Source organism: Plebeiibacterium marinum (assembly GCF_026013615.1).
Lineage (GTDB): Bacteria > Bacteroidota > Bacteroidia > Bacteroidales > Marinilabiliaceae > Saccharicrinis > Saccharicrinis marinus_A.
This window is the reverse complement of sequence record NZ_JAPDPI010000016.1, coordinates 57,672-110,658: the sequence shown is the minus strand read 5'-3', so window position 1 is coordinate 110,658 and position 52,987 is coordinate 57,672. Positions and strand designations below refer to the sequence as shown.

Here is a 52,987-nt window from a genome sequence, read left to right as displayed (position 1 = left end):
TTTTTTGTGGTTATTTCATTTCAATTTTTTCCGTTTACTCCTGGCACATGCTTATTGATAACCCTTAGCAAATCATCATAGCTGATAGGTTTTGATATATAATCATCACAACCTGCTTTTTTAGATTTTTCCCTTTCCTCACTCATTGCATAAGCTGTTTGTGCAATAACAGGCACTTCCTGATTCCTCTTCTTTATTTCCTGCGTAGCACTATAACCATCCATTTCCGGCATTTTTATATCCATCAGCACCAAATCAATATTACCAATCCGGTTAAAAATATCCACTGCCTCAGCTCCATTACGTGCCCAAATTAAACTTGCATTTGAAATAGACAAGGCTACTTCCAGATATCTGAAATTATCCTCTTCATCTTCTGCTATTAAAAATGTTTTGCCTTCCCAGTTGTACACAGCCACATCATCCTCTTTAAAGGAATCTAAACCAACATTGCTCACTTTATGATATGGAACGGTAAAATAAAATGTGCTACCCACTTTTTCTTCTGATTCCACCCATATCTTACCCCCCATAAGGCTTACCAGATCTTTTGCAATGGACAATCCAATACCGGTACCTCCATAAAGCATCTTTTGCTTCGTTCCTGAAAATTTTTGAAACCGTTCAAAAATAATCTGCTCTTTTCCTTCCGGAAGTCCTATCCCTGTATCTTTTACATAAAACTGAAGTACTTCTTCATTTTTCAACTCATAACCAAACTCAACAAATCCTCTTTCTGTGAACTTTATGGCATTACCCACTAAATTTATAAGCACTTGCTTTAAACGAAATGCATCAGTCAATATGGTAGTGTTCTTTTCAGATATCCCCTCATTCAAATACAGTTTCAAATTAATCTGCCCCCTTCGTTTTATATCATCCCAAAAAGAATCATATATCTCTTTCAACACACCATGAAGGCATATCGGAGCATTTTTTATACGCAATTGACCGCTATCTATTTTTGAAATATCAATAATATCTTCAACCAAAGTAAGGAGGTTTTTCCCATTAATCCTGATCAGATTGACGAACTCCTCCTTTTCAATAGCACTAATCTCCTTGTGTGACAACAGGTTACTAAACCCCAATATAGCATTCATAGGGGTTCGTATTTCATGCGACATATTTGAAAGAAATGCAGTCTTTAGTACATCAGACTCCTCCGCTTTTATTTTTGCACGCATTAATTTTTCCCGCTCTTTACTTAAGATGTTTTTATAACGGAGTTCTTTCTCAAAACTAAAATTCATCCCGTTTATAAACGACAACAAAGGAGATAGGGTTATTATATTTACCACCCCAAATAAAACTACCAGATTAATGTATGTACTCAGCTCCATATCAAGCTGCAATCCTTCAGTAATAATATCGGAATAGTGGAGAACTGAGGCGACAAGCAATATCACCACATTAAAAATTACAGAATAAACACTTGCCCTGTACCCTAACAGTATACTTGAGAGCACAGAATAAGCCAAAAGCAAAACCAAACCTAAAGATACCGGGCCACTTGTAATAAACAAATACCCTCCTAACAAATAGATACACCCCAAAATCCAACCTGCCCGGAATGAATACGGAAATATCCGTACCAACGAAACAAACAAGGTAGAAATAAAAATAGTGGAACTGAAAATTGCAGGTATTATATCGTTCGTCTGCAAAAAAGAGATGGTATAATAAAGGTATGAAAGTAAGCCTATTGAAATAAGGAACAGAGTAAAATAATGAAAAATCCTTTCGCGCCAATATGAGAAACCACTCCCAGAAGGTAATGAGGTTGGCCCCAGCCTTCTTCTTACCCAAATATTTATCAATCTAATGAATCTACTTGTTCCTCTTTTTGTCATATAGTTTATCAGGCAAAAAACCTGAAATTGTGTGGGTTTAATAATGCTTTAAAAATAGGACTTTCATATCAATTATTATTTCTTTTAATCAAAAAAAAAGCTATTTCTACCTAAATTTAATAATTATTGCATCCAATATAACCTAATACTATTGTTTTCTGCAAAAAGCCAACCCTTTACCCCCTGCTTAACGGGCAGTTTTTACACATCTCTACTTGATTCTGACGATTTAATATATTGCGGCGAAAACGATCATATTTGCCACTTCTCCATATATCCACAAAACTTGCACCCAATACATTTCCAAGTACATACGCTGCATCTTTATCAAAACAACAGGGAACAACTTTTCCGTCCCATGTTACAACACAGGAGCTCCAGTGCTTCCAACACGAGTTTTTAACTTCCCCATTTATCCTGAATTTTCCTTCAGAATCATTAGTATATCGCGAATACTTTTTTGATTTGGGTATTAAATGACTCTTATTTTCGACATTATAAATCTGTGCGGTTTTTATATCGGCAACATCTACACCTAAACTATAAGATAATTCCTTGAACCTCTCAACCTGATGTTCATTATGACTAAAGACCAACATTTGGGACCTGATTACCGGATAATTAGAATTATATTTCCTTTTGGCTGCAACCAGGTTTTTTATGCTCCTCACAACACTATTAATATCACCCCCAAGCCGATACTTCCCATAAGCTTCCTGATCGACCCCATCAAGTGAAATATATAATTCGTCAAGCCCAGACTGAACTATATCCTTTGCTATTTCTTCATTAATAAAATGGGCATTTGTTGAAGTTGATACAACAAGCCCCTTATTTTTTGAGTATTGGATCAATTTAATCAGGTCTTTATTTAAAAATGGCTCACCCTGAAAATACAGGTTTACCATTACAGTACGCTCCTTTATCTGATCAACAATATTTTTAAAAGCAGGCAAGGATACACGCCCTTTTGGCCTCTGCAGGATATTTAAACCCGTAGGGCATTCAATACAAAACAAATTGCATGTATTATTAGGCTCCACACTTACAGCAAAAGGCATCCCTTTATGCACAGTATTTTTAAAGACCTTACTATACATAAAGGAAAATGCAAGCAATAAAACATTCAAGATCTTTTTGAAAGTTAAAGCCCTGAAATACATTACACTATATAAACAATAGCATTTTGTTTGACTAATTAGTCTCGAGTATGTTGAATATCTGATCAAGATTTGGTGACAATATGATTTCTGTGCGTCTGTTCTTTTTCCGGGCTTCAGGAGTTTTTCCTTTCTTAACAGGTACATATTCGCTCCTTCCGGCTGCTGTAATCCTCGATGGATCAATATTTTGTCCCTGTAACAAAATCCTCGTTACCGACGTCGCTCTTTTAACACTTAAATCCCAATTATCAAGCAGCACGGTACTTTTATAGGGTACATCATCTGTATGCCCTTCTACTAAAACATTGATGTCTTTTTTAGATTCCAGCACTCCTGCAATTTTACCCAAAGCCCCGATACCAATGGCACTTACCTGATAGCTTCCTGAACTAAAGAGTAACTTTTCTTCCATAGAAACATATACTTTCCCATTTTTAATATGTACTTCAAGCTCTTCATCGCTAAAACCGGTCAGTGCATCTGCCACTGTTTGTTTTAATGCATTCATTAAAGAATCCTTTTCCGACAAGGCACTTTCAAGCTCAAACAAACGCTTGTTGCGAAGCTCCAGCTCCGACTGCATTTGATCAAGGTCACTTTTTGCCAGCTCCAGCCCTTGTCTTTTTTTCTCCAGCTCCCTCTCATACTCAGCCAATTCATCTTCACGTTTCTGCAACTCTTCATGTAACGACTGCAAATGTTTCAACAGCTCTCCTGAAGATTGATCTTTATTATTATTGGCAAAATCCTCTAAAAAATCACCATATTGACCCGCCAATTCTTTATTCCTGTTTTCAAGCGACCAAACTTTTTTGGCCAACCTCAGGGTATCTTTCTCCAGCTGCAACACTTCCTCTTTTAAACCTTCAATTTCCGAAGAAAACTCCCTGTTGCTCACCTCAAGGCTTTCATTTTCATCCTGCATTGCCCGCAGTTCACCTTTATTGGAATCATATTTACCTTCAAGATCCTGGAATTGCTTTAAAGGCACACACGAAAACATCCCTGTTATTACAATACCACAAAATAAAATTTTTAATCCCTTCATTTCCTTGTAAGATTTTAAATGTGTTGATTAAATTTTGCCATCAAAGATGCTTATATTTTTTAAGTATAAAAACACTTGTAATGTTAGTTTCGGTGTAATATGTTATATTTGCACACAATAAATTTTACTTGTACACAAAGAATGCAACACATAACAAACAGCCTTCTCAAAGACATTAATAGCCCTGACGACCTAAAAAAAATCAACGAAAAAGATTTGCCACAGGTATGCCAGGAACTTAGAGATTTTATCATTGATGCTGTTTCGTGCAATCCGGCGCATTTTGGTGCCAGTCTTGGTGTTATTGAGCTTACCGTTGCGCTGCATTATGTTTTCAACACCCCATACGACAAACTAATCTGGGATGTTGGCCATCAGGCATACGGACACAAAATACTGACCGGAAGAAAAGATGTATTCCACACAAATCGTAAATATAAAGGCATTAGCGGTTTCCCTAATATTTTTGAAAGTGAATTTGATGCATTTGGCGTTGGCCACTCATCAACTTCAATATCTGCAGCATTGGGCATCGCTCTTGCTGCTCAACGAAACAAGGAAACAACAAGGCAGGCGGTTGCCATTATAGGCGATGGCAGCATGACTGCAGGCCAGGCATTTGAAGGCTTAAACAACCTTAGCTCATCCAAGGCCAATATGCTTATTGTATTAAATGACAACAATATGGCTATAGACCCCAATATTGGGGGACTAAGCGATTATCTTGTTGATATTTCAACTTCTCATACATACAATAAAATCAGAAGAGAAATATTCAGGGGCCTGGAAAAATTTAAAATCACAGGCCCAAATGCAAAAGATAAGATTGTTGCCATAAACAACAGTATAAAATCTTTGCTCACCAAGCAAACAAACATATTTGAAGGTCTTAACATCAGATACTTTGGTCCGGTTGACGGGCATGACATCAATCACCTGGTAAAAGTAATGAAAGACCTGAAAGACATCCCAGGCCCAAAAGTACTACATTGCATTACAAAAAAAGGGAAAGGCTTTAAACTGGCTGAAGAAAACCAAACCGCCTGGCATGCAACAGGAGCAAAATTCAACAAAGAAACCGGTGAAAAAATTGAACCTGAAGAGGTAAAACCCAAACCTCCAAAATACCAGGATGTATTTGGACACACCATTGTTGAACTCGCTGAAAAAAATGAAAATATTGTAGGGATAACACCAGCTATGCCTTCCGGATGTTCATTAAATATTATGATGGAGAAAATGCCCGACAGGGCTTTTGATGTTGGAATAGCAGAACAACATGCCGTCACATTTTCTGCAGGATTGGCCATATCTGGATTGGTACCATTTTGCAACATCTATTCATCCTTCATGCAGCGTGCCTTTGATCAGGTTATACACGATGTTGCATTACAAAAACTCAATGTAGTTTTTTGTTTGGACAGAGCTGGCCTGGTAGGTGCTGACGGAGCAACGCACCATGGCGTTTTCGACCTGGCATTTTTCCGCCCTATCCCCAACCTGATTATTGCCAGTCCCCGCAACGAACATGAACTAAGAAACCTAATGTTTACTGCACAGCAAGCCAACATGGGGCCATTTGTCATTCGTTATCCAAGAGGGAATGGCTCAATACTAGAGTGGAAAAACCAAATGCAAACAATTGTGATTGGAAAGGGCGAACAAATCAGAGAAGGGGATGACATAGCCATACTTACCTTAGGACCCATATGCAACAAAACCGAACAAGTATGCAAAACCCTGGAAAGAGAAGGCATTTCTGCAGCCCTTTACGACCTGAAATTCTGCAAACCCTTAGATGAAGAATTGCTGCACCAGGTATTTAAAAAGCATAAAAAAGTTATTACCATAGAAGATGGAACGATTATTGGTGGTATAGGCACCGCTGTAACGGAATTTATGGTTGAACACGGCTATGCTTCACAAATAAAAAAACTGGGTGTCCCTGACAGGTTTGTTGATCATGGCACACAAACTGAATTACAGCACGAATGCGGATTTGACAAAAAATCAATTTATAAGACCGCAAAACAGATGTTGGACTGAGTAATTCAAGAAATGAAGAACATTAATATTATATTTTTACTATTATCATTAACCCTATTTTCCTCACTCGAAATTAATTCCCAAAACATTACTATTTTAGATAGCGAAACACATTTGCCTGTATCTAACGTAATGGTTTTTGACGAATACGAATCTACAACAACAGTTTCAAATGCCAGTGGATCAATAGATTTATCTATATTTGAGAAAAATAGCAAACTTTGGATTAAGCATCCGGCCTATAACCTTTTGCTTTTACAGGTTCATGAAAGAAACCAAAAAATCATATACCTGATCCCGAAAATATTTACCATTGATGAGTTTATTGTGTCTGCCAACAGAATTGAAGAAAACAAAAAAAACATTCCCTATTTCATACAAACTGTTGCTCCCAAAACCATACAATATAAAAATGCAAATACCGCAGCCGACATATTAACATCCACAGGGTACGTTGCAGTACAAAAGAGCCAGGGAGGGGGAGGCAGCCCTGTTCTGCGTGGATTTGAAGCCAACAGAATACTACTGGTGGTTGATGGCGTTAGAATGAACAATGCCATATACAGAAGCGGCCATTTACAAAACTCCATCACCATTGACCCCTCAATTTTAAATAATACTGAAATCCTATTTGGCCCCTCTTCTGTAATGTATGGAAGTGACGCCTTGGGCGGGGTAATCAGCTATAACACTAAAAATCCAGTTTATTCCACCGCCAACAATCCTTTTATAAAAGCGGGAGCATCCTTGCAAGCGCACTCTTCAACAAATACGTTAAAGTCGAACATCCATTTAAACCTGGGATCAAAAAAAATTGCTTCATTAACAAGCTTTTCGTACAGCGACTTTGGAGATATTGAAATGGGTAAAAACAGGAGGAATAGTGCAGGAGCTGACGAATGGGGAAAAATACTACACTACAGTAAAAGAATCAATGGAAAAGACTCCATGTTTATTAACCCAAATCCATCAACACAACTATTTACGGGTTACAAACAATATGACATCATTCAAAAGATGAGTTTCCAGGCAAACAGAAACCATGAATTAATGCTAAACAGCCAGTATTCCACCTCATCCAATATTCACAGGTTTGATGCGCTTAACGATTACAAAAACGATTATCTAAAATATAGCGAATACTACTACGGTCCCCAGGAAAGGCTGTTTATATCTGCCAATAGCCAGTACAACAAACAATGTAAAATTTTCAGTTCTGTACACACTGTTGTTGCCTACCAAAAAATTAAAGAATCGCGACATAGCCGAAAGTTCAATTCAGAACAAAAACTATCACAGGTTGAAGATCTAAATATAGGCAGCATAAATATCGACTTAGTAAAGCAACTGGAATCAAGCTCAAGAATAAACTACGGAATAGAATTCATCTACAACCACGTAAACTCCAATGCGTCTTATAAAAACATCAACACAAACAACATTAGCTCTGCACCAACACGATATCCAAACGGAGGAACACACTCTCACACGTATGCTATATATACTAGTTACCATACAGAACTAAACCCCAATCTTATATTCAATGCCGGCATTCGGATCGGGCACTATCATTTCAGTTCGAAATTTAAAGATACCGATGGATTCAAACCTTTACTAAAAAAACTAGACAACAGAAACACTGCTCCTTCCGGAAGCATTGGATTTGTATACTCACCTGACAAATCATGGAAAATAAACACCATATTTACCAGTGGATACAGAGTAGCTAACGTTGACGATTATGGAAAGATAAGAGCAAAGAATGATGAAATAAGCTTACCCAATCCAGGCCTAAAACCAGAATACGCCTATAACCTGGAACTTTCTGCCGACAAGTCATTTAACAACGAAATGATATTATTAAATATTTCACTTTATCATACCTGGTTAAGGGATGCCATTGTAAGGAGTTACAACACCCCATACAAAATGGACTCCATTCCTTATGATGGTGATTTATATAGAATTGTAACAAACATTAACGCACAGAAAGCCTCAATCAAAGGAATATGTGCAGGCGTAAACGCCTCACCTCTGCCGCATATTTCCATTCAGGCCACTATTAATTACACCCACGGAAAGATCACATCGACAAATGAACCATTGGGGCACATCACCCCTTTATTCGGAAAAATTTCTACTTCATACCAAAAGAAAAGATATAAAACTGAGGTTTACATCCATTACCAGGGTAAAAAAGAATTTGCCGACATGTCGCCTTACGGAGAAGACAACGAAGAAGAAGGGATAAACAATACATTCCCTTCCTGGTGTACCATTAATTGGGCAAACCAATTTGAAATATCCGAGAACATAATCGCCCAGATTTCTATCGAAAACATTACCGACATACATTACAAGACCTTCTCATCAGGTATAAGCAGCCCTGGCAGAAACTTCATTATTTCCATATCAAGCAGGTTTTGAACAACTGATTCCCACAGCGTCTGAACGATACAAAACAGTAATTAACAAAGCCAGTAAAAGCAAAGGATATTTTTAACATTGGAGGAATAATTGTGGGCATTTTTGTTAAAAACCAGCCCATTTGTTAACGCCTCTTTTCAATGTTAACTTAATGTTAACTTTGTATTTTCTACATGTTACCGAAACGAACTTTTGCAACAAAGCCTTAATAAAACATAAATCACAAGTCTCGCACCCCCTATTTTTTGCAATCAAAACACCAAATACATGTATGTTTGTAATGTCAACCCACCAAAGTTGACACTTTATCAACAAAAAACATATATTTTATGAAATCAAGTAGATTATTTAAAGGTTTAGCATTGGGAGTAATGTTTGCCTTAACCACAACAGTTTTTGCAGGAGAAGGTGAAGGAAAAGCACCAGCATCTAAAGTCTCTATCTTACCCTACTTACACACTGACTATTCCATATTATCGGTAAGTAACTTTAGTGCCAAGAATGCTGTTTTACTAATTGAGAACAATGAGGGAGTGGTTTTTCACAAAGAATGGATTGACCAACCGGGCTTCACACAAAAAGTACTGGATTTTTCACACTTGAGCGATGGTGAATATTCTGTTATACTAAAACAAAAAGGAAGCGAAAGTCTTTCAAAATCATTTATTGTTGAAGATCACAAGATTGTAACGGACAAAAAAAAGAGCGCTTCACTAAACAAGGCCAATTCTTTTGTAAAAGTAACTGACAACACATTACTTGTAAGCCACCTGGATTTTAGCAGCAGAGCATTTAGCATATCTATTACAGATGCAAACTCAGAAGAATTATTTACACAAACGGTTACAGGCGGAAATGCTTTTTCAAAGAAATATGATATTTCAGCATTGCCAACTGGAAATTATACAGTGCAGATCAATTCGGATAACAAAAATTACACTTATGCCTTTAACAAATAAAGATCAGGAAGACCAGGTTGAGCAACAACAAACTCAACTTAATACTCATTTTAAATGTGTATCTCACCTACAATAGAGATACACATTTTTTTTGCTTAAATCTATCTGAAAGAACTACCTCTGACTTGCCTCAACAAGAAACCTATCCATTACATTAAGGACTTCATCTTTATCTGAAGGCTTTTGAATACAAGCATCAAAACCCTGGCCTAACAAATCATCACAATTACCATTTATAGCCTTATCCGAATGAACAATTACAGGAATATTGGTGTTGAGTTTTTTAATTTCCTTCACCAGTTCATAACCCGTTGAATCCGGAAATTTTAAATCCATAACAACCAAATGGATATCCTTTCTGTTCATAAGCAACTTGCTTGCTCCGGCTGCAGTACGTGCAGAAACCAATGTAATCCCGGTTTTTTCTATAAACTTCCGCATTTGCAAGTGAGCACTGCTATTCTCATCAACCAACAGCATCATCTTATTTGGCCAATAGTAGTTCTTTTGCAATACAGGATTAGTAATTGTTATGGTTTTATGAGATATTCTTTTCTCCTCTTCTTTCTTTTGCAATTCAACAGGATGCGTAAAATAAAATTCAGAACCTTTTCCTTTATCCGATTTCAAACCTATTTCCCCACCTAATGCCTGTACAATTTTTTCACATATTGAAAGACCTATTCCTGTTCCCCCATATATTTGATTGCTTGTTTCTACTTCTTTTCTGAAAGGTTGGAATATCAGTTTTTGCTTTGCTTCTGAAATACCTATTCCTGTATCTTTAACATAGAACTTTATCACACCATCTTCTCTGGCATATCCAAATTCTATAAATCCTTTAATGGTAAATTTAACCGCATTACCAATTAAATTCACCATAATTTGCCTGAACCTGATTGAATCGGAAAGTATTTCACATCTCTCTTCCTTAGGCATCGACAAATAAAGCTTAACCCTGCCTTTATGCTCAATGTCAATCTTAGGAGTAAAATCATCATATAACGATTGAAGCACCTCACGAACCTCAACAGATTCCTTCTCCACAGCTATCTTTCCACTTTCAATCTTGGCCACATCGATAATATTATTGATGAGACTCATCAAGCTGTCAGAGTTTTTATGGATCACTTCCACATAATCGTCCCTTTCTGCATCCGACACATTATCTCCCCTAAGCAAGGCAGAAAAACCAACAATCGCATTTAAGGGGGTTCTTAGCTCATGACTGATATTGGCTAGAAACGAAGATTTCAGTTTATCCGACTCCTCCGCTTTCACCTTGGCCTCTAACAATTGTTTTTCTACATTTTTTTGTTCCGAAAGACTCTTCCCTATCGCAAATAAACCAAGCACATTGCCCTGGCCATCCAACTCAGGAGAAATAACCCAATCAAAATACAGCTCTTTCGACTCATCACTAAACCCAAGCTGCATAGCAGTTTTTTCTTTTGTCGAAATCACATCATTTATTTTGGCTTCCCAGGTTGGTCCAACTACTTCATTAAATACCCCCAGCTCAGTCAGTGTACTTCCCCGCACTTCCTTTTCAGCCAAAAAGGGAAAATTATTTATTAAGGATTCATTATAAAACCATATTCGCCTATCGGTATCCAGACGCAACACAATATCAGGACTAACCAGTGCCAACTGCTCAAAATCGCCTCCTGTTCCCTGGATTCCAGGCTCCACAACATCACTCACTCCTACTTCATGGATCGTAAAATAAAGATGTTCTTTATTATCAATGTAAATTTTACTGACAGCTATATCGGCCAATAACACTTCTCCGTCTTTATTTTTCAGAGCAGCGCGACTTTTATAAAACTTATCAGAGACAAGACCAGATTTCATTTTCGTAATAAAATCATCTGCCTCCTCAATAAACAATTCTTTTAAACTTAATTGCGTGGCCTCAACTGCATCATATTTCAATATATCCCGAGCTGATTTATTAACAAATTTTACATTTGTATTTAAATCTGTTATAAAAATTCCATCAATTGATGATTCCAATATCTTTTCATAACGAATTCTGAGTTCAGAGTATTTAGTTTCAACAGCAACCTGTGAAGTTACGTCAGATATAAAAAGCATAAAACCATCTTCGCTCATTGAATTGTCAACAGCCGCTGCACACAATAATTGCTTGGTATACAATCCCACCTGCAAACTCGTTTGTATCTGTACAATTCCCATCCCTTTACGAGCCTGTAGCAACAACTCAGAAGCCCTGTCTTTATCAATCAAATCTACAAGCTGCTTACCAACTAGTTCTTCAACCGACAATTCAAATATTGAAGCAACTTTTTCATTTGCAAGTTTCACTTCAGATCCACATAACTTTATGATACCCCAAGGCGCATTTTTTAACACTTCTTGCAAAAAGGTTTCCTTCACAGCCAATCCCTTGTTGGCTTCGAGCAAATACAAACACCTATTATTGAGCTCATTTTCCTGATGCAGATCTCCCAAAGCAGTAGACAACAGGTTTGCAAGCGATTTCAAAAATCCGTTAAACTTACTAATCCACCGAACCCTGTCTGTTGTTGCTTCCACAATCAGCCAACCCACAAAATCATTACTACATTCAAGCTTGCTAACCATTATCGATTCCGAACGAACAAAATCCACCCCACTCCCGGAAATCTCTTTTTTATGCAACACAATGCCACTTCCTATCGATTTTCCTGAAACAAGCTTGTCAATTTCAAACCCAGACAAACACCCATCCTCTTCATGTTCACCCTGTAGCCACAACAGCTCATGGTGATTAGAAAGATTTCCTTTTTCGACAATATAAGCCGATTCAATAGCCAATTCTTGCCCGATCAGCTCCAATAGTTGAACAATACATTTTCTGGAATTTCGACTGTGTGAAACAATCTGGGTTGCCTTGTGTATCAACGACCTTATTAAAACCTCCTCCTGTGCATTTCTCTTAAACCAATATTTATCAAGCAAAGATTCAATCAACCTGCTATTTGATGCAAGTTCATTGATTTCAAAATCAAACCACTCCCGGCTAAAAGTACATACTTCAAGAACCAACAATCCATTTATGATTTCATCATTGCCAAATGGCAGGATCAATAAAGACTGAACCTGAAATGTTTCAAATTTTGAAGCCAACGAATTCTTAAGATCTTCGTTTAAAGAGCATGTAGCAAATGCATTTCCACAAGTAGGATTTAATAAAGGATTTTCAATATCGCTTATGATCAGGTCTGAAGGATGATATTCCTGAAAATTTTCATTACACCATTGATATTTAGCTAAATATCCACTGCTGTCATTATCGTAATCAAAAACAGATACCCTATCAGCACTAATATTTTGACCCAACTCTTTTAAAACTAACGCTACAATATCAGCATACCGTTCACCACTATGAGCCAACCCGTCAATTTTTGATTCGATCTTATCGACAAAACCACTTTCCACCTGATTTGAAGACACCGATACTTTGCTAAGCAAACCTTTCAGATGCTTAACCTCTGCCTCTAATGACTGAAGCCTGGATGTATTTTCCAAACTTTCCTTTTTCATTTATCACTCCCGGTTTAAATATATCCTATTCCCAGACCTACCAAACTATAGGTAATCCGTGTTTTCTTATTACATTCTTTCTGTATGTTTCAAAAATACAAATATTAAACCTGAGTACCCGTACCAATTGGAGCTTACTTATTAACAGCAAATAAACAACATTGTATATATTTTGGAAACCTCTTTCTGTCAAGACCAATTACTCCAAACAAAAATTATTAGTAACGAGTTAACCTAAACTCGTTTTTCTTGTCTTATCATGATTATAAAAAGCATAACCCACTACTACAACTATAGTTACAATAACATAATAAACAAAATCAGGAACCGGCACAGGATCACCTTTTGCATAAGAGTGCATTCCTGCCAAATAGTAATTCACTCCTAAATATGTCATCAATACAGAAAAGAAACCCACAACCGAAACAGCATTGAAAATTACTAAACTCCTCAATGAGGGCACAAACCTCAGATGCAGGATAACTGCATAAACAACGATGGTTACCAGCGACCAGGTTTCTTTAGGATCCCACCCCCAATACCTTCCCCAGGATTCATTGGCCCAAATACCTCCCAAAAACGACCCTATAGTCATCAGGTACAATCCAACCGTAAGCCCCATTTCTACTATTGCACTCAACTCCTTTATAGTCAATTCTATTTTTTTATCCCCTGTTTTTTGGACCCCAATCAAAATCAGGTTAAAAAATGCCATCAAAGCTCCCAACCCAAGGAATCCATAACTAGCTACAATAACAGCAACGTGTATCGTCAGCCAATAAGATTTTAACACCGGAACCAAATTGGTAATTTCCGGGTTCATCCAGCTCAAATGAGATACCAACAATACTATTCCGGAAAAAAGTGCAGCTACCGATAGCGCAATGGCAGACCTCCCAGAAAAGATCAAACCGGCCAACAACATAGACCAGCCAATATACAGCATAGATTCATAACTATTGCTCCATGGGGCATGACCTGAAATATACCAACGTAAAGCCAACCCTCCTGAATAGGCTAAAAATCCCAAAAACAATACCCAGAACCCGATAACATTTACCATTCCCGGTGATTTTTTGGGCACGAACAAGTAGGCAAACTGTATCACTACCAACAACAACCCCAAAACAAAGAGCACTGGTGCCAACATTAAAAAAAGATTGCTCCTGTTGTAGAATATCTCAAGACTTTTGACCTTATTGCCGGGAATTATATCGGCGCCATACTTTTTTTGATACTTATTTATTGCATCCAGATACTTCAATGCCTCCTGGTCTTTTCCCTCTATTAAGGATTTCAGATAAATCCCAAAAACATTTCTCACAAACAGGCTATCGCCTCCTTCTATTCTTTCCGAATATTGTCCGGGCTGAAGCCAAGCCGCCCCCTCTTCTCCAGGAACAGGAAATATCTTTAACAACTGACCTGTTTTTGCCATATACAAAACATTAACCTGTTCGTCAATTTTTATCAGATCATTTTGTTCCTTGGTCCTGTAAGAAGGCTTGGTTCGATAAGCATCATTTACTTCCTTGCTCAACTTATAAACTCCGGAGCTGGTAAAAAAATCAGCAAACGAAGCTTTCTTATCCCTATTGCCTACAATTCTTTTTATGCTTTCTGCCTTAACGGTTATCATTGGCACTTTTTGCCATAACTCAGGGTAAGCCAACATACTCAAAACCACCCTGTCTGCAGAATAACCTTTGAATGTATTATGTTTCACCAGTTTACGAAGCACCTCTCCATTCATTGAATTCAAGGGCTTCAACCTCCCTCCGTTATCCTGCACCCATAGTTCTCCAAATTTCTCCGCTTGCGTTTCACTAACCTTAACGGCTTCGTCAACAGATTGAGAATATGCACATATCGACATAAAAAACAGTCCCAATAAAACAAGACTCTTTTTTTGATTGCCCACTTCCTTTACAACCTTTGACAAATGAACAAACCGGCTTTTGGAGGCAATTAACGACAACAACATACTTATTGACATTAAAAAATATCCGACATATGTAATGGTAGTCCCCCAATAATCATTATTTACAGACAATACAGTTCCCAACTCATCCTTATCATACGAAGACTGATAAAACCGATACCCCTTATAATTCAGTATATTATTCATGAAAATTCTAAAATCTGCTTTCACACCCCTTTCTGCATCATACAATGTTACTTCGCTTGCAAACGAAGAGGGACTTTCCGAACCCGGATACCTGTCTAGTTGAAAATCGTTAAGCATAATTTTAAACGGGATATTTAGAATTTTAGACCCATAGCTAGCTGTAATTTTACATCCATCCACCTCTATACTATTAGTTTCCCCTAAAGCCCCTATATTTCCTTGCAGCACCAATGTTTTAACACTATCATCCACTGCTACATTCAGTATTACACTTTCTTCATAACTCCCATTTTCTCCCTCAGATACAGGAACGGGCTGTAGGATTGCGCTAGTCATATAATGGGTTTGAACAATAAAGATCCCTTCAGTTTTGTAAAGCTTTTTGGGAACAAATTGATGAGAAACACCTACACCTATTTCCTTTTCTTGCTGAGAAGCCATATCTGTTGTAAAAACACTATGAGTGGAGCAAAACATAAGGCTATCCCCTTCAGGATAAATATGGAAATCTGCTACAGTGTCTTCACCAAAAGCAATAACATAATCATCTACACTGACCTTATCACCCCAAAACAATCCCACATTTCTTCTACCACCCTGCAAATCAGAATAAACTATTGAAACATAAGGCTTCCCTCCTGCACCTTCAGTTGCAACGTAAGTGGTTTGTGAAATATAATCAACGCTCTTTATCTGAATATCATCTCCTCCAACACTCACCTTTTCACTAAAGCACCCCTTACTTTTTTCCGACATAAACACTTCCTGTTCAAACAACACAACTTCTCCATTCTTTTCTACACTACCAGATATATATGAACCAGAGGACAAAAACCTATCTGCAGTCTCACCTTCCCTGATATGCATCAAACCTTCACAACCAACATAACGGGTTAAGGCAGCACCTAAAATGATTATAAAAAAAGAAACATGAAACAATAAAACAGCGAGTTTCCCCTTTGAATACATATATGGCTTAACGATATTAAGCAACAAATTAACAGCCAGCAAAACAAACAACGCTTCAAACCACCAAGAGTTATAGTACAATGCTTTAGCTGCATTGGTTCCAAAATCATTTTCCACAAATGTGGCAATGCCCATGGATGCTGCAAGCAAAATCAATAAAACTATCATCAAATAGGGAGCAGATAAAAAGGTAAGAATTTTCTTCATTACTAATTTTTTAGATACTTTTGTCGCCTTTAACAAAAAAAATAATGTTTAAAAACATAATTAAATAAACCTAAAACAATTATTTGCGTATTATAGTTTACTCAATAAAAAAACAGAATTTATTTTAAATATACACAACAACGCTCACTAAAAATGAAAAAATTACTTTTACCCATTTTTATTTTATTGTCACTGGCAACACAGGCCCAGCAAAAGGAGAAAACTGTTTCGGTTAAAACCTATGGTTTTATTGGCTTTGATGCTTTTGTTGACACCAGGGAAAGTGTGGCAGCCAGAGGTGGACATGGCTACTTATACCCCAAAAGCTTTTCGGCAGATGCTAACGGAAGCGACAAAAACGACAAGTCAAAATTTGACTTTGGTGCAGGGATAAGCCGTTTGGGCTTTGCCATTTCCGGACCGGATGCCTTTGGAGCAAAAACAACTGCAAAAATAGAAGGTGATTTTGCAGGAGCATCAGGCAACTCCAAAGATTTTGCTGTAAGGTTAAGACATGCCTTTTTAAATCTTAAATGGAACAAAACATCACTATTGGCGGGTCAAACCTGGCATCCACTCTTTATACCGGAAAACTTCCCGGCTACAGTTAATTTTGTTGTTGGTTTACCTTTCCATCCCTTAAGCCGTAACCCACAGTTAAGATTTACTTATTCACCGTCAAAAGACCTTTCTCTAATACTTTCAGCTCTTTCGCAAGGTGATTTTAAAAATTCAGGTGCATTAGAGCAGGTTGAATATGCCGACATTCCTGAATTTAACTTTCAATTAAAATATGGTTCTCCTAAAGATTTCTTCCTGGCCGCTACAGTGGGCGTAAAACAAGTTCAACCACTAGCTGTTGACGACAACCTGGCTATTTCTGAAGGAAAAGTAACAAGCGCCCATGCAAACCTGTCGGCAAAACTTACCCTACCTGCCATAACAATAAAGGCAGAAGGTGTATATGGAGGAAACATGACCAACCAGGTAATGATTGGGGGGATTGCCCGTAAGGCTAATAATGGAGTTGCCATAAACGATGAATTTGAAGCAATCAGAACTTCATCAGTTTGGACAGACATCCACTCGAACAACAAAAAAATTCAATGGGGATTTTTTGCCGGATATACGCAAAACCATGGAACAGCAAGTGAATCTATCATTTATTACGATGACCCTAGTACTGCTGAAGTTGATTTTGACCAAACTGCATATACTAGAGGATGGAACATAGAATACATTTACAACTTCTCTCCAAGAGTGAAATTTTATTCAGGCCCTCTAACTATAGGTTTGGAATGGCTTTATACAGTTGCAGCATATGGAACTCCCGATGTCAAATCGAGACCCAAAAATTCGAAAGAATATGCAAACAATCGTTTAGTACTTGGATTTAGATATAATTTTTAAAAGAAATACAAAAGCTATAAATTTGAAGCCTGTTTGAATTTTCGAACAGGCTTTTTATTTAAAATCATTTAACATGAAACGAACACTTGGCATTATAGCTGCTATTTTAATAGTCCTGGGATTTGGTACCATACACGGATCCTATAGCAATGCAGAAATAATAGGTGGCAGCCTAATAGGTATGGGCAGTTTATATTTGCTTTTCGTTTTATACACTTCCGGTAAAAAAGAGGATCAATAATTATGTATTCAAAAGAAGAAAAAAAAGAACTGATACTGGAGTTTTGGAGAAAACTGGGAAATAAAACCCGCAGATTACCCGGGCAACGAGGAAGGGTGAAGGTATGGATTGGAGAAAAGACAGGAGTTAAGGGTGTTGACTTAAGGTTTGATGTTAGCCGCAAAAAAATTATTGTTGCCCTTGAAATAAATATCAAACACGAAAGCAGAAGGCTACAGATATACGAAAAACTGGAAGCCACAAAAAAAATATTTGAAAATGAATTTGGTGAAGAACTAATCTGGGATTTTGCCTGTGAAAAAGACCTTGGAGAAGAGGTATGCCGTGTATATAAGGAAATGGATGGAGATTACCTTGTTCCTGAACAATGGCCTGCCATTTTTAACTTTATGATTGACAAAATGGTTCGCATGGAACGTGCTTTCCTCGAGGTTCAGGACTTTTTAAAATACGATGAACTGGGACAATAAAATAAGCACACTGGTAATTAGTCATAAGTCGTTAGTTTTACCACCAATGACCAATGACTAATTAACCAATAACTATATTATGCTGAGTTTCTACTCGCATTAATATTTCCGAACATGGCCCTGATCACCATTTTTTCAAAAACATCAACAGGAATATCTTTATTGCCATTTGCCTCATGCAGTTTCATTAAAGCATACTGCTGAATAATCAATAATGGAAGAACTATTTTTTCCCTTAACTGAATACTCATCCTACTTCTTGGATTATCCTCCAACAAACAAGGCATACCAGATACTTTAAGCACCATTTCTTTAGTTAGCAAGAACTCATCATAGATAATCTTCCAAAAACCTCCAAATTTCTCATGTTTTTCTAAATAACGCGTAAGCTCAAAACTAGTCTTGCTCATGCTTTGCATGCTATTAGACAGCAAGGTTCTAAAGAAGATAGAATTCTGATACAAATCCTTACAGGCCTGAATATTTCCTTTTTCATCCTGCTCTTTCAATGCAGATCCCAGTCCAAAGAAACCTGGTACATTTTGCTTTAACTGGCTCCAGGCCCCTACAAACGGGATAGCCCTTAAATCTTCAAAATTGATTTTATCGCCACCTCCGCGCTTGCTTGGGCGGCTTCCAATATTTGCCTTTCCGTAATATTTAAGCGTACTGATTTCTTCCAAATACGGCACAAACAAAGGATGCTCCTTTAATGAAAGATACTTTTTATAGCTCGCTTCTGCCATTTCAGCAATAAATTCATGCTGGGTGGCATCCATCTGATTTTGAGGTTTGCTATACAACCGATTCGACAGGCCTGCAGTCAGCAAATAACCAAGGTTGTGGGCAGCAGCCTCCTTTATCCCATAATGGGAACTGATTGTTTGTCCCTGAACAGTCATCTGTATCTGACGGCTCTCAATATTTTTGCCCATAGCAGCATAAAAACGGTGAGCATTACCACCCCCTCTCGCCGGCGGACCTCCCCTGCCATCAAAAAATACCACTTCCACATCGCTTTCGCGGGATTTTAAAGTAATATCTTCCTTAGCTGAGAATATTGCCCAGTTGGCCATCAGGTATCCCCCATCTTTAGTTCCATCTGAAAAGCCAAGCATCACAGTTTGCCTGTCGTTTCGACTATTGAGGTGCTTACGGTATGTTGGGTTGGTATATAATGTTTGCATGGCATCTCCAGCCATTTTCAAATCATCAATGGTTTCAAAAAGCGGAACAATATCAACTGTTAACTCTTCGTAACCCCAACCACAGATGCGGAACATTGCCAACACCCTGGCCACATCAATAGGACCGCGGCAATTACTGATAATATACCTATGCGCCCCTCTTTGTCCATTGGCCTTCTGGATATCCTTTATCACACCAAACGAAGCTACGGTATCCCTTACCACTTCATCCTCAAAAATATTAGGATCTGCAACCCCACGAGCATTCACCAACAACTGGATTTGCTCCTTTTCTTCCATTTCGAAAATGTTGGAAGGAAGAATATCGGGATAAGCCTTAACAACTTCTTTTAATGCCCTGGCAATAACCCTGCTATCCTGTCGAATATCGATACTGGCCATGTAAAAACCAAAATGCTGTAGTTTTCGCTTCAACGACTGAACTTTCTCTACGAAAAGCCCCTGATGTTCTTCCTGGATGCAATTTTCAAGATCTTCTATTTTAGCCTTAAATACAGCCAAGTCTACATTGGCCGCACCTGTTGAATTAGCCAATTCAGCTTTTAGCAAATCCTCAATTTCAACCACCTTTTCATGAGCACCTGCAAAAGTAATTCTACGTTTAAGTTCCTTTACATCTTTATAATAACAATTGGTAACAGTATTTCTTAATCGGGCTGCCACTTCTTTAGTAGTATCAACTGTTACAAAAGGATTTCCATCCCTGTCGCCTCCCGGCCAAAAACCTAATGAAACCAACTCATCATTATGCTCCAGTGCCTCTTTGTAGTCCTCTGCTGTTTTATCTAACAATTCACCAATGGCCGGGTAAAAGGTATCCCTCAAGTAATAGTTCAACCGATTTGCCTCATCCAACGGGGTTGGTTTCTGTTTTTGATAAAATGGAGTTTTCCCTAACTGCCCCAGTAAATTTCTGATATTACCAACTTCCCCTTTTTTGATAGCTTCCATCAAATCGGTAATAATTCCCAATACCTGCGAAGGATAGAACTGAGTAGGATGGGCAGTTAATACAACCCGCACACCAAATTCCTTTACCACCTTAGCCATCTGCTCCATCAGGTTCTCCTTTTTAACCCTGTCGGTCATGGAAGCATATGAATTTTCCCCTTTTATACGGTGAATTTTATTATAGGCAGCATCCTCCAATGCATCTATCAAAACAATCTGACGCTCAATATATTGAATTACTTTGAACAAAAAGTCATTTTGCTCATCTGCAGACAAATCGGCCTGATGTTTAGCAAAAAACTTCTGAACAATAGAAACGGGATCTTCACCATTTTCTAATCCTTTAACAGACGATTGATACAACAAAGGAATCATGTTTCCCGTTTTTTCAACCGCTTCGAGTTGCAATGATAAAAAGAGGCTGTTATACAGTTGATATTTCAACTCTATTTCCTCTTGATAAGATTTTACAATTTGACTGTTCATATTTCTTTTAGATAAGAGATAAGAGACTTGAGATAAGAGACTCTTCTTTTATTTTCAGTAAAAATATCAAACCCAAAAAGCTCCTACCCTCGACTCAAATCTTAACAAATTATTAAACATTCACTATTTCAAAACAAAGGGCACTTGAATCAAGCACCCTTTACTGTATTATTATTTCAGGATACTTATTTCTTTTTGGCCCAACTGTCTTTAAGAGCAACAGTTCTATTGAAAATAAGTTTACCCGAAGTTGAATCTTTATCCACACAAAAGTATCCTACCCTTTGAAACTGAAACTTATCCAGAGGATTGGCTTCATTTAACGAAGGCTCTACTTTGGCATTCACTATTTTTAGTGATTCAGGGTTGATGAAATCAAGATGATCTGCATCTTTCTGCCCTGCAGGATCTTCATGGTTATACAACCTGTCATACATCCTTACCTCTGCATCAACAGCATGTTCAACAGACACCCAATGAAGGATCCCCTTTATTTTACGGGTTACTGTAGTGGCACCCGATTTTGTTTCCGGATCATAAGTACAATAAATTTCCTCTATTTCTCCTGTTGCTTCATTCTTTTTAAAATCGGTACAGGTTACAGCATAAGCTCCTTTTAAACGAACCTCTTTACCTGGCCCTAAACGGAAAAACTTCTTGGGTGCATCCTCCATAAAATCTTCACGTTCGATATATACCTCGCGGCTAAACGGCAATTCACGACTGCCCATTGATTCGTCCTCAGGATTATTAATCATGTTAACCATCTCAACCTGCCCTTCAGGATAGTTTGTGATGATTAACTTTAAAGGATTAACCACAGCGTTTACCCTGGCCACCTTTTTATTCAGGTCTTCACGCACACAACTTTCCAACAAGGCCACATCACTTATACTATCCCTGTTTGTAACGCCAACCTTATCAGCAAAGTTACGGATAGATTCAGGAGTATAACCTCTTCTTCTCAAGCCGGAAACCGTTGGCATACGAGGATCATCCCATCCTGCAACAATATTTTTTTGAACCAACTCCAACAGCTTGCGCTTACTCATTACAGTGTAATTCAAATTTAAGCGGGCAAACTCAATCTGGCGGGGCCTGACTCTTTTTTCCATCTCCTCATCTCCATCAATAATCTGATCTAAAAACCAGTCATATAACGGACGGTGCACCTTAAATTCCAGCGTGCATATTGAGTGTGTTATACCTTCTACAAAATCTTCCTGACCATGAGCAAAATCGTAAATTGGATATATACACCATTTATCCCCGGTTCTGTGGTGCGATTGATGAATAATACGGTACATAAAAGGATCACGCAAGTGCATATTTGGTGACGCCATATCAATTTTGGCTCTCAATACCTTTGCCCCTGCTGCAAACTCACCGTTTTTCATCCTTTCAAAAAGATCCAGATTCTCTTCTACGGAGCGATTACGGTATGGACTTTCCTGTCCAGGCTCAGTAGGCGTACCTTTTTGCGAAGCAATTTCCTCTGCACTTTGATCATCAACATAGGCCTTGCCCTTTTTAATCAACTTCACTGCCCAATCATACAGCTGGTCAAAATAATCTGAAGCATATTTTACGTTTCCTTCCCAATTAAAGCCAAGCCACTTTACATCTTCCTGAATACTCTCAACATATTCAACATCCTCCTTCACAGGGTTTGTGTCGTCAAAACGAAGGTTACACCCTCCTTTATATTTTTGTGCCAGACTAAAATTTAAACAAATAGATTTAGCATGGCCTATATGCAAGTATCCATTAGGTTCTGGAGGGAACCTTGTTAATACCGCTCCGTTATTTTTATTTTCAGCGAGGTCTTTATCAATTTCCTGGTGGATAAAGTTCGACTTTACTGCTTCCGCTGCATTTTCTATTTTGTCTTTGCTCATAGGTAAAAAATTCTAAAAATTTAGAATAGAGATAAGAGATCTCAGAGCGAATCTTCTTAGTTCCATCTTGAAACCTACAAAAATAAAAGTTTTGCAATTATCAGTACATATTTTAAACGTTAATATGTATAAAATTTTCATACATCCGCTACAATTTGCTTAATCTAATTCATAACTTCGCATCCAAATAAAGATAAATAAATTATGCAACAGGGAATAATTGAGCTTGAAGACATGGAGTTTTATGCTTACCATGGCTGTTTCAAGGAGGAGCAAGTAGTAGGTAACAGGTTTATTGTAAACATTTCAATTAAAACCGATATTGAAAAAGCAAGCAAAACAGATAATATTCAGGATGCATTGAACTATGTTACCGTTTATGAGATAACAAAGAAAGAGATCAGTGAGAAATCACATTTACTCGAACATCTCGTTGGCCGAATTGTGGATGCCATTGTTAAAAAATTTGATTACATAAACTGGATTAAGGTAAAGGCATCAAAGATGAATCCTCCCATGGGAGGCCAAATGAAAGCAGTAAGTGTTACATTGGAAAAAAACACAGAGCGAAATCAATGAACATGTAATTGTTGTGTTGTTATTAATTTCAAAAGCCAGAGAACAACAAAATACCAAGGCATGCAAAATTTAATTCCCTGATTTAAAACCCAAAGATTATTTTTTCGCAACAAATTATATTTTTCTCTTGCTTGATAAGGAATTATTTGCTTATTTTGCAACCCGAATCAAAAAGGTTCCTTGGCCGAGTGGCTTAGGCACTGGTCTGCAAAACCAGGTACGGCGGTTCGAATCCGCCAGGAACCTCATCAAACTCCCGATTTTCGAAAGAAGGTCGGGAGTTTTTGTTTTATACAGGCAGCTGCGTTCCTATAATAACAAACAATACTGCCTTATATTCAGCGCAATAAAAAATTAACGTATCAAATATAGAAGCATAGAAATGGACGGAAGAGAAAGAAAAAACATTAAAAAAGGGACAAAAGTTGCTATTCTTCAAAAGCAAGATGAAAGATCAGGTAATTTAACACACGGTGTTGTGCAAGAAGTGATTGACGAGGTAGCTTTTCATCTAAAAGGCATTGAGTGTAAATTAAAGACTGGTCAGATTGGCAGAGTAAAACTGATCAAGCTTTAATTAACAAGCTCTCACATTTTAAAAGCCCCCTGTTAAATTAACAGAGGGCTTTTTTTCTTGACCACCTTACTTTATTTATTTGGAATTCGCTCCATATCTCCTGCTAATAATTTACAAAGTCATTAAACGAAAGATCCCATTGACAGTCTACTATCGGTTCTCTTAGAAAAAATCTCATAAAAGATTCATCAATTAAACTCCAGCAGAATTTTAAATACTTTTCCGGGATTTTTTGACCAACCATTAAGTACCTGGCTTGCTTTTTCCGGTTCAACAATTTCTGTAACCATTTTATCTACCGGGAAAACACCCCGGCCAAGATATGATATCACTGCCCTAAAATCATTTGCTGTAGCATTACGCGATCCAAGAATATCCATTTCCTTTTGCACGAACAACTTTGTAGCAAAAGATACCTCTTCTTTTGCATATCCAATACATACCACCCTTCCCGTAAATGCAATCTCCTGTACTGCCGAAAGATATGTCTTAGGATTTCCTGCGGCTTCTACAATCACACTGGGACCTCCCGGCTCTATATCTTTTAGCCGCAAGCTTAAATCTTCACTTAATGAGTTTATTGTATGTTGCACACCTAACTCTTTAGCAATTTTCAGTTTTTCATCATCTATATCTACAGCAATCACCTTTGCACCCCGTAGTACCGATCGCACTATAGCCCCTACTCCAATCATACCACAACCAAACACCAAAACAGTATCCCCATCCGTCACACGCCCCCTTTCAACTGCATGAAACCCTACTGTTAACGGTTCAATCAGAGCCAATTCAACATCACTCAAACCTTCTGCCATCAATAACTTTTGCCAGGGAACTGACACATACTCACACATAGCCCCATCTCTCTGAACTCCAAGGGTTTGATTAAACTGACAAGCATATTCCCGTCCTGCCTTGCAAGAGGGACATTGCCCACAATTACTGTAAGGTATCACTGTTACTGCTTTACCAACAGTATAATTTTCCGGCACCCCATCTGCACACTCGTGTATAACAGCAGATATTTCATGGCCGGGTATCCTTGGATAATTAACCATTGGGTTTTTACCCAAATATGTTGTGAGATCAGATCCGCAAAAACCAACATATTTAATTTTCAGCAATACCTCGCCTTGTTTTATTACAGGCTTTTCTCTGTTAACAACCATAGCCACGCCTGGCTTTTCTATAACAACTGCTTTCATCTGTTTATAATTTTCTTTCATTTGCCACATGAAACTCGCCGGAGAAATAACCATCCCACTGAATGAGAACTTTTCTTATGACTCGTTTCATTTTCCACATTAAATATGTCCCTTACTACTTATACATACAAACCATAAACTCTTATGGCATTTTGTTTCAATATAGCATCCTGTTCATCTTCGGATAGTCTTTTCACCTGCTTTTTTACCAGTTCAACCCAACGTCCATACTTTATTCCAACCAAACACACCGGCCAATCCGACCCAAACAATAATCGATCAGGGGAAAACAACTCCAGCACAACATCAAAATAAGGCTGCAGATCCTCCTCTCTCCAATTTTCAAAATCAGCTTCTGTTACCATACCTGATATTTTGCAATACACATTATCCAATGCCGCCAACTGCTTCATATTCTCTTTCCAGGGAGACAAATAACCTTCCCTTATTTTAGGCTTAGCAATATGGTCAAGAACAAAAAGTTGATTTGGATGACTTTTAACAAACTCAATCACACAAGGAAGATGCTTATCAAAAACCAGAATATCATACACCAATCCAGCCTCAGTAATTTTCTTTATCCCCTCATTAAAATTCCGTCCAAGTATAAACCGTTCATCAGGCTCATCCTGAACTACATGTCGCAAACCTACCAACTTCTGGTAGCAACAATACCTTTCCAGCCATTTGTAAAAATCACCATTCTGAATTGGCAACCACCCCACAACCCCCCTAATAAAATCATGGGCCTTTGCCACTTCAAGCAACCAGTCCGTCTCAAGCAAAGACTGCCTGGCCTGAACTGTTACTACACCTTCCACCCCGGCTTCTTTTATTTCAGAAAGAAGGTCGCCAGGCAAAAAATCCCTCCTTATCCTGCTCATCCGGTCATCTATCCAGCCAAACTCTGCTGTATTATATTTCCAAAAATGATGATGAGAATCTATTACCATAGCACATGATTTATATGTAATTATAATTGGCAGATATTAAACCTTTCAATTTCATTTCTCTCCAAAATTCCTTTGGAATTTCTCTATGGAGAACATCCCAATTGCGCAGCATTGTTTCCTGCTTGCTAGTATTTAGTGCCAGAGATGAAACTGCAGGGTGAGACAAAACAAAATGAATTGCCGCATCAGATGCATGCACTTTATATATACTGCACAAATTATCAAAGCCATTTCTCCATGCTAAGATTTCTTTTCCCTGACTTGACTCCGGATCGACTTTTTTATAATCAAAAAAATCACTCCCGGTTACAAACCCTCCATGAAATATTGCTGAATTAATTACAGCAACCCCATCTCTATGCAACCGGTTAACGAAACCAAGAAATTCATCCGTATGTTTCATGATGGTAAAAGAATTAGCCAACATAACCCAATCAAACTTAACCTCCCCATACAGCTCCTCAATAACATGCCAATCTTTCGAACCAACACCCACAGCCTTTACCAGACCTTTCGCCTTCAGTTCAAACAAAGCTCTGTAAGCTTCTGTTATATCCAACAACCGCTTTTCCCTATCCTTTAACGAATCAGCACCAGTGAGGTATTCATCCGGATCATGCACCGAAACAAGCTGGGTTTTATACTTGCCCCCCAACAGTTCCTCTCCCTGTTCCCAACATTGAATAATCCCCTCATAACTTATCTTTTGCACGGCATCGTAGTTACAATCCACCCACACACCCGGTTCAAATGTTGGCTCCTCAGTCCGCAAGGGAATTCGATACCATCCCAACTTATTACTTATTGTTACCTGACCTGGATCAACATTCAAATCTCCCAACAACCTCCCTATCATCTCTAAAGACATGCCTGCCCCATACTTTCCGGCAGAATCGATCACAGGCTTTTCTGTACACATAAACCATCCTTGCACCAACCGCAACTTTTCATCATATGAAAGTTTTTTGTACAGATTTCCTAAATAACTCGTTCCAAACACAATAGAAGGGATAAACACCCCACTATTTCCTATTTCGTTACTACAATCAAAACTCATACAATACGTATATTTAAAACAGCTTTATTTTTGTATATGCATATGAGCCTATAATTACAAAGCAAAGCAAGGGGAGCAGATAAGATAAACTTACCCCCCATAAATCTATCATAAACCCATGCAAAGGAGTAATTAACGCACCACCCAAAATGGCCATTATCAATCCGGAAGAAGCAACTTTGGTTTCCGCATCACTCAAACCCTCACTACCCAAACCAAAAATAGTTGGAAACATCAACGACATACAACCTGAAATACCAATCAGGGCAAATACCCCTATTTTTCCACCCACATATACAACTAACAAACACAACACAATAGCCAACACCGAAGAAAACAACAAAAGAGACTGGGCCTTAAACTTCTTCATTAAAATAGTAAAGACCCAGCGTGCCACACTAAACAAGACCAGGGCGCCGGTATGAAACTGCAAAGCCACATCAGGAGTAACATGTAAATGCTCCGGAATATAAAAGTTTGTATAGGTCCATACTGAAATTTGTGCCCCAACATAAAAAAACTGAGCCACAACAGCGAAGGTATAATTTGCATTATTAAATAAGGCTCTGAAGGTTTTAAAAATATGAACATGTTCATGCTCATCTGAAACCTTTGGCATTTTTGTTATTGCAATAAGCATCCATACCAATGCAAGAATACCCGCAACGGATAAATAAGGAAAAATGACAATATGAAGTGTTTCATTAATTTTACTAGCTGGAATAGTAATATTACCCAGTGCATCAACAGGCATCCGTGACATTATTAATACCTGACACAAAACAATCCCGGTTATAGCACCAATTGGATTAAAGGATTGAGCAAAATTCAATCTACGAGTTGCTGTTTGCTTATCGCCCAAAGCTATAATATAGGGATTTGCATTCGTTTCCAAAATTCCTAATCCACAAGCCAAAACATAATATGAAACACAGAAATACACAAACTCCTGCAGCAAAGTGGCTGGATATAAAAGAAAACACCCTAATGCATATACCCCTAATCCTACCAGAACACCAGTTTTATAAGAAAACTTTCGAGAAATGGCCGCTCCCGGCAAAGCCATACAAAAATATCCAAAGTAAAATGCAAACTGAATTAAAGAGGCCTGAAACGTTGACAGCTCTCCAAAAACAGCTTTAAAAACCTTCACCAGTGGATCGGTTAAATTATTGGCAATTCCCCACCACATAAAACAACTAGAAAGTAATATAAAGGAAAGAATATATTTTTTCTCCAGTAAAACTCCCTTGGAAGATTGATTACTATTCATCTGCATAACACCCTAAAATGACTAATTAAACAATAGCACGATATCGTATCTCTATAAACCCACACTCTTTATACGGTAAAACAGCCTAACACTACAACAATGTACATACTGAACTATTATACAATCACATACCGACTATTAAATGCACTACAAATATAAAACAAAGTGCACTTTTCCTAATTACACATAAACGACCAGATATAATATTATATCGATATTTATTATTTTTGCAAAAAACACAAAGAACGGTATGGTGTCAAAAAATTTACACTTTATTCTTTTAAATATTGGATTTGCCACCCACAATGGAGACTGGAACTATACTAACGTAATTAGTCCCTTTGCAAGATTATACCTTGTTACAGGGGGAAAAGCAATGGTTACCATTAACGAAAAACAACATATCCTTAAACCCGATCACATATACCTCATCCCTCCCTATACAGTACACACCGATAGTTGCGCAGGTAATTTCAACTTGTACTACCTACACATATATGATGAGAGTTTAGACACTATTTCACTATATGACCAATTTGAATTCCCATTTGAGGTTAAAGCATCCGAATTAGATCAAATGCTTTTTAAGAGGATCTACGAGATAAACCCTAACAGGATGTTGAGAAAATATGATCCAAAAGAATATGATACGCCTTCCTTTTTGGACGAGAACTTAACAACCAGCAGAAAACGCCCGCTTTATGTCTCTATCGAATCAAAGGCAATAATACAGCAACTGATATCAAGGTTTATTGTTGGAGCTCAACAACAGGCCACTACCTCTGATCAAAGAATCATTAATGCTTTAAAATACATCAATACCCATATTAATACCAATATCAGGATAAAGGACATTGCAGACATATGCTTTGTTTCAACCGATCATTTTATCCGCTTGTTTAAAAAGGAAATGAAAACAACACCAACAAACTACATAAACCGGAAACGCATAGAAAAAGCACAATTACTATTAAGCCTTAACAGCGAACCTATCAAGCAAATTGCCTACAGTTTATCCTTCGACAACATATCTTACTTTAACAGGCTGTTTAAACACTTTACAGGCATTACTCCTGCCGAATATCGCAAAAGATTAGGTGGAACATTCAATATCGCAACATAACAAAAGGCAAAACCAGTCTGGAGCATAGCAGTTACGCCAATTGACAAATTAAACTAAATCCAATCAACACTAAAGAACTCTGGTTAATTAGGTGCTCCTTACTTTTTCTTTTATTGTCAATTGTTATTTAGTAGATTTGAAAAGAGAAACAATTCAACTATTGCAACATGGACGACCTTCTTATTATTGAAGAACTGGAAAAGGAACTTTCGAAAAAACTAAAAAAGCTGGAAAAGGTTGTTTGGTTTTTGAAAGGATACCAATGCAATAACTCTGGTCAGATTACTCACCTCAGCATCCAAAAAATCCGCTTAAAAGGACAATGGCCCAAAGCCTTATTTAAGTTACAAAATCTTGAATACCTAAACATTCAAGACAACAACATCAAACACATACCAGACGAATTTGGTAAACTTAAAAATTTAAAATGTTTGGATATCAGGAACAACCAACTCAAATCATTGCCAAAAACAATCACTAACCTACCTATGTTAGAAAAACTTTATCTGGGACAAAACGAATTTCAACAAATTCCTTCAACCATAAGCTCATGCCAGTCGTTAAAAACAGTTGATTTTACCGAAAACCAAATTACAAACGGCTGCGAACACCTGATCAATTCAAAATCCATAGAACAAATATACCTTCGGGGAAATCTACTGAAATCATTTCCTTTTGAGATAATTACCCAAAGAGAAATAACAGACCTGAACCTAATGGATAATATGATTAAGGAAATACCCAAAAAATCAAAATGGATCAAGAACCTTTATTATTGAAAAAACACTTTTCTGTAACCTTTCTTTTTGACTTTAAATGATGGAACATTCTAATAAACCACGATCACTTTATCCTGTGGGCCAACCAATTCACCAAAACAACTTGCTTCAATTCCATGTACACCCAATAGCCTTTCTACTTTACCTACTGCATCCGGTTCCACAGCTATCAACAAGCCACCGCTGGTTTGCGGGTCGCACAAAATATTTATCAACGCAGGATCATCAACTTTAATTTTTTCACCAAAACTGTCCCAGTTTCTTTTTGTCCCCCCCGGTACACACTCCATATCCAGATATTCATCTAACATATCAAATTTCGGAATATCTTTAAACCGTATTTGGGCAGAAAGATTACTTCCTTCGCACATTTCACGCAGATGCCCAAGAAGACCAAAACCCGTAACATCAGTCATTGCCTTTACCCCATCAATATCAGCCAGTTTACACCCGATATCATTAAGTTTACTCATGGATTCGGGAGCCACCTGCTGATGCTCACATTTTAACACTCCTTTTTTTTGTGCTGTAGTTAAAATACCAACCCCCAATGGCTTTGTCAGAAACAATTTGCAGCCTTTAGTTGCTGTATTATTCTGCTTTAACTTTGAAAACTCAACCCTTCCGGTAACTGCAAGACCAAAAATAGGTTCAGGACTATCGATACTATGTCCTCCAGCCAGCATAATCCCTGCTTCTTTACAAGCTTCACGGCCTCCATCCAGAACATGGCGGGCTACTTCAGGATCTATTTTATTAACCGGCCATCCCAAAATAGCAATAGCCATCAACGGTTTACCCCCCATTGCATAAACATCGCTAATGGCATTGGCAGCCGCTATTTTTCCAAAAACAAACGGATCATCAACAATTGGCATAAAAAAATCGGTAGTACTGATTACAGCAGTACCATCGCCAAGATCATAAACAGCAGCATCATCACGACTATCATTTCCCACCACCAGTCTTTCATCCACAATTGGATTAATACTACTAACCAACATGGCATCCAGCACCTTTGGTGCAATCTTACAACCACATCCCGCTCCGTGACTATACTGTGTGAGTTTTATTTTTTCAGACATTTTCCGTTATTTATAAAATATGAAACTACAAGAATCAGACAGTTCCCTGCTCAATAATTTTTTTGATCAACACAGCATTGCCGTCAGGATCAGAATCAACCAGCTCTATTTTTCTGATTTTACCAGGATCGCGTCTCATTACGCCCCTCATATAGCTTTTATCGTAATAATTTAAAGTATACATGGCTACCTGGAAGTAATCCTTATTTTCAAGAGCCTCCAACGCCAATTTTGTTACATAACCACCCAGTTTCTTTTTGATTTTATGGATCCCGTATTCCAACAACTCATTATCAAACCCGGCATAATCACCAACCAACACCTTAGCTCGCTGTTCTTTAGGCACTACCAAAAAATAAACAATGGCATTCCTGATCATCTCATACAAATCCATGGGCAGCTTTACGCTACCAATATTATGGCTCTCATCTTCAATATAAACAGGTTTTGAAAAATCAAGCCTGCGCCATATATCAAACAAGTTATTTTCAAACTGCTCCACCGTAGGCTGAACTTCTTCCCCAATACCGCCAAAAGCAGATCCTTTATGATTGGCCAATCCTTCCAGATCTACAATCTGACATCCTATATTTTCAAGCCTGTGCAAAATATGGGTTTTTCCACTACCTGTAAATCCCCCTATCACCTTTAAGTCAACCCCTACCTTAAATGAATCCAAAACAAAATTCCTGAATCCTTTATATCCCTTATCTATAACCTTAACATTACAAAAGCCATTCTCTTCAAGGTGTTTAGCAAAAGAGTGGCTCCGCATCCCACCACGCCAGCAATGCACAACTACCTTTTTATCAGGCGAAACCTTTTGTGACTCATTAATAAACCACTCAAGCTTTGGTGTTACATATTCATAACCCAACTCAATAGCAGCTTCTTTACTATTTTGCTTATAAACAGTTCCCACATGGGCACGTTCTTCATTATTGAAAAGTGGTATATTATAAGCTCCGGGAATATGCCCCTTTTCAAATTCTCCAGGAGAACGGACATCTATTACTGGTATATTTTCGTATTGAGAATAATATGTTTCAATATCAATATCTATCATAACACAAAAATATAATTTTAGAAGAAGACAGATAGCACAGGGGGATAGTTTTTCTGTATAACAGAAGTGGCAAAAAGCCAACAGGCATAAAACGTTCACCTGTTTGCATAAAAAAAGCAGCTATAAAACGTTTATACAGCTGCTTTCCAATCTTTAACCAAACCTAACCCTAAACTATGAGTTGCTACAAAGATAACGATATGTTCTTTATTTCCAAAAAATATTCTCACATTTTAAAATAAATTCTGTTTTACACCTGTTTTGTTGTAACTTTAATAGCATGATTTCCAATTCGAACATACAAGCAATATTTTTTAAAGCCATAAAAGAAAAACTTGGCGCAAACTATTCGCTTGTACATGAAATATCCGAATTGTTAAAAATAAGCTATGATAGTGCTTACAGGAGACTAAGGGGTGAAAAAAGCATATCAATGCAGGAAGCTATTGAATTAGCCAAACATTTTGACATTTCATTTGACGAACTTTTAAATAACGACAGCAATTATATTTCATTCAAACACTACCCCGTGCAACCCGGAAAATTCAGCGGATTAAAATGGCTGGATTTTATCTATTACTACATTAACCTCATCCACCAACACCCATTCAAGGAGATTGTTTACGCAGCAAAAGACCCTCCAATTTTCCAGTATTTTCAGTTTCCTGAAATTGCAGCTTTCAAATTCTTTTTTTGGGGCAAAACACTGTTTAGTTCAGCTGAACTTGAAGACAAAAAGTTTGATGTCAGATCTATCCATCCTGAAATAGAACAAAAATGCAAACACATTAGCAATATTTCAACCAAGATACCTACTACCGAAATATGGAACGAAGACACTTTCAGGATACTAATGAGACAGATTGAGTATTATTGGGTGTCGGGATATTTTAAAGGTAAAGATGATTTATCCATTCTGCTTGATAAAATTGAGATATGGCTTGAACATAACAAGAAAGAAGCCGAACTGGGTATGAGGTTCCTGATAGGAGAAGAATTGAAAGGAATTGAAAACTCATATACCTTGTATGAAAATGAGGTGGTTTTAAATGACAACACCATACATGTATCTTGTGGAGATACTTGTAGTGTATTTATGACCTACAATGTTTTAGGTTTACTGGTTTCTTCAAATCCAGACTTTTGTATGGGTATTGAAAACTTCCAGAAAGCTATTTTGTCCAAATCGAACCTAATCAGTCAGGTTGGAGAAAAGGAACGAAACAGGTTTTTTAACAAACTCCATATGATGACAGAAAACTTCCGAGCCACACATGGCGTATAAACTTAACACCTGATAGTTTCAATCAGATATAGCAGTATTAGGCATAAACCATTTTGCGTTGCTCCTTTACAACCTGCATTGTTTCATTTGGTTTGTCTAAATACCGGGCACTACGATACACGGCCCAGTAATATGCTTTTCGTGGAATCCATCGTGACAAATAATATATAAACTTATTTACCAATCCCGGAATAACGACCACTCCTGAACTTTTTAAAGACTTTAGACTTAATCGTGCTACTTTATCCGCACTCATCCACAACAAGCTGCCTACCAAACCATCACACACACTTCCTCTCTTAATCCTATTATGAAAGTTAGTTTTTATAAATCCCGGACAAAGAACCTGAATTTTCACACCCTTATCCTTTAAATCAACATGCAAACACTCAGAAAAACTAATTAGAAACGCCTTGGATGCACAATAAAAATAATTTAACGGAGATGGCAAGAAAGCAGACAAGGATGAAACATTGATGATGTTACCCGCTCCTTGTTCTGTCATTTTAGGCACAATGGAATGAATCAAATGTGTATATGCTGTAATGTATACCTGCAACATTTTTTGATGTGTAGAAAACTGCTCTTTAACAAATCCGTTTCTACAACCAAAACCGGCATTATTTATCAGCATATCAACCCTTTTTAACTTTTTAACACGATCAATAAAGCAGCCAAATTCATTTTCGTTATTAAAATCTACTTTATGGGCAGAAACCGGCACTTTATACTTTTTCTGCAAATATACCTTGGCAGACAGCAACCTGGTTTCATTTCTCCCTGTAATTAACAGGTGCCAACCTTTACCGGCTAAACAATTTGCATATGCCAATCCTAATCCACTTGTTCCTCCGGTGATTATTGCGAGTTTCATAATCAGAATATTTAAAATCACAACCAATTCACTTATACCATCCTAAAAGGTAAGAGTTCCTAACAAGAGAACCAACAAAAGTCATCCGATTTTCCCTGACAGCAATTCTTTTAACCGGACTAAATTCCCCATAAATACCTTTTTAATTACAGGTTCCTGAATCCATTGCGGAAACATGGGGGGTTCTTCCGAAAAAGTAGTAAATACTATCTTTGTCCTGGAATCATTAATTTTTATTAATTCCCAGGTAGCCCTGTAACTCTTCATACGCACTACACCCGTAACTTTATCCATTGCATAATCTACACTCTCAATCTTAATAATTGAATTGTTCTGATCAAGATTATAAACACTGTATTTCCCTATAAAATCCCTATTATTGAAAGGCCACGGCAAATCTATCAGAAAATGAAACAATGAACTTCCCCCTCTGTTAAATTCCGTCACCCTTATATTCTTCATCCATTTATCTACCGTAAGGTGAGAAGAAAGAAAGTTTTGGACCTTAGTGATATTACAAGTTGCAACAAACTCACCTTTTCGTTCCCTTACGCTCAGGCTGTCGTTTACACTTACCCAACGCTCATGAAGAGTAACTCCCTTTGTAGCTTTTACACAAATCCACTCCTCTTCACTATGTGTTTTAAACAACGATTCATATCTTACAAAGAATAAAGAACCCGGATAAAACACTCTCAACAATATATAAAGCACAATAATCATGACCTTAAATTTTAATTCATAATAAAGGTATGATGGGATTGGCACTATTTGAAATTGATTATAAACAAGCTCGCAGTGCTAAATTGTTGTTTGTAATAATAAGCGAACCTTCACCAAATAGTGGTGATTAAATAATACTGTTTCAAACAGAAACAATGCTATACTTTAGTGAAAACCAATTCAGAAGTGCAGGTGACTGTGTTTATTTTTGCATATTTCCGTAAAATTCAAAGAAAACAAATAAAAATCGGCTGTTGTTATTCACAAACAGCCGAAACTCAATTACTAACTTATTAGTTATTACAGTTTTATTGGAACTCCTTTATAAAAATCAAGTATTTTATTCCTAAGAATATACTCGTACTTTGATTGCAACAGGTCTGACTGCGCCCTGATATAATCGGTTTTTGCCACATTATAATCAACCGAATTCACCAAACCCACACTAAACTTTTGCTCAGTATACCTAAACGATTCTTTGTAAGACTCTACAGCCTCATTACTCGAAAGATACTTATTATATGCCGCCATTGCATCGGCATACGCCTGTTGAATTTCTTTTCTTAAATCCAGTTTTTGTTGCTCCAGTGAATATTGGGCATCCATAACGCGTACCCTGGCACTCTTTACGTTGTTACGCGTTTGAAACTTATTAAAAACCGGAATCCTTAAAGTTGCACCAATGTAGGAGTTTTTGTTCGACTCAATCTGGTCACTAAAAGAGCGGTTGACATCTTCCGGATCATCTAAAAACCAGCTTGCCCTTGATCCCCAACTTCCATTCAAACTCAAACTGGGATAATATCCACTCTTTGCTATTTCCACATCATAATTTGAACTCTCCAACAGATGGTTTGCTCCCTTTATTTGCGGCATGATATCAACTGCGGCCTTGTAAACACTACCCGGCCTATCTAAAGATATTGCTTCCACCCCTGGTATTTCGGGCAATACAACATCAAAACCATCCACGTCCTCTAAGTCCAGCAACTGGGCAAGATTCAAAAGAGATAATGCCAAGCTATTTTGCTGCATAGTAACATTAAGGGCTTCTTTTGCGGCTTGCGACCTGATTTCGAGATAGCTCCCTTTTGCCTGACTTCCGGACTCCACTAATTTATTGGTCCTTTCTACCTGTTGCATTGTAACATCATATTGTTCCTGAGCCACTGCAAGTAATTCCTTGTCAAATAAAATCTGCAAATAATGTCCGGTAATTTGCAGTGCAATATCATTACGCAACTTTTCCGTTTGAGAAACGGCCGCTAATAAATTGGCATTATTTCGCTTAATGGTATTGTTTTGATTAAAGCCATTAAAAACATTCACCGAAGCCCCTACACCAATATTCATGCTTTGGATATCTACATTTACATTTGTTCCTAACTCCTGAATCCAGGTATATCCAAAACTATATCCCAACGAACTCTCTACGCTCATGCTCGGGAGTCGGTTTAGCTTACTCTGTTGCAACTCGCTTTTTTGGATACTTGTATTTAACTCTTGTCTCTTAATTGATATATTATTGTCAAAAGCATGATGAATACACTTTTCAAGGCTCCAAACCTCCTGAGCATACCCCTCCTGCATTCCTGTAGTTAGAAAAACCAGTAATATTGCCGCTATATTCTTTATCATTTGATTATTTTTTACATTTTGAATTGTGGATCAATAAAAACTCCTGCAATTATGACTTAGGTACTTTTATTTTATCATCTTTACTTAATCCTTCTTTCACTTCAATCTGGATTCCATCAGACAATCCTGTTTCAATTTCCCTTTTTTCGAATTGCTGGTCAGCAATTTCCACATCAACAAATGCCGAGTCATTACTAAACGTAATCAACTTTTCTTTGATCACATAAACACTGTCCCGTCTATCCAATACGATATCTGCAGTAGCACTATACCCTGAACGGATAAACTGACCTTCCTTAAGATTAACCGCTGCCTTAATTTCAAATTGTATGGCACCATTTTCCTCTACCCCTTTGGGAGCAATAAACTCAAGTTTAGCATTATATTTCTGTTCCTCAATAGCACCAATGGAAAGCTCCAGATCCATACCTTCCTTAATTTTTCCAACCTCTGTTTCATCTACCTTGCCTTTAAAAATCATATTTCCCATATCAGCTAAAATAGCTACAGTTGTTCCATCATTAAATGTATTACTCTTAATTACTGAGTTACCAACCTCAACCGGAACATCCAATACCATCCCATCGATTGTTGCCTTTATAATAGTATTTGTTTGAGCTCCCATTTTTCGGGTAACCCCCTCCTTAATCAACTGCAAGTTATTATCGGCTGCATTCATATCCTCCTTTGCATTTTCATAGGCCATTACCTCATCCAAATACTCTGATTCTGCTATAACGCCACCATCATACAGATCTTTTTTGCGCTTGTATTCTATTTCGGCATTTTTAAACCTGATTTTTGCCTTATTTAACTGACTCTCTGCATTATTAACCTGAACCATTTCAGGTATTATCTGCACTTTAGCAATTAACTCTCCTTTTTTTACTTCATCCCCTGCTTCAACATAAATTTCGGTAATAATACCAGACTCCTGTGGTTTAATTTCAATCTCTTTTCGAGGAATCACAGATCCTGTTGCAACAGTTTTCTTTACTATATCTGATATTTCCACCGATGCAGTTTCATAAACAACCGGATCTTTTTTTGACTGGTTGTACAAATAATATACTACCCAACCAAACAAAACTACTGTACTTATTCCTAATAATATTTTCAAAAACTTTTTCATTTCTTTGTGTATTTATTCGTGACGTAATGCTTCTATTGGTTTAATTCTAATGGCTTTCAATGCAGGAATAAGTCCTGCAACAAAACCTACAAACACAAGCATAGCTAATGATGCCAATGCTATAGGCAATCCAATTTCAGGATTTAAGAAGAAACTCTCTTCATCAGGAGGGGCCATGGCTCTGGACGCATCTACAGCCAGGTCGACCATATATAAAACAAAAGTTCCGAAGGCCAGGCCAATAAAGCCAGCTATGGTTGTTAAAAAAACCGACTCACTTAAAATTTGCCCGATAACTAACCTCGGACGAGCCCCAATAGCTCGTTGAATACCTATTTCTTTTGTTCTTTCTTTAACTATAATCAGCATGATATTACTGACACCTACAGCTCCGGCAATCAAGGTACCTAATCCTACAACCCAGATTAAAATATCAATGCCCAGGAATATATATCCCATGGTTTTAATTTCATTTTCAATATCCACTTTTCCTACAGCCTCTTCATCATCCGGGGAAAGCTTATGGTTTTCCTGAAGAATTACTTTTACATCCTCCATGATATCTTTGACCTTGGCTCCCTTTTTGGCCGTAATTCCAAAAAAATGCACATTATCACCATAGTTATAGGTTTGCTGCATTGAAGTAAAAGGCATGTATACCGTTTCCTTTTTGTTACTTCCGATATTGATATTTGGATTATTTGAACGGAATACGCCTACAACCATAAAATATACCCCATTTACACGAATATATTCTCCTACAGGATCCTCATCTTTATCAAACATCACTTCATACACTTTTTCACCAATGATGCAGACCTTTCTTTTCAGTCGGATATCCTCATCGTTAATATACCTGCCCCACACCATTGTGCAAGGATCAATCATCCGGTAAGAAGGGTAATCACCCATAACGTTAAAAGCTGCAGAACGCTTTCCTCTGACAATATTTTCACCATTGCGCAGATTCCAGCCACTTAAACGTGGCGAAATCACCTCCAGACCAGCAACCTCATCCTTTATCTCCTCAATATCCTTATTATTGATATTCCAGTGCCTGCCCCGTTTAAAACCTTCATAAGCCTTTGTTGTGGTTTCGGACCACATAAAGCCGCTATTGGTTGCAAAATCCTGTATGCCTGCCGTGATACCATTCTTCAGTCCATTTCCCGAACCCATCATTACAACAAGCATAAATATGGCCCAAAAAACCCCGAATGCAGTTAATGCACTTCGTAATTTATTTTTCTTTATGGCATTTAATATTTCCTGCCACCTGTCTCTATCAAACACGTTGTTGTTTTTTTAGGTTAATAATTATTCATCATGAAGAGCCTCAATGGGTCGGATAGATGATGCTTTTCTGGCAGGAATATATCCAGCAACCAGTCCGGCCACCACCAATATCAACAAGGCCCATAATGCAACATATAAATCTGCAGATGGATTCCAGAAGGCTCTTTCCACACCTCCTCCTGCTTGTTGTAACACCATGCTAACTACCGACAAAAGTCCCATTCCTGCTACCAAACCAAAGAAGCCTGCAAATGCAGTGATAAAAACCGATTCTGAAAGAACTAAACGAATGACAGAGAACGGTGTAGCTCCAATTGCTTTTCTGATTCCAATCTCCTTTGTTCGTTCCTTTACCAGGATAATCATAATATTGCTAACACCTACAATTCCTGCAATAATGGTCATTATCCCAATTATCCACACAAAAATTCGTATGCCGGTAAAAACACCTTGTGCTTGTTTAAAATGCTCCAAAGTATTCCATATTCCCAACGCCTGCTTGTCATCAGGAGACACTCTATGCCTTTGGGCCAGCAGCGTCCTGACTTCTTCTTCAATCCGCTTATTTTCAGCCACCGTAATAGCACTTGTGGCAATAGCCACTTCTCCCAACTTATTTACTCCATTAAACACCTTTTGGGCCGTGGTAAGCGGCAGGTATATTCTTTTACGTTCTTTGTCCTCTGGGTCTGTAAATATCCCCACTACTTTAAAAGGCACATCATTAACTTTAATGTACTTTCCTATAACATCTGTTTCGTCTTTAAACAGGGCTTTCTTAATTGGATTAGAAAGAATGGTTACTTTACGATGCTGATCAATATCGAGCTGATTGATATATCTCCCTTCTTCCTGATTCACAATCTGGATTTTATTGAATTCGGGCATAATGCCCTCGGTTCTAAAACTGCCAAACTCGTTTTTATAAGTTATCCGGGCTTCACCCCTGATAAAAAAGCGACCCGAAATATTATCAAAGTCATCGCCGAATTTCCTTTTTAATTCTTCAACATCCTGGTCTGTAAACTGAATCCTTCGCCCAGCTTTCAATCCATCATAAGCAACCTGGGTTCTGCGACTCCATATCCAAAGTGCATTTTTAGAGGTACCACTAAAGTTATTTTCCATACCGTTTTGCAAGCCTTTACCCGACCCCAAAAGCAATATTAACATAAAGATACCCCAGGCAACACTAAATCCGGTCATTATTGCCCTGAGTTTATTCTGTCGCAACGTAGATATTATCTCTTGTAAATAATCAAACATACTGTAATAATTGTGTATGGTTTACTAATTAACTACTGCAGTTGCCGGAGCCATTGAATTGATATGGTTTGGTTCAATCAGTCCGTCTTTTAATCGTATAATCCGCTGTGTCCTTTCAGCAATATCGTTCTCATGGGTTACAATAATTACAGTAATGCCAGAATCGTTAACGCTTTGCAATATATCCATCACTTCGTAAGATGTTTGCGTATCAAGGGCTCCGGTTGGCTCATCGGCCAGGATTATTTTTGGTTTTGATATTAACGACCTGGCTATGGCAACTCTTTGTTTCTGGCCACCGGACAGTTCACTTGGCAAATGCTCACTCCAATCTTTTAAACCAAGCCTGTCAAGGTACTCCATGGCCATCATATTTCTCTTTTTTCTGCTCACCCCTTGATAATAGAGTGGCAACGCAACATTTTCCATTGCATTTTTAAAGGAAATAAGATTAAATGACTGAAAAATAAAACCAATATACTGGTTTCTAAACTGGGCAGCTTTTCTTTCGTTCATTTGACGAATCAAAATATCGTTGAGCAGATATTCGCCCTGGTCATAGTTATCAAGAATACCTAAAATATTTAAAAGGGTTGACTTTCCTGATCCGGAAGAACCCATAATAGAAACCATTTCGCCTTCTTTAATGTCTACATCTATACCCTTGAGTACATGAAGAGAATTAGCTCCTGTTCGATAAGATTTATGCAAACCATTTACCTTGATTACACTTTTACTCACCTGACAAAGATTTAAAGTTAATAATGTGTTTATTGACAAGCCATTTTAATCAATCTCCATTCCAAAACACCCAACCACCTGTATATGTTTGCATTAACCCTATTTGCCAAATATAAAAAGTGTCCACTTTTGATATAATATTGTACGTGACCGTACACTAAAGTCATATCACATTACAAATTGCCACCTCCCAAACAAATTATGTACACAAACGCACACCCATCTCCATATCCTTCTGATTTACTACCAATTGAATAAACCAAAATATGTTCGGAATATAAACGAGCTATCGCCTAAGCGAATAAATACAATCCCGACGAAGTGTACAATTAAATCGCTTTTGACAATCCCCAATAGTCTGAAACCATTGACAAAAAAGTAAAAAATACGAAACTTATTGAAAACGAAAGAAATGTCAGGTTGAATTCTGTTTTTGGCAATGAATAATAAGTAAGCAATAATTTGTATAAATAGGAAATCATAAACTCTACCATAAAAGTGCCTATAACAACCATTATAACAAAGACGATAAATCTAACGCTAATCTTTAAGGGATCCATAATTACATTGAGCTTTATTAGTTATAGAAGCAAATATATGGATCAACAAAATAGTTCTCCTATTTTATAACGTGACAAAAGCGTGACAGGCTTGTGACAAAGGTGTGACGTTAACATTTTTGAGTCCATTACCTGACCAAATTGTTAAAAACACCACTTCAACCTTAGATAAATACCCAACGACTCATTTTCGCCTTCAAACGAAAAATATTGAGACACTGCACTAAAACTTAAATTATCATTTACCGAATAATCAACAGTAGGCCCCAAATAAAATTTATCAAAGGCAGGAAATCCAAATCCCATATATGACATAGATATATTTAACAGCGGATTCACAGGCCAACTTACCGACAACATATAAGAATGCTTGTCGATACTAAGGTTTTTAATTGATCTTTGGGCGTGGACTAAAGAAGTATAATCACCACTGTATCCGCCCTTATTCTCCATATAAAAATACTCTGTTGAGAGAAGCAACGAATTTTTCAACATATAATTGGCTCCTACAGCCAATAACAACTGGTTTTTACTATCCTCTTCCCTATCTATCAAATAGGAAGCTTCTCCATAGAAACCAGCACCCAAAATATCTCCTCCCCAACCGCAACCTACAATCCAGTCACTCTTTTCAATTATACCTGAAATCAACTGCACATCATACCCCAGCACCGTAGACCGATATAGGGCAGCTGCTGTAATATCATTATCCCTATTCACTTTTAGCACTGCTTCAAGATTTGAATTAACTCCTGTAAAATACTGCAACCTTAGCCCATCCATCCCAGGCCGCTCAACATAATCAAAATCAAAATACGAATACGAATTAAAAATATCATTAGGATTCCAAATCATCGTTTTGCTCCAATTCACTCTCTGCCTTCCTACCTTTGCCTGAAAATCACCACTTACATATTCAACCCATAGTCTGTCAATATTAGTATTAAGCAAATAATTACTCCTTGACTCCCAATTAAAGCTCAAATCAAGAAACCCTGGATCATTAGTCATTAAATGTTTAAAAATTGGCGTTGACTCAACTGTTTCGCCCCAGAACAACCTATTTCTGAAAGATATTTTTGAATTTAACTTATCATTAATCTGGTATCCCAAGTTTATCCTGTTATGCACCAAAAAATCAAAACTCGTTTTATCCTGACTTTTTACATATACCATAGATGGCATAACAGACACAAAACCAGAGAAATCAAGCTCTTCTTGTGCCATAACATTATCTGCACCCCAAACAACTAATAGTACTAAAACAAATATTTTATTTTTAACGGACTTCATCATTGATAACCTTACCATCCTCAAAAGTAATAACTCTTCGGGCCATTTTTACAACCCTGGCATCATGCGTTGCAAAAATAAACGTAATATTCTCCTTTTTATTTAACTGAAGCATTATATCAAGTAAATTTTCAGTTGACTTTGAATCCAGGTTAGCCGTGGGTTCGTCTGCCAACACAAATTTGGGTTTTGATGCCAAGGCCCTGGCTACAGCAACCCTTTGTTGCTGTCCTCCACTTAATTGCAATGGTCGTACATTTGCTTTATCGGGTATACCCACAGCTTCCAGCAACTCCCGGCTCCTGACAGCACGTTCTCTTTTGCTAATACCTTGGAGCTCCATTATAAATTCAATATTTTCAGAGGCCGTTAAAACAGGGATCAGGTTGTATGCCTGAAACACAAAGCCAATGTTTGTCAACCTGAACTTTGTCTTCTCTGCCGAGGATAATTGATCTATCCTGACGCCACCAATTTCAACACTACCTTCCGTTGGCAAATCAAGTCCCCCCAACAAATTCAGAAAAGTTGTCTTCCCAGCGCCAGAGGGAGCTACCAGTGCAGTAAATTCACCCTCATCAAAAGTAAGATCAACTCCGTTTAAGGCCTTTACAGGAATCTGTTTTTGACTATATACTTTATGTAAATTTTTAATCCGAATGATTGACATAGCTCTAAGATTTATAAATTAGACAGACTGCAACGCCTGTGAAGGGTTCAGTTTTAAGGCTTTTATTGCAGGATATACCGAAGCGACCAAACCTGTGAACAACACAAGTCCCACAACCCCGCTAACCATTTGAAAATTATATTGAGGATAAATAATGCTATCATACCCCATTTCCGCAAGACCTTCGGCCCACATGGAAAGGTTTATTCCGGATTTACCGGTCCAGTGAGTTGTAATTATTCCAGCTGCCACTCCAATCAACCCGCCAACCAAAGCAAGCATACTTGTTTCATATACAATCATCTGAAATATCTGATGTCGCTTCATTCCTATTGCCATTAACATACCGATCTCATGTACCCGTTCCATTACCACCATCAACATGGTGTTAACAACTCCAAAACCCAGAGCCATAAGAATAATCATAACAAAAACATACATATAAGCGTTCATGGTTTCGGTAATATACCCTAACTCGGGCGAGATCTCTCTCCAGGACTCAACCCGCAACCCCTTTGCAAATTGTTCGATTGAATTCCTGACTATATCCACCCGGGTAGGATCTGTACATCTTATTACTATTTGATGCGACATTCCTTTGGGAATTAAAAGAAGTTTCTGCAAATCAGCATCCCTCACAAACATATTGCCTCCATCGAATCCTGTATTATTAGTCTTAAAAATACCCGCAACCCGAAAAGCCCCACCTGTAAAATCACCATTGCAATCCTGAAAACGGACAATCAATTTTGAACGCAGTTTTAACTTTAATTCTTTGGCCAGCTCCTGACCAACAACAACAGGATGCCTCTTTACTCCAGAAAACCAGGCTCCTTCAACTAATTTTTCAGATACATCAACAACCAAAGAATCTTTTCCTGCATCAACACCCAGTACCTGAATGCCAACAGCTTTTTCTGCCGAAGCCACCATTGCCGACACAACCAACCTCCCCGAAGCACAAACAATGTCTCCTTGCCGTTCGAGATCCCTAATTAATGTATCACTCTCAAAAAACAAGTTAACATCCTCTGCCAGCTTAAAGCCGGGCTTTTGTATCTGGATATGCGAAGTTTCAGTTTCAATTCCTGATTTTAAACGTTGCATCATCCAACCATACATAAATGTTGTAGTAAAAACCCCGGCATACATACCTACAATAAGAGCAGCTATAACAATCCAACTCCTAAGCGGATTTCGCCAAATATTACGCCATGCAATTTTTAAAATCATAGACTATTATTTAATACCAGATACTAAACCCAAACACCATTTATATATTACCTGAATATGTTAAGCCAATCCACATTACCCTTTTAATGCATTTACACCACTCATTTTCATGATACGCACAAACGGAAAAACAGAAACAATTATTGTTATCAAAAAAACAGCAACCATTTGATTTATAAAAACACCTGCCTCCCATGAAAAAAACATATAAGGCTCAAAACCGAGGTCGGCCATCCATTCGGCCACCTTACCCGTTAGCGGAATTGGGTTATGATAAAAATAACCGACAACCGGCAAGCTGCCTAACAATCCTGAAACCACTCCCAGCATTCCCATAAAAAGAGTTTCATAAAAAACTGTAATTGCCAACTTATACTTTAGCATTCCAACCGCCATCATCACACCAAACTCCCTTCTTCGCTCAGTAACCATCATCATTACCGTACCCAGTATACCAAACATGATAACAATATAAAGCACCCCTTTCATTACCAAAGCAGAAGACCTGTCGCTTTCTATTTGCTGAATCATATTAGGAAACATCTCTACCCAACTTCTAATTTTATAAGGTTTAGAGATGTTGTTTTTCAAAACGGGCAACACTCTTTTCATTATCTTATTATCCTTTACAACCATTACATATGAAGTCAGCAATCTTTCTGCACCATAAAACTCCTGCGCCTTTTTTAGCTCCATATATACTAACCGCCTATTCAGGTTTGGATTTGGCAATTTAAACAAACCTCTTACGGGGTATTTGCCCGCAGCTGTAATACCATGATACCCCTGTCCGAACAAAACGACCGTATCCCCGACTCCCACCTGTAACTTTTCGGCCAACCGGAAACCTATCAACACCCCCTCATCATCACCAGACAGGAACGCTCCTTCAATAATTTTACCTGCAATTGAAGTCAATGCATTTTCTTTCTCCAGATGCACCCCCATAACCATGGCCCCTTTTGTATGTTCTCCACCAGACAGTAAAGCAAAACTCTCCAAACGGGGTATTATATAGTCAATACCATCAACTGCCATTACCTTATTTACAAGGGAATCACTTTCAAAAAAGGAATTATTGATGCTTTTATCTTCCCAGTAATCCTCATTATGAAGCTGAATATAACCGGAATAGAAATTGACAAGATTCGAAATCATGCTATTATACGAACCTTCTTGCATCGATCCCATCAGGGAACACAAAATAACTCCAAAAAACACAGAGGAAACCGTAATAAGTGTACGCTTCTTATTTCTCCATAAATTTCGCCAGGCAATAACAAACAACCTCATCCCCCCTATTTAATTCGTTTCATATTTTTAACCGAGAAAAAATCATCATCTAAAGGCATATCAAATTCTACATTAGTGAATTCCATGGTGGTTTTCTGTCCTTTTTTATCCTCAGGAACGATCTCAAAAAATGTTGGCATTACCCTATCTCCTATATTTTTGATTTTTGATAGTGATTCCGTATTTATTAAAAATCCATCCTCGTCATAATATTCATTCCTCAGGGTCATATATCCTTCTTGGGTAATCCAGCAAACAATCTTTCCCCATACTACTACTGCATCTTCCTTTGGGATCAATTCAATTATCCAACAATCATATCCATTTTTCTCTTCCTCTCCTATTATGTTGTGAATGTAATCCTCTACTATCGAAGCCCCTTTTACCAGGTCATCATTGGTCATATCCGAACCCATCCATGATTGCATCATCATGCTTGGAGGTATCTTGATCATTTTATCTATATCCGGAAGGTAGTTCCACATATCTTTTTGCCTTTTTAAAAACACTTGTCCTTTTTCTCTGGCCGGAAAAGTTATATAGATCATGGAATAATCAACACCTTTACTCCAACCTTTAAATTTCAGTGTCCGTTCCCATTTAGTCCTTACCACTTTCATTTCCATTTCAGTATAACTGGTCTTACCCCTAAGCAATTCATTTGCACGATCTATGATATCACGTGCTGTAACCTGTGCCACAAGAGCCCCTCCGCTGCAAGTCACAACAACAAATAACAATACACCCACTCTCCATCTTAAAGAAAAATTAAATTTCATCTCATTATAATTTTTATTTCCAAAGGTATTCGATGCCTGTCCGTGTGTGCAAACAGGGAACTCGCCTATAGTGCCATCCCTGGGAGAGAAAATTTTCTCATGGCTCGTTTCATTAGTTTAAACATTATTTATTTTGGCACTTTATCACCATAAAGCTACATTTTTTATCTTCCATTTTAGCACCAGGGCAAAAGGAATTGACCATTCTCTCAAATTTAGAAAGAAAAGCAACAAACAGGAAAATAATTTACTTTTTTAGAGAAAACTCTTGTAAACTGTCGTGTTTTTTTTACATTTTTATAGCCAATTTTCACAACACTCATCGAATAAATATTTTTAGACTTGAAAACAGGTATTGTATTTAAATCAACAGGAAGCCGCTACCTGGTTAAAACCCCTCAAGGGGAAGATGTTAATTGTACTATAAAAGGAAAGTTACGTTTAAACGACATTAAGAGCACCAATCCCATTGCTGTAGGCGATCAGGTTTCTTTTTCAATGGAGGAAAATGAGGGAATAGGTGTTATATGCGAAATAAAGGAAAGAAAAAACTATATTATCAGGAAGGCCTCAAACCTTTCTAAACAAACACACATTATTGCTTCAAACATTGATCAGGCTCTTTTACTGGTAACCATTAATTATCCCATAACCACCCCCGTGTTTATCGATCGCTTTTTGGCATCAGCCGAAGCATACAGGATACCTGTAAAAATAATATTCAACAAGGTAGACCGGTATGATCAAAAACACCTGTACGCCCTGAGCGAAATGCGCAGTATATACGAAAATATTGGTTACCAAACCTATACCATTTCAGCAAAAATGCATGATGACCTAAGTATAATAGTAGAACTTTTAAAAGATAAAGTAAGTGTTATCTCCGGCCATTCTGGTGTTGGAAAATCCACGTTGATCAACAGGATACAACCCGGTTTAAATTTAAAAGTTGCCGAAATTTCAGATATACACCAAAGCGGCAAACATACTACTACATTTGCCGAAATGCACCAACTCAATTTTGGCGGTTATATAATTGACACGCCAGGTATCAGAGGCTATGGATTAATAGATATTGAAAAAGAAGAATTATACCATTATTTTAAGGAGTTTTTTGAACACTCTCACAACTGCCAGTATAGCAACTGCACCCATACCCACGAACCGGGCTGTGCAGTAAAGCAGGCTGTTGAAGATGAAGCAATTGCTCTTTCCAGATATCAGAGTTACTTAAGTATTTTCGAAACCAAACAGGAGAAATACAGATAACTAATCTTCTGTGCTTTATTGCGTATTATTTTCATTATGAAGAAACCAATTGCCATTGCTATATCGAGCATTGCATTTTTAATTATTTGCAATATATATTATTATCGCGATACATACCTGTGGCAAATTGACACCCAAAAAACAATCCTGACCAAACAGCTAAATGCCTGCAAAAAAGAAAGCAAAGACCTTTTAACTGAGATTGAATCCAATGCCACGATGCTATTTAATGAAGATGGCCTGACACAGCTCTTTTCGCATAGCTTACATTGTTCTCATATTAAAGAAAGGATTGAACTCATTTTTAACCGATATACCTCAACAATAAAAAACTTATCCATATATGATACCAAAGGGAATTGTTACAGCATAAAAAAAGGCCCCAACAATTCTCTCATTACAAAATTCAGCAATGGCTATAGAAAAGAAGAGTTTAAACGCACAATTAGTTTCGACCAAAAATCAAACACCTTTAGCATTAGCCAACCCCTATATAACAATACCCACATATATGGATACCTTGTGTATAATTTCAACCTCCAATTGTATTATGCTGAAATATTTAAAGGCTTTAACATAAAAGGCCATCAATTTCAATGGATTGCAGATACGGATTACCATTTACTGTTCTCAACAATTCCGGAATTAGAGATTGACGATCTGGCAAAGGATACACAAACAGCACTATCTGATTCGGGCAATCAAGTAATCCACCACCTGCACATCAACAACATAAAAACAAAAACACTAACCGTATGCCAAAAACTAAAGTTCACAACCCAGGATCTTATCATAGCATTTTCCCTGCCAATAAAACCAATTACATATTCAATCCTTAAAAACTCCTCCATTATTGCTCTTATCAGCCTTATTATAATTTTATTTATTATATACGCATTTACACAATATTCGCAAAAACAAAAAGAGTCAAAAGAACGGCTTGCCCAATCAGAAGATGCCCTTCGAAAAATACTATACTTTGCCCCGGTTGGCATTGTAATGGTTGATTATGAAGAAAAAGTAAAATTAGTAAACAAGGCTGCTTTAAAAATATTTGAATGCGATAATGAAGAAATATTACTCGATGAAGTGGCCAATGAAAAAATCATATTTGAAAAGAAAAGGACGATCATCAGGTCTGACATCTCAATGTCGTCAAAGAAATACGTTTTTAACGACAACACTCCACACAAACAGGTTATCCTAACTGAAAAAATACCATTTTACAATCAAAACAAAAAGTATTTTATTATTACATACATAGAGATCACGCCTTTTGAACAACTAGCACTAAACGACAAGGACCAGATTGCCCAAACAAGATTCATCGCCAACATAAGTCACGAGTTAAGAACACCACTCAATGCCATTATCGGAATGACCGATATGCTACTTACAACTCAGTCTCCAAACCAAACTGATAAAGAAATGTTGAGTGTGGTAAAAAGATCGGCAGACACATTGCTTGGCTTAATTAACGACATACTTGATTTTTCCAAGATCCAATCAGGAAAACTGGAAATAGAAACCATCCCTGTTAACCTCGAAAATGAGATTGAAGCCTCCATAAAAGACTTCGCCAAACTCGCAGAAGCCAGGTCGATTGAATTAACATGGGATACAACAGTACAACTCCCTAACGATTTCAACACAGACCCACTGAGATTTAGACAGATATTAAACAACCTGATCAGCAACGCCATAAAATTCACACCTTCAGGGAAAGTGCACCTTCATATTTCGGAAACCACATCCTTAAACGGTGGCTCAGCCTTACAGTTTAAGATTTCGGACACAGGAATTGGCATCCGCAAGGAGAAGCTTCAAATAATATTCAATCCATTTGCCCAGGAAGATGGAAGTACTACGAGGAAATTTGGAGGTACCGGCCTTGGCACCTCCATCTCGAAAAACCTGGTAAAACTTTTGGGAGGTGAAATATGGGCAAACAGCCCTTCGTCAATCTCCACTTCAGTCGAATATCCCGGAGCAGAGTTTATCTTTTCGATTCCTTACAGTAGCCAGCACAAAGTAAAAGATCTCGACTACTCATATATTTTATCGTACACACAAATTAATGCCCTTATCATAACGGACGAATCGCTGCATGTACAAAACATCGTTAAAAACATTATGGCATTGGGTATCAATTACAGAATTATGGCACCCTCCCAGGAAACCATACAGTTGCTAAAAAACAGAAACAATACCCAACTCATTATAATTGACCACCGACCAGACTTCAGAGGCATAGATTTTTTACAACAACTATACAGTCACAATCTGTATAAAAATTACACCATTGCGCTCCAAAGCTCAGATTTTGAAGCTATGAACAATAATCTGGCTAAAAAACTGGGTGCTGATGCTTATTTAAGGAAACCTATTCGTTTGCATACTTTCCAAAACCTGCTGTTGAAACACTTTAAATCAGTGAAATTTCCGATAAATACAGTTGGGAAGGTGGTTCCAAACGATATTCGCATATTGGTGGCTGAAGACAACCTGTTTAACCAAAAAGTCGCCCAAAACCTATTTAGAAAAATTGGCTATGAAATTGATCTTGCCAATAATGGAAAAGAAGCTGTCGCTAAATTCAAAGAAAACAAATACCACATCATATTTATGGACCTGTCAATGCCGGAACTGGATGGTTTTGATGCAACAAAAGAATTAAAATGCTATGACGAAAACTGCCCGGTGATTGCAATGACGGCCAATAACGATGACACTCAAAAGCAAAAGGCCTTTTTATCGGGTATGGATGACTTTATTGCCAAACCGGCAAAAAAAGAGGAAATAACGCGTATGATAATCAAATACTGCTCCCAATAACCAAACAATTGTTTTACACACAATTCCAACAGACAATAATAAGCCAGCATTTCCCGTTATAGAGGTTTAACTACACAATCTGATATGACAAAAAATTATTACACCTATAAAAAAAGATATAAACTCATTATTTTACTTGGAGCGGTAATAATTGGGGCATTTTCTTCCATTTACACAAAATCTTTAGTTGATGAGCTCAAAGCTGAAGAGCGAAAAAAGGTAGAACTCTGGGCTGAAGCTACAAGGCAATTGGTTAAACCCGGCAACAACGACAATTCTATAGGTCTGACTCTGGAGGTCTTAAAAAACAACACTACAGTCCCTGTAATCCTTACTGACAATGCAAACAATATTCTCCACCACAGGAATCTGACTGTTCCTAAAAAAAACGATGAAACATACCTGAAAAACAAACTCCAGGAGTTAAAATCGGAAGGCAAATACATTGAGATTGACTTAGGTGACAACGAAAAACAATACCTGTATTATCAAACTTCAACTCTGCTTATTAAACTTACCTGGTTTCCTGTTATACAGCTTTTAGTAGTATCTATATTTGTATTCATAGCCTATCTGGCGTTTAGCAATTCCAGAAAGGCAGAACAAAATCAGGTATGGGTGGGCATGTCAAAAGAAACAGCCCACCAACTTGGCACCCCCATAACCTCCCTCATGGGATGGGTGGATTACCTCGACTTAAAAATAAACGACCCGGAAACCATTGGCGAAATAAGAAAAGATGTTACGCGACTTCAGAATATTGCAGACCGTTTTTCTAAAATCGGATCAAAACCTATTTTGAAGAGTATAAACCTTAGCTCTACAATAGACAATTGTGTTAAATATCTTAAAACAAGATCATCAGACAAAGTAATTTTTAATGTTGATATTGAACCCGATATAAAAACAGAGGCAAACAGCACCCTTTTGGAGTGGGTATTGGAAAATCTAATAAAGAATGCCATTGATGCCATAAAAGGCTATGGAACAATTACCATTTCGTCACAAGTACATGATTCTTTTGTAGCTATAGAAATATCCGACAATGGCAAAGGAATCCCCCGCAAGAATTTTAAAACCGTTTTTGATCCTGGTTACACGACCAAAAAACGAGGCTGGGGACTTGGACTTTCATTAACCAAAAGAATTATTGAGGAATACCACAAAGGAAAAATATATGTAAAAGAGTCTGAACCTCTTAAAAAAACCACTTTTAGAATCATTCTACCAACACACGTATCCAACTAACAGAGTGCACGTTAACCACACTCAAATAAGTTCCACTGAGAATACAAAAATAAATTTTATATTTTTCTTCTCTACTACTAGATATTTTTATACTTTTGCAAAGTTTTTATATAAGGTGAAATGAATAAGCTAAAAGATTACA

General features: G+C 37.5%; 40 protein-coding genes and 1 tRNA gene (1 of these 41 running past the window's edge). 16 read left to right on the top strand and 25 right to left on the bottom strand.

Annotated features, from left to right (window positions below):
• Positions 1 to 20: 20 nt before the first annotated feature.
• The 3 genes from OM074_RS09545 to OM074_RS09535 all read right to left on the bottom strand — a co-directional run bounded on the left by OM074_RS09545 (position 21) and on the right by OM074_RS09535 (position 4,064).
• On the bottom strand, positions 21 to 1,853 hold the full coding sequence (locus OM074_RS09545; protein WP_301199236.1) for an ATP-binding protein: 1,833 nt from the start codon (positions 1,851 to 1,853) through the stop codon (positions 21 to 23).
• 176 nt (positions 1,854 to 2,029) lie between these two features.
• The gene (locus tag OM074_RS09540) at positions 2,030 to 2,953 is read right to left on the bottom strand and encodes a radical SAM/SPASM domain-containing protein (RefSeq protein ID WP_301199235.1); all 924 of its coding nucleotides are present in this window, start codon (positions 2,951 to 2,953) and stop codon (positions 2,030 to 2,032) included.
• Positions 2,954 to 3,047: 94 nt separating this feature from the next.
• Positions 3,048 to 4,064: an OmpA/MotB family protein gene (locus OM074_RS09535; RefSeq protein WP_301199234.1), complete on the bottom strand. Its 1,017-nt coding sequence runs from the start codon at positions 4,062 to 4,064 to the stop codon at positions 3,048 to 3,050.
• 141 nt (positions 4,065 to 4,205) lie between these two features.
• On the opposite strand from OM074_RS09535, the gene dxs reads away from it, so the two are divergent.
• The 3 genes from dxs (at position 4,206) to OM074_RS09520 (ending at position 9,496) form a co-directional block, all read left to right on the top strand.
• Positions 4,206 to 6,110, top strand: a complete 1,905-nt coding sequence (gene dxs, locus OM074_RS09530; RefSeq protein WP_301199233.1) for a 1-deoxy-D-xylulose-5-phosphate synthase — start codon at positions 4,206 to 4,208, stop codon at positions 6,108 to 6,110.
• 12 nt (positions 6,111 to 6,122) lie between these two features.
• Positions 6,123 to 8,537: a TonB-dependent receptor plug domain-containing protein gene (locus OM074_RS09525; protein ID WP_301199232.1), complete on the top strand. Its 2,415-nt coding sequence runs from the start codon at positions 6,123 to 6,125 to the stop codon at positions 8,535 to 8,537.
• A 329-nt stretch (positions 8,538 to 8,866) separates the two neighbouring features.
• Positions 8,867 to 9,496: a T9SS type A sorting domain-containing protein gene (locus OM074_RS09520; RefSeq protein WP_301199231.1), complete on the top strand. Its 630-nt coding sequence runs from the start codon at positions 8,867 to 8,869 to the stop codon at positions 9,494 to 9,496.
• 114 nt (positions 9,497 to 9,610) lie between these two features.
• Here the strand turns inward: OM074_RS09520 and OM074_RS09515 are convergent, their stop codons facing one another.
• Together OM074_RS09515 and OM074_RS09510 are read right to left on the bottom strand one after the other, a co-directional pair.
• Positions 9,611 to 13,045: an ATP-binding protein gene (locus OM074_RS09515; RefSeq protein WP_301199230.1), complete on the bottom strand. Its 3,435-nt coding sequence runs from the start codon at positions 13,043 to 13,045 to the stop codon at positions 9,611 to 9,613.
• A gap of 229 nt (positions 13,046 to 13,274) precedes the next feature.
• Positions 13,275 to 16,349: a cytochrome c biogenesis protein gene (locus OM074_RS09510; RefSeq protein WP_301199229.1), complete on the bottom strand. Its 3,075-nt coding sequence runs from the start codon at positions 16,347 to 16,349 to the stop codon at positions 13,275 to 13,277.
• 153 nt (positions 16,350 to 16,502) lie between these two features.
• Here OM074_RS09510 and OM074_RS09505 point away from each other — a divergent pair, with 153 nt between their 5' ends.
• The 3 genes from OM074_RS09505 (at position 16,503) to OM074_RS09495 (ending at position 18,470) form a co-directional block, all read left to right on the top strand.
• A complete protein-coding gene (locus OM074_RS09505; RefSeq protein ID WP_301199228.1) occupies positions 16,503 to 17,759 on the top strand; it encodes a DcaP family trimeric outer membrane transporter in 1,257 nt (418 codons plus the stop codon).
• A 73-nt stretch (positions 17,760 to 17,832) separates the two neighbouring features.
• On the top strand, positions 17,833 to 18,000 hold the full coding sequence (locus OM074_RS09500) for a hypothetical protein (RefSeq protein ID WP_301199227.1): 168 nt from the start codon (positions 17,833 to 17,835) through the stop codon (positions 17,998 to 18,000).
• A gap of 2 nt (positions 18,001 to 18,002) precedes the next feature.
• The gene (locus OM074_RS09495) at positions 18,003 to 18,470 is read left to right on the top strand and encodes a DUF4268 domain-containing protein (RefSeq protein ID WP_301199226.1); all 468 of its coding nucleotides are present in this window, start codon (positions 18,003 to 18,005) and stop codon (positions 18,468 to 18,470) included.
• Between the two features lie 77 nt (positions 18,471 to 18,547).
• Here OM074_RS09495 and OM074_RS09490 read toward each other — a convergent pair whose 3' ends face one another.
• Positions 18,548 to 21,115 (bottom strand): phosphoenolpyruvate carboxylase, encoded by a 2,568-nt coding sequence (locus OM074_RS09490; RefSeq protein ID WP_301199225.1) that lies wholly within the window; start codon positions 21,113 to 21,115, stop codon positions 18,548 to 18,550.
• Between the two features lie 185 nt (positions 21,116 to 21,300).
• Positions 21,301 to 23,013 (bottom strand): glutamine--tRNA ligase/YqeY domain fusion protein, encoded by a 1,713-nt coding sequence (locus OM074_RS09485; RefSeq protein ID WP_301199224.1) that lies wholly within the window; start codon positions 23,011 to 23,013, stop codon positions 21,301 to 21,303.
• A 204-nt stretch (positions 23,014 to 23,217) separates the two neighbouring features.
• On the opposite strand from OM074_RS09485, the gene folB reads away from it, so the two are divergent.
• From folB to OM074_RS09470, 3 genes are all read left to right on the top strand, one after another.
• Positions 23,218 to 23,592, top strand: coding sequence for a dihydroneopterin aldolase (folB, locus tag OM074_RS09480; protein ID WP_301199223.1), 375 nt, complete (start codon positions 23,218 to 23,220; stop codon positions 23,590 to 23,592).
• A 174-nt stretch (positions 23,593 to 23,766) separates the two neighbouring features.
• Positions 23,767 to 23,838 (top strand) — tRNA-Cys (locus OM074_RS09475).
• 136 nt (positions 23,839 to 23,974) lie between these two features.
• A complete protein-coding gene (locus tag OM074_RS09470; RefSeq protein ID WP_301199222.1) occupies positions 23,975 to 24,169 on the top strand; it encodes a YwbE family protein in 195 nt (64 codons plus the stop codon).
• A 188-nt stretch (positions 24,170 to 24,357) separates the two neighbouring features.
• Here OM074_RS09470 and OM074_RS09465 read toward each other — a convergent pair whose 3' ends face one another.
• From OM074_RS09465 to fucP, 4 genes are all read right to left on the bottom strand, one after another.
• Positions 24,358 to 25,374 carry a zinc-binding alcohol dehydrogenase family protein gene (locus tag OM074_RS09465; RefSeq protein WP_301199221.1) on the bottom strand — a complete coding sequence of 339 codons (1,017 nt, stop codon included), beginning with the start codon at positions 25,372 to 25,374 and terminating at the stop codon, positions 24,358 to 24,360.
• A gap of 119 nt (positions 25,375 to 25,493) precedes the next feature.
• The gene (locus tag OM074_RS09460) at positions 25,494 to 26,327 is read right to left on the bottom strand and encodes an amidohydrolase family protein (protein WP_301199220.1); all 834 of its coding nucleotides are present in this window, start codon (positions 26,325 to 26,327) and stop codon (positions 25,494 to 25,496) included.
• Between the two features lie 10 nt (positions 26,328 to 26,337).
• Positions 26,338 to 27,384, bottom strand: coding sequence for an aldo/keto reductase (locus OM074_RS09455; protein WP_301199219.1), 1,047 nt, complete (start codon positions 27,382 to 27,384; stop codon positions 26,338 to 26,340).
• A gap of 13 nt (positions 27,385 to 27,397) precedes the next feature.
• Complete coding sequence (gene fucP / locus OM074_RS09450) at positions 27,398 to 28,657, bottom strand: L-fucose:H+ symporter permease (RefSeq protein WP_301199218.1); 1,260 nt, start codon at positions 28,655 to 28,657, stop codon at positions 27,398 to 27,400.
• Between the two features lie 250 nt (positions 28,658 to 28,907).
• Between fucP and OM074_RS09445 the strand changes: the two genes are divergently transcribed.
• A complete protein-coding gene (locus tag OM074_RS09445; RefSeq protein WP_301199217.1) occupies positions 28,908 to 29,780 on the top strand; it encodes a helix-turn-helix transcriptional regulator in 873 nt (290 codons plus the stop codon).
• 167 nt (positions 29,781 to 29,947) lie between these two features.
• Entirely contained in the window at positions 29,948 to 30,559 is a 612-nt protein-coding gene (locus OM074_RS09440) for a leucine-rich repeat domain-containing protein (protein ID WP_301199216.1), read from the top strand.
• Between the two features lie 50 nt (positions 30,560 to 30,609).
• Here OM074_RS09440 and selD read toward each other — a convergent pair whose 3' ends face one another.
• Together selD and mnmH are read right to left on the bottom strand one after the other, a co-directional pair.
• Entirely contained in the window at positions 30,610 to 31,644 is a 1,035-nt protein-coding gene (selD, locus tag OM074_RS09435; protein ID WP_301199215.1) for a selenide, water dikinase SelD, read from the bottom strand.
• Between the two features lie 34 nt (positions 31,645 to 31,678).
• On the bottom strand, positions 31,679 to 32,710 hold the full coding sequence (mnmH, locus tag OM074_RS09430) for a tRNA 2-selenouridine(34) synthase MnmH (protein ID WP_301199214.1): 1,032 nt from the start codon (positions 32,708 to 32,710) through the stop codon (positions 31,679 to 31,681).
• Positions 32,711 to 32,990: 280 nt separating this feature from the next.
• Between mnmH and OM074_RS09425 the strand changes: the two genes are divergently transcribed.
• Complete coding sequence (locus tag OM074_RS09425; protein WP_301199213.1) at positions 32,991 to 33,995, top strand: helix-turn-helix domain-containing protein; 1,005 nt, start codon at positions 32,991 to 32,993, stop codon at positions 33,993 to 33,995.
• 37 nt (positions 33,996 to 34,032) lie between these two features.
• Here the strand turns inward: OM074_RS09425 and OM074_RS09420 are convergent, their stop codons facing one another.
• From OM074_RS09420 to OM074_RS09365, 12 genes are all read right to left on the bottom strand, one after another.
• Positions 34,033 to 34,869 carry an SDR family NAD(P)-dependent oxidoreductase gene (locus tag OM074_RS09420; RefSeq protein WP_301199212.1) on the bottom strand — a complete coding sequence of 279 codons (837 nt, stop codon included), beginning with the start codon at positions 34,867 to 34,869 and terminating at the stop codon, positions 34,033 to 34,035.
• An 81-nt stretch (positions 34,870 to 34,950) separates the two neighbouring features.
• Entirely contained in the window at positions 34,951 to 35,592 is a 642-nt protein-coding gene (locus OM074_RS09415; RefSeq protein ID WP_301199211.1) for an SRPBCC family protein, read from the bottom strand.
• 300 nt (positions 35,593 to 35,892) lie between these two features.
• On the bottom strand, positions 35,893 to 37,230 hold the full coding sequence (locus tag OM074_RS09410; protein WP_301199210.1) for a TolC family protein: 1,338 nt from the start codon (positions 37,228 to 37,230) through the stop codon (positions 35,893 to 35,895).
• Between the two features lie 49 nt (positions 37,231 to 37,279).
• Positions 37,280 to 38,362 carry an efflux RND transporter periplasmic adaptor subunit gene (locus OM074_RS09405; protein ID WP_301199209.1) on the bottom strand — a complete coding sequence of 361 codons (1,083 nt, stop codon included), beginning with the start codon at positions 38,360 to 38,362 and terminating at the stop codon, positions 37,280 to 37,282.
• A gap of 12 nt (positions 38,363 to 38,374) precedes the next feature.
• Positions 38,375 to 39,655 (bottom strand): ABC transporter permease, encoded by a 1,281-nt coding sequence (locus OM074_RS09400; RefSeq protein WP_301199208.1) that lies wholly within the window; start codon positions 39,653 to 39,655, stop codon positions 38,375 to 38,377.
• Positions 39,656 to 39,679: 24 nt separating this feature from the next.
• Positions 39,680 to 40,924 carry an ABC transporter permease gene (locus tag OM074_RS09395; protein WP_301199207.1) on the bottom strand — a complete coding sequence of 415 codons (1,245 nt, stop codon included), beginning with the start codon at positions 40,922 to 40,924 and terminating at the stop codon, positions 39,680 to 39,682.
• Positions 40,925 to 40,948: 24 nt separating this feature from the next.
• On the bottom strand, positions 40,949 to 41,665 hold the full coding sequence (locus OM074_RS09390) for an ABC transporter ATP-binding protein (protein WP_301199206.1): 717 nt from the start codon (positions 41,663 to 41,665) through the stop codon (positions 40,949 to 40,951).
• Between the two features lie 704 nt (positions 41,666 to 42,369).
• Positions 42,370 to 43,536 (bottom strand): hypothetical protein, encoded by a 1,167-nt coding sequence (locus OM074_RS09385; protein WP_301199205.1) that lies wholly within the window; start codon positions 43,534 to 43,536, stop codon positions 42,370 to 42,372.
• Positions 43,505 to 44,188 (bottom strand): ABC transporter ATP-binding protein, encoded by a 684-nt coding sequence (locus tag OM074_RS09380; RefSeq protein ID WP_301199204.1) that lies wholly within the window; start codon positions 44,186 to 44,188, stop codon positions 43,505 to 43,507. The genes OM074_RS09385 and OM074_RS09380 overlap by 32 nt, the downstream gene beginning before the upstream one ends.
• Positions 44,189 to 44,206: 18 nt before the next feature.
• Entirely contained in the window at positions 44,207 to 45,421 is a 1,215-nt protein-coding gene (locus tag OM074_RS09375) for an ABC transporter permease (RefSeq protein WP_301199203.1), read from the bottom strand.
• A gap of 75 nt (positions 45,422 to 45,496) precedes the next feature.
• Positions 45,497 to 46,714: an ABC transporter permease gene (locus OM074_RS09370; RefSeq protein ID WP_301199202.1), complete on the bottom strand. Its 1,218-nt coding sequence runs from the start codon at positions 46,712 to 46,714 to the stop codon at positions 45,497 to 45,499.
• Between the two features lie 5 nt (positions 46,715 to 46,719).
• Positions 46,720 to 47,493, bottom strand: a complete 774-nt coding sequence (locus OM074_RS09365) for an outer membrane lipoprotein-sorting protein (protein WP_301199201.1) — start codon at positions 47,491 to 47,493, stop codon at positions 46,720 to 46,722.
• Positions 47,494 to 47,835: 342 nt separating this feature from the next.
• On the opposite strand from OM074_RS09365, the gene rsgA reads away from it, so the two are divergent.
• From rsgA to OM074_RS09345, 4 genes are all read left to right on the top strand, one after another.
• Positions 47,836 to 48,762 carry a ribosome small subunit-dependent GTPase A gene (gene rsgA, locus OM074_RS09360; RefSeq protein WP_301199200.1) on the top strand — a complete coding sequence of 309 codons (927 nt, stop codon included), beginning with the start codon at positions 47,836 to 47,838 and terminating at the stop codon, positions 48,760 to 48,762.
• Positions 48,763 to 48,798: 36 nt separating this feature from the next.
• Positions 48,799 to 51,597, top strand: a complete 2,799-nt coding sequence (locus OM074_RS09355) for a response regulator (protein ID WP_301199199.1) — start codon at positions 48,799 to 48,801, stop codon at positions 51,595 to 51,597.
• Between the two features lie 84 nt (positions 51,598 to 51,681).
• Positions 51,682 to 52,845, top strand: a complete 1,164-nt coding sequence (locus OM074_RS09350) for an ATP-binding protein (RefSeq protein WP_301199198.1) — start codon at positions 51,682 to 51,684, stop codon at positions 52,843 to 52,845.
• Positions 52,846 to 52,965: 120 nt separating this feature from the next.
• A protein-coding gene (locus tag OM074_RS09345) for a YceD family protein (protein WP_301199197.1) crosses the window boundary here: on the top strand, positions 52,966 to 52,987 show its 5' end (the start). The gene runs 521 nt beyond the window's last position; only the first 22 of its 543 coding nucleotides appear in the window; it begins with the start codon at positions 52,966 to 52,968; the stop codon falls past the right edge of the window.

Coding starts and splice junctions, on each gene's coding strand:
- OM074_RS09375 (WP_301199203.1), bottom strand. CDS start 45,421: ATGATTTTAAAAATTGCATGGCGTAATATTTGGCGAAATCCGCTTAGG.
- OM074_RS09455 (WP_301199219.1), bottom strand. CDS start 27,384: ATGAGTTTTGATTGTAGTAACGAAATAGGAAATAGTGGGGTGTTTATC.
- OM074_RS09440 (WP_301199216.1), top strand. CDS start 29,948: ATGGACGACCTTCTTATTATTGAAGAACTGGAAAAGGAACTTTCGAAA.
- OM074_RS09385 (WP_301199205.1), bottom strand. CDS start 43,536: ATGGTAAGGTTATCAATGATGAAGTCCGTTAAAAATAAAATATTTGTT.
- OM074_RS09485 (WP_301199224.1), bottom strand. CDS start 23,013: ATGAGCAAAGACAAAATAGAAAATGCAGCGGAAGCAGTAAAGTCGAAC.
- OM074_RS09395 (WP_301199207.1), bottom strand. CDS start 40,924: ATGTTTGATTATTTACAAGAGATAATATCTACGTTGCGACAGAATAAA.
- OM074_RS09490 (WP_301199225.1), bottom strand. CDS start 21,115: ATGAACAGTCAAATTGTAAAATCTTATCAAGAGGAAATAGAGTTGAAA.
- OM074_RS09520 (WP_301199231.1), top strand. CDS start 8,867: ATGAAATCAAGTAGATTATTTAAAGGTTTAGCATTGGGAGTAATGTTT.
- OM074_RS09370 (WP_301199202.1), bottom strand. CDS start 46,714: ATGAGGTTGTTTGTTATTGCCTGGCGAAATTTATGGAGAAATAAGAAG.
- OM074_RS09545 (WP_301199236.1), bottom strand. CDS start 1,853: ATGACAAAAAGAGGAACAAGTAGATTCATTAGATTGATAAATATTTGG.
- dxs (WP_301199233.1), top strand. CDS start 4,206: ATGCAACACATAACAAACAGCCTTCTCAAAGACATTAATAGCCCTGAC.
- OM074_RS09415 (WP_301199211.1), bottom strand. CDS start 35,592: ATGATTATTGTGCTTTATATATTGTTGAGAGTGTTTTATCCGGGTTCT.
- OM074_RS09425 (WP_301199213.1), top strand. CDS start 32,991: ATGATTTCCAATTCGAACATACAAGCAATATTTTTTAAAGCCATAAAA.
- OM074_RS09515 (WP_301199230.1), bottom strand. CDS start 13,045: ATGAAAAAGGAAAGTTTGGAAAATACATCCAGGCTTCAGTCATTAGAG.
- fucP (WP_301199218.1), bottom strand. CDS start 28,657: ATGAATAGTAATCAATCTTCCAAGGGAGTTTTACTGGAGAAAAAATAT.
- OM074_RS09500 (WP_301199227.1), top strand. CDS start 17,833: ATGAAACGAACACTTGGCATTATAGCTGCTATTTTAATAGTCCTGGGA.
- OM074_RS09445 (WP_301199217.1), top strand. CDS start 28,908: ATGGTGTCAAAAAATTTACACTTTATTCTTTTAAATATTGGATTTGCC.
- OM074_RS09460 (WP_301199220.1), bottom strand. CDS start 26,327: ATGGTAATAGATTCTCATCATCATTTTTGGAAATATAATACAGCAGAG.
- folB (WP_301199223.1), top strand. CDS start 23,218: ATGCAACAGGGAATAATTGAGCTTGAAGACATGGAGTTTTATGCTTAC.
- OM074_RS09405 (WP_301199209.1), bottom strand. CDS start 38,362: ATGAAAAAGTTTTTGAAAATATTATTAGGAATAAGTACAGTAGTTTTG.
- OM074_RS09410 (WP_301199210.1), bottom strand. CDS start 37,230: ATGATAAAGAATATAGCGGCAATATTACTGGTTTTTCTAACTACAGGA.
- OM074_RS09470 (WP_301199222.1), top strand. CDS start 23,975: ATGGACGGAAGAGAAAGAAAAAACATTAAAAAAGGGACAAAAGTTGCT.
- OM074_RS09365 (WP_301199201.1), bottom strand. CDS start 47,493: ATGAAATTTAATTTTTCTTTAAGATGGAGAGTGGGTGTATTGTTATTT.
- selD (WP_301199215.1), bottom strand. CDS start 31,644: ATGTCTGAAAAAATAAAACTCACACAGTATAGTCACGGAGCGGGATGT.
- mnmH (WP_301199214.1), bottom strand. CDS start 32,710: ATGATAGATATTGATATTGAAACATATTATTCTCAATACGAAAATATA.
- OM074_RS09465 (WP_301199221.1), bottom strand. CDS start 25,374: ATGAAAGCAGTTGTTATAGAAAAGCCAGGCGTGGCTATGGTTGTTAAC.
- OM074_RS09505 (WP_301199228.1), top strand. CDS start 16,503: ATGAAAAAATTACTTTTACCCATTTTTATTTTATTGTCACTGGCAACA.
- OM074_RS09535 (WP_301199234.1), bottom strand. CDS start 4,064: ATGAAGGGATTAAAAATTTTATTTTGTGGTATTGTAATAACAGGGATG.
- OM074_RS09355 (WP_301199199.1), top strand. CDS start 48,799: ATGAAGAAACCAATTGCCATTGCTATATCGAGCATTGCATTTTTAATT.
- OM074_RS09380 (WP_301199204.1), bottom strand. CDS start 44,188: ATGTCAATCATTCGGATTAAAAATTTACATAAAGTATATAGTCAAAAA.
- OM074_RS09510 (WP_301199229.1), bottom strand. CDS start 16,349: ATGAAGAAAATTCTTACCTTTTTATCTGCTCCCTATTTGATGATAGTT.
- OM074_RS09540 (WP_301199235.1), bottom strand. CDS start 2,953: ATGTATAGTAAGGTCTTTAAAAATACTGTGCATAAAGGGATGCCTTTT.
- OM074_RS09420 (WP_301199212.1), bottom strand. CDS start 34,869: ATGAAACTCGCAATAATCACCGGAGGAACAAGTGGATTAGGATTGGCA.
- OM074_RS09350 (WP_301199198.1), top strand. CDS start 51,682: ATGACAAAAAATTATTACACCTATAAAAAAAGATATAAACTCATTATT.
- OM074_RS09495 (WP_301199226.1), top strand. CDS start 18,003: ATGTATTCAAAAGAAGAAAAAAAAGAACTGATACTGGAGTTTTGGAGA.
- OM074_RS09525 (WP_301199232.1), top strand. CDS start 6,123: ATGAAGAACATTAATATTATATTTTTACTATTATCATTAACCCTATTT.